Annotated in this window: 49 protein-coding genes and 1 pseudogene (1 of these 50 running past the window's edge); 31 read left to right on the top strand and 19 right to left on the bottom strand. The window is 56.4% G+C overall.

What is annotated here, in order from left to right; genetic code table 11:
- Nucleotides 1-188: 188 nt before the first annotated feature.
- Nucleotides 189-614, bottom strand: coding sequence for a superoxide response transcriptional regulator SoxS (gene soxS, locus H7K52_RS07350; protein WP_003855727.1), 426 nt, complete (start codon nucleotides 612-614; stop codon nucleotides 189-191).
- A gap of 100 nt (nucleotides 615-714) precedes the next feature.
- On the opposite strand from soxS, the gene soxR reads away from it, so the two are divergent.
- From soxR to H7K52_RS07370, 4 genes are all read left to right on the top strand, one after another.
- Nucleotides 715-1,200 carry a redox-sensitive transcriptional activator SoxR gene (soxR, locus tag H7K52_RS07355; protein ID WP_003855725.1) on the top strand — a complete coding sequence of 162 codons (486 nt, stop codon included), beginning with the start codon at nucleotides 715-717 and terminating at the stop codon, nucleotides 1,198-1,200.
- Between the two features lie 39 nt (nucleotides 1,201-1,239).
- Nucleotides 1,240-1,905 (top strand): glutathione S-transferase family protein, encoded by a 666-nt coding sequence (locus H7K52_RS07360; RefSeq protein ID WP_003855723.1) that lies wholly within the window; start codon nucleotides 1,240-1,242, stop codon nucleotides 1,903-1,905.
- A 358-nt stretch (nucleotides 1,906-2,263) separates the two neighbouring features.
- Complete coding sequence (locus H7K52_RS07365; protein ID WP_003855722.1) at nucleotides 2,264-3,613, top strand: NCS2 family permease; 1,350 nt, start codon at nucleotides 2,264-2,266, stop codon at nucleotides 3,611-3,613.
- Nucleotides 3,614-3,758: 145 nt separating this feature from the next.
- A complete protein-coding gene (locus H7K52_RS07370) occupies nucleotides 3,759-5,408 on the top strand; it encodes a Na+/H+ antiporter (RefSeq protein WP_182629884.1) in 1,650 nt (549 codons plus the stop codon).
- A gap of 44 nt (nucleotides 5,409-5,452) precedes the next feature.
- On the opposite strand, the gene H7K52_RS07375 is transcribed toward H7K52_RS07370, so the two are convergent.
- Nucleotides 5,453-6,355, bottom strand: coding sequence for a LysR family transcriptional regulator (locus tag H7K52_RS07375; RefSeq protein ID WP_008926616.1), 903 nt, complete (start codon nucleotides 6,353-6,355; stop codon nucleotides 5,453-5,455).
- Nucleotides 6,356-6,457: 102 nt separating this feature from the next.
- Here H7K52_RS07375 and H7K52_RS07380 point away from each other — a divergent pair, with 102 nt between their 5' ends.
- The 3 genes from H7K52_RS07380 (at nucleotide 6,458) to H7K52_RS07390 (ending at nucleotide 8,257) form a co-directional block, all read left to right on the top strand.
- Nucleotides 6,458-6,883, top strand: a complete 426-nt coding sequence (locus H7K52_RS07380; RefSeq protein ID WP_033763398.1) for a CidA/LrgA family protein — start codon at nucleotides 6,458-6,460, stop codon at nucleotides 6,881-6,883.
- On the top strand, nucleotides 6,876-7,571 hold the full coding sequence (locus H7K52_RS07385; protein ID WP_182629885.1) for an LrgB family protein: 696 nt from the start codon (nucleotides 6,876-6,878) through the stop codon (nucleotides 7,569-7,571). Before H7K52_RS07380 ends, H7K52_RS07385 begins: the two co-directional genes overlap by 8 nt.
- A 140-nt stretch (nucleotides 7,572-7,711) precedes the next feature.
- Nucleotides 7,712-8,257: a YfaZ family outer membrane protein gene (locus tag H7K52_RS07390; RefSeq protein WP_003855717.1), complete on the top strand. Its 546-nt coding sequence runs from the start codon at nucleotides 7,712-7,714 to the stop codon at nucleotides 8,255-8,257.
- A gap of 82 nt (nucleotides 8,258-8,339) precedes the next feature.
- Here H7K52_RS07390 and H7K52_RS07395 read toward each other — a convergent pair whose 3' ends face one another.
- The 3 genes from H7K52_RS07395 to acs form a co-directional block, all read right to left on the bottom strand.
- Entirely contained in the window at nucleotides 8,340-9,995 is a 1,656-nt protein-coding gene (locus tag H7K52_RS07395; RefSeq protein WP_003855716.1) for a cation acetate symporter, read from the bottom strand.
- Entirely contained in the window at nucleotides 9,992-10,321 is a 330-nt protein-coding gene (locus H7K52_RS07400) for a DUF485 domain-containing protein (protein ID WP_003855715.1), read from the bottom strand. The genes H7K52_RS07395 and H7K52_RS07400 overlap by 4 nt, the downstream gene beginning before the upstream one ends.
- A gap of 140 nt (nucleotides 10,322-10,461) precedes the next feature.
- Entirely contained in the window at nucleotides 10,462-12,417 is a 1,956-nt protein-coding gene (acs, locus tag H7K52_RS07405) for an acetate--CoA ligase (RefSeq protein WP_008926618.1), read from the bottom strand.
- Between the two features lie 585 nt (nucleotides 12,418-13,002).
- Between acs and gltP the strand changes: the two genes are divergently transcribed.
- The 6 genes from gltP (at nucleotide 13,003) to H7K52_RS07430 (ending at nucleotide 19,997) form a co-directional block, all read left to right on the top strand.
- Complete coding sequence (gene gltP / locus H7K52_RS07410) at nucleotides 13,003-14,304, top strand: glutamate/aspartate:proton symporter GltP (protein WP_008926619.1); 1,302 nt, start codon at nucleotides 13,003-13,005, stop codon at nucleotides 14,302-14,304.
- Nucleotides 14,305-14,521: 217 nt separating this feature from the next.
- Nucleotides 14,522-14,644 carry a type II toxin-antitoxin system RelE family toxin gene (locus tag H7K52_RS18940; RefSeq protein WP_003855712.1) on the top strand — a complete coding sequence of 41 codons (123 nt, stop codon included), beginning with the start codon at nucleotides 14,522-14,524 and terminating at the stop codon, nucleotides 14,642-14,644.
- Nucleotides 14,645-14,912: 268 nt separating this feature from the next.
- Nucleotides 14,913-15,287 carry a helix-turn-helix domain-containing protein gene (locus tag H7K52_RS07415; RefSeq protein WP_003855711.1) on the top strand — a complete coding sequence of 125 codons (375 nt, stop codon included), beginning with the start codon at nucleotides 14,913-14,915 and terminating at the stop codon, nucleotides 15,285-15,287.
- A gap of 572 nt (nucleotides 15,288-15,859) precedes the next feature.
- Nucleotides 15,860-16,771, top strand: coding sequence for an N-acetylmuramic acid 6-phosphate etherase (murQ, locus tag H7K52_RS07420; protein WP_003855710.1), 912 nt, complete (start codon nucleotides 15,860-15,862; stop codon nucleotides 16,769-16,771).
- Complete coding sequence (murP, locus tag H7K52_RS07425) at nucleotides 16,771-18,225, top strand: PTS N-acetylmuramic acid transporter subunit IIBC (protein WP_182629886.1); 1,455 nt, start codon at nucleotides 16,771-16,773, stop codon at nucleotides 18,223-18,225. Before murQ ends, murP begins: the two co-directional genes overlap by 1 nt.
- A 227-nt stretch (nucleotides 18,226-18,452) precedes the next feature.
- Complete coding sequence (locus H7K52_RS07430) at nucleotides 18,453-19,997, top strand: methyl-accepting chemotaxis protein (protein ID WP_078804883.1); 1,545 nt, start codon at nucleotides 18,453-18,455, stop codon at nucleotides 19,995-19,997.
- Here the strand turns inward: H7K52_RS07430 and H7K52_RS07435 are convergent.
- Nucleotides 19,994-20,959 (bottom strand): AraC family transcriptional regulator, encoded by a 966-nt coding sequence (locus H7K52_RS07435; protein WP_182629887.1) that lies wholly within the window; start codon nucleotides 20,957-20,959, stop codon nucleotides 19,994-19,996. The genes H7K52_RS07430 and H7K52_RS07435 overlap by 4 nt on opposite strands.
- A gap of 104 nt (nucleotides 20,960-21,063) precedes the next feature.
- Between H7K52_RS07435 and H7K52_RS07440 the strand changes: the two genes are divergently transcribed.
- On the top strand, nucleotides 21,064-22,251 hold the full coding sequence (locus H7K52_RS07440; protein WP_078804882.1) for an MFS transporter: 1,188 nt from the start codon (nucleotides 21,064-21,066) through the stop codon (nucleotides 22,249-22,251).
- 212 nt (nucleotides 22,252-22,463) lie between these two features.
- Nucleotides 22,464-22,673 (top strand): YdgH/BhsA/McbA family protein, encoded by a 210-nt coding sequence (locus H7K52_RS07445; protein ID WP_003855705.1) that lies wholly within the window; start codon nucleotides 22,464-22,466, stop codon nucleotides 22,671-22,673.
- A gap of 152 nt (nucleotides 22,674-22,825) precedes the next feature.
- Here H7K52_RS07445 and sbmA read toward each other — a convergent pair whose 3' ends face one another.
- Nucleotides 22,826-24,067 carry a peptide antibiotic transporter SbmA gene (sbmA, locus tag H7K52_RS07450; protein WP_008926625.1) on the bottom strand — a complete coding sequence of 414 codons (1,242 nt, stop codon included), beginning with the start codon at nucleotides 24,065-24,067 and terminating at the stop codon, nucleotides 22,826-22,828.
- 275 nt (nucleotides 24,068-24,342) lie between these two features.
- Here sbmA and H7K52_RS07455 point away from each other — a divergent pair, with 275 nt between their 5' ends.
- Genes H7K52_RS07455 through H7K52_RS07465 form a run of 3 tightly spaced genes read left to right on the top strand, consistent with a single transcriptional unit; the run spans nucleotide 24,343 to nucleotide 28,185 of the window.
- Nucleotides 24,343-25,077: a gluconate 2-dehydrogenase subunit 3 family protein gene (locus H7K52_RS07455; protein WP_008926626.1), complete on the top strand. Its 735-nt coding sequence runs from the start codon at nucleotides 24,343-24,345 to the stop codon at nucleotides 25,075-25,077.
- Nucleotides 25,078-25,079: 2 nt separating this feature from the next.
- Nucleotides 25,080-26,864, top strand: a complete 1,785-nt coding sequence (locus tag H7K52_RS07460; protein ID WP_182629888.1) for a GMC family oxidoreductase — start codon at nucleotides 25,080-25,082, stop codon at nucleotides 26,862-26,864.
- Between the two features lie 10 nt (nucleotides 26,865-26,874).
- Nucleotides 26,875-28,185 (top strand): c-type cytochrome, encoded by a 1,311-nt coding sequence (locus H7K52_RS07465; protein WP_039660692.1) that lies wholly within the window; start codon nucleotides 26,875-26,877, stop codon nucleotides 28,183-28,185.
- A 45-nt stretch (nucleotides 28,186-28,230) separates the two neighbouring features.
- Here the strand turns inward: H7K52_RS07465 and H7K52_RS07470 are convergent, their stop codons facing one another.
- Nucleotides 28,231-29,640 (bottom strand): MFS transporter, encoded by a 1,410-nt coding sequence (locus H7K52_RS07470; RefSeq protein ID WP_008926629.1) that lies wholly within the window; start codon nucleotides 29,638-29,640, stop codon nucleotides 28,231-28,233.
- Between the two features lie 381 nt (nucleotides 29,641-30,021).
- Here H7K52_RS07470 and nadS point away from each other — a divergent pair.
- Nucleotides 30,022-30,141 (top strand): annotated as a pseudogene (nadS, locus tag H7K52_RS19015) (NadS family protein); the annotation flags it as partial.
- Between the two features lie 80 nt (nucleotides 30,142-30,221).
- Here the strand turns inward: nadS and abgT are convergent.
- The 3 genes from abgT to H7K52_RS07490 all read right to left on the bottom strand — a co-directional run bounded on the left by abgT (nucleotide 30,222) and on the right by H7K52_RS07490 (nucleotide 34,651).
- A complete protein-coding gene (gene abgT, locus H7K52_RS07480; protein WP_182629889.1) occupies nucleotides 30,222-31,739 on the bottom strand; it encodes a p-aminobenzoyl-glutamate transporter in 1,518 nt (505 codons plus the stop codon).
- Nucleotides 31,740-31,898: 159 nt separating this feature from the next.
- Entirely contained in the window at nucleotides 31,899-33,341 is a 1,443-nt protein-coding gene (locus H7K52_RS07485; protein WP_003855696.1) for a M20 family metallopeptidase, read from the bottom strand.
- On the bottom strand, nucleotides 33,338-34,651 hold the full coding sequence (locus H7K52_RS07490; RefSeq protein ID WP_182629890.1) for an amidohydrolase: 1,314 nt from the start codon (nucleotides 34,649-34,651) through the stop codon (nucleotides 33,338-33,340). Before H7K52_RS07490 ends, H7K52_RS07485 begins: the two co-directional genes overlap by 4 nt.
- A 114-nt stretch (nucleotides 34,652-34,765) precedes the next feature.
- On the opposite strand from H7K52_RS07490, the gene H7K52_RS07495 reads away from it, so the two are divergent.
- Nucleotides 34,766-35,662, top strand: a complete 897-nt coding sequence (locus H7K52_RS07495; protein ID WP_003855692.1) for a LysR family transcriptional regulator — start codon at nucleotides 34,766-34,768, stop codon at nucleotides 35,660-35,662.
- Between the two features lie 72 nt (nucleotides 35,663-35,734).
- Nucleotides 35,735-36,172: a VOC family metalloprotein YjdN gene (gene yjdN, locus H7K52_RS07500; protein WP_003855690.1), complete on the top strand. Its 438-nt coding sequence runs from the start codon at nucleotides 35,735-35,737 to the stop codon at nucleotides 36,170-36,172.
- Nucleotides 36,173-36,291: 119 nt separating this feature from the next.
- Here yjdN and H7K52_RS07505 read toward each other — a convergent pair whose 3' ends face one another.
- The 3 genes from H7K52_RS07505 to H7K52_RS07515 form a co-directional block, all read right to left on the bottom strand.
- The gene (locus H7K52_RS07505; RefSeq protein ID WP_033743432.1) at nucleotides 36,292-37,158 is read right to left on the bottom strand and encodes a nucleoside-specific channel-forming protein Tsx; all 867 of its coding nucleotides are present in this window, start codon (nucleotides 37,156-37,158) and stop codon (nucleotides 36,292-36,294) included.
- 279 nt (nucleotides 37,159-37,437) lie between these two features.
- Nucleotides 37,438-38,793, bottom strand: coding sequence for a sensor histidine kinase (locus H7K52_RS07510; protein ID WP_003855688.1), 1,356 nt, complete (start codon nucleotides 38,791-38,793; stop codon nucleotides 37,438-37,440).
- Nucleotides 38,790-39,449: a response regulator gene (locus H7K52_RS07515; protein ID WP_003855687.1), complete on the bottom strand. Its 660-nt coding sequence runs from the start codon at nucleotides 39,447-39,449 to the stop codon at nucleotides 38,790-38,792. Before H7K52_RS07515 ends, H7K52_RS07510 begins: the two co-directional genes overlap by 4 nt.
- 463 nt (nucleotides 39,450-39,912) lie before the next feature.
- Here H7K52_RS07515 and H7K52_RS07520 point away from each other — a divergent pair, with 463 nt between their 5' ends.
- From H7K52_RS07520 to H7K52_RS07530, 3 genes are all read left to right on the top strand, one after another.
- The gene (locus tag H7K52_RS07520) at nucleotides 39,913-40,281 is read left to right on the top strand and encodes a helix-turn-helix domain-containing protein (protein WP_003855685.1); all 369 of its coding nucleotides are present in this window, start codon (nucleotides 39,913-39,915) and stop codon (nucleotides 40,279-40,281) included.
- 167 nt (nucleotides 40,282-40,448) lie between these two features.
- Complete coding sequence (locus tag H7K52_RS07525) at nucleotides 40,449-41,345, top strand: LysR family transcriptional regulator (protein ID WP_003855683.1); 897 nt, start codon at nucleotides 40,449-40,451, stop codon at nucleotides 41,343-41,345.
- A gap of 110 nt (nucleotides 41,346-41,455) precedes the next feature.
- A complete protein-coding gene (locus tag H7K52_RS07530) occupies nucleotides 41,456-42,661 on the top strand; it encodes an MFS transporter (RefSeq protein WP_182629891.1) in 1,206 nt (401 codons plus the stop codon).
- A 55-nt stretch (nucleotides 42,662-42,716) separates the two neighbouring features.
- On the opposite strand, the gene H7K52_RS07535 is transcribed toward H7K52_RS07530, so the two are convergent.
- Complete coding sequence (locus tag H7K52_RS07535; RefSeq protein WP_008926635.1) at nucleotides 42,717-45,107, bottom strand: glucose/quinate/shikimate family membrane-bound PQQ-dependent dehydrogenase; 2,391 nt, start codon at nucleotides 45,105-45,107, stop codon at nucleotides 42,717-42,719.
- 276 nt (nucleotides 45,108-45,383) lie between these two features.
- Entirely contained in the window at nucleotides 45,384-45,983 is a 600-nt protein-coding gene (locus tag H7K52_RS07540) for a hypothetical protein (RefSeq protein WP_259400646.1), read from the bottom strand.
- A gap of 401 nt (nucleotides 45,984-46,384) precedes the next feature.
- Between H7K52_RS07540 and H7K52_RS07545 the strand changes: the two genes are divergently transcribed.
- Nucleotides 46,385-47,632 (top strand): MFS transporter, encoded by a 1,248-nt coding sequence (locus tag H7K52_RS07545; protein ID WP_003855675.1) that lies wholly within the window; start codon nucleotides 46,385-46,387, stop codon nucleotides 47,630-47,632.
- 459 nt (nucleotides 47,633-48,091) lie between these two features.
- On the opposite strand, the gene H7K52_RS07550 is transcribed toward H7K52_RS07545, so the two are convergent.
- A complete protein-coding gene (locus H7K52_RS07550; RefSeq protein WP_003855673.1) occupies nucleotides 48,092-49,249 on the bottom strand; it encodes a Gfo/Idh/MocA family protein in 1,158 nt (385 codons plus the stop codon).
- Nucleotides 49,250-49,520: 271 nt separating this feature from the next.
- On the opposite strand from H7K52_RS07550, the gene H7K52_RS07555 reads away from it, so the two are divergent.
- Both H7K52_RS07555 and H7K52_RS07560 read left to right on the top strand, forming a co-directional pair.
- Complete coding sequence (locus H7K52_RS07555; protein ID WP_039660639.1) at nucleotides 49,521-50,405, top strand: glucosamine kinase nucleotide-binding domain-containing protein; 885 nt, start codon at nucleotides 49,521-49,523, stop codon at nucleotides 50,403-50,405.
- A gap of 40 nt (nucleotides 50,406-50,445) precedes the next feature.
- Complete coding sequence (locus tag H7K52_RS07560) at nucleotides 50,446-51,564, top strand: ROK family transcriptional regulator (protein ID WP_003855670.1); 1,119 nt, start codon at nucleotides 50,446-50,448, stop codon at nucleotides 51,562-51,564.
- A 58-nt stretch (nucleotides 51,565-51,622) separates the two neighbouring features.
- On the opposite strand, the gene H7K52_RS07565 is transcribed toward H7K52_RS07560, so the two are convergent.
- Together H7K52_RS07565 and H7K52_RS07570 are read right to left on the bottom strand one after the other, a co-directional pair.
- A complete protein-coding gene (locus H7K52_RS07565; RefSeq protein ID WP_008926639.1) occupies nucleotides 51,623-52,714 on the bottom strand; it encodes an ABC transporter ATP-binding protein in 1,092 nt (363 codons plus the stop codon).
- A gap of 12 nt (nucleotides 52,715-52,726) precedes the next feature.
- Nucleotides 52,727-53,326, bottom strand: a complete 600-nt coding sequence (locus tag H7K52_RS07570; protein ID WP_039660638.1) for a GNAT family N-acetyltransferase — start codon at nucleotides 53,324-53,326, stop codon at nucleotides 52,727-52,729.
- 550 nt (nucleotides 53,327-53,876) lie between these two features.
- Here H7K52_RS07570 and H7K52_RS07575 point away from each other — a divergent pair.
- From H7K52_RS07575 to H7K52_RS07590, 4 genes are all read left to right on the top strand, one after another.
- The gene (locus H7K52_RS07575) at nucleotides 53,877-55,208 is read left to right on the top strand and encodes an extracellular solute-binding protein (protein WP_003855662.1); all 1,332 of its coding nucleotides are present in this window, start codon (nucleotides 53,877-53,879) and stop codon (nucleotides 55,206-55,208) included.
- A gap of 57 nt (nucleotides 55,209-55,265) precedes the next feature.
- On the top strand, nucleotides 55,266-56,138 hold the full coding sequence (locus H7K52_RS07580; RefSeq protein WP_003855659.1) for a carbohydrate ABC transporter permease: 873 nt from the start codon (nucleotides 55,266-55,268) through the stop codon (nucleotides 56,136-56,138).
- Nucleotides 56,138-56,953 carry a carbohydrate ABC transporter permease gene (locus H7K52_RS07585; protein WP_003855657.1) on the top strand — a complete coding sequence of 272 codons (816 nt, stop codon included), beginning with the start codon at nucleotides 56,138-56,140 and terminating at the stop codon, nucleotides 56,951-56,953. The genes H7K52_RS07580 and H7K52_RS07585 overlap by 1 nt, the downstream gene beginning before the upstream one ends.
- A gap of 103 nt (nucleotides 56,954-57,056) precedes the next feature.
- On the top strand, nucleotides 57,057-57,499 hold the 5' portion of the coding sequence (locus tag H7K52_RS07590) for a glycoside hydrolase family 28 protein (protein WP_008926641.1). It continues 889 nt past the right edge of the window; the window shows 443 of its 1,332 coding nt (coding positions 1-443); it begins with the start codon at nucleotides 57,057-57,059; its stop codon lies beyond the right edge, outside the window.

Here is a 57,499-nt window from a genome sequence, read left to right on the forward strand (position 1 = left end):
GTGTCAGGGGAGACTTATACGCCGTCAAACCAGGTTCAAAGTGTGACTTGGGTCACATTATATCACCCGATTTTAAATTTTGAACAAAATTTACACGGGTGTGGCAGTGACACGAAGGAAGGGTCGGCAGCAGAAGAAGAACGGCGGGGAAATCAGTCAGATGCGCCCGGAGCGGGCGCAACGGAAAATCAGCGAACCGGGCAACACTCGCCGGTGGTGCGCTGGGTAAAGCTATTGATTGGATCGTTATAGCCAAAACCTGGCAGGCGAGGGCGCTGAATCGCCTGACGACGCATGGTGTGCCGATAAGCGGTTGGCGTCTGTGCAAACTGACGACGAAACACGCGGGAAAAGGTCTGCTGCGAGTCATAGCCATACTGCATCGCAATATCAAACACCGGTCGCTGTGTCTGTGACAAAGCTTCAGCTGCCAGCGTCAGGCGGCGCTCACGAATATAGCCACCCAGCGTTTGTTTCGTTACGGAACGGAACATACGCTGCAGATGCCATTTCGAATAGCCCGATTTGGCCGCAACTTCATCAATCGACAAGCTCTTATCCAGGTTCTGGTCAATCCAGTGCGTCAGGGAATGAATGATCTCTTCTTGCATCATGGCCTCATCCTTCTGGTGTTTAATAAACGCTAATGGGAGTTTAGGGGTTTCGATGGAGAGCAAGTATAATTCCTCAAGTTAACTTGAGGTAAAGAGCCTGATGAAAAAAGAACGCAACTATCCAAAACCGGTTTTAACACCGGGTGAAGTGGCGCGCCGTAGCGGTGTGGCGGTCTCGGCGCTGCACTTCTATGAGACAAAAGGATTGATCTCCAGCACGCGAAATAGCGGCAATCAGCGGCGATACAGCCGTGACGTGCTGCGACGTGTCGCGATTATCAAGATTGCGCAGCGCATCGGTATTCCGCTGGCGACCGTGAGTGACAGTCTGGACCATATTCCCGCAAACAAGCGTATGTCCACACCAGAGTGGGATGCCCTGACGCAGCACTGGCGCGAAGAGCTGGATAAGCGTATTGAAACCCTGACCCGCCTGCGCAATGACCTCGATGGCTGTATCGGCTGCGGCTGCCTGTCGATGCGCGACTGCCCGCTGCGCAACCCCGGCGATCGGCTGGGTCAGCAGGGCTCAGGTGCCGTGCTACTCGACCCGGAACAGGATGATAAACATACCGATACAGAGTGACGTCTATACTTGGTGAAGGTCAAAACACAGGGAATCATGATGATCACCGTTCACCATCTCGAGAAATCGCGCTCACATCGGGTGCTGTGGCTGCTGGAAGAGCTTGAAGTGCCGTACCAGATTAAACGCTATCAACGCGAACCGACCATGCTGGCTCCGGAGGCGTTAAGAAAAGTGCATCCGCTGGGGAAATCGCCCGTCATTACCGATGGCAATCGGGTGGTGGCAGAATCCGGTGCCATTCTCGAATATCTTGAAGAGAAACATGACCACGCATTCCGGCTGAAAGTCAGTGATGAGGAATCACGGCTACAGTGCCGCTACTGGCTGCATTATGCCGAAGGCTCGCTGATGCCACTGCTGGTCATGAAGCTAATCTTTGGTCAGATGGGCAAAGCACCGGTGCCCTGGCTGCTGCGTCCGGTTGGGGCAGCATTCGGCAAAGGCGTGCAGAAAGCTTTCCTGGATAAACAGCTGAAGCCGCACATGCAGATGATCGAACAGCATCTGGCTACTCACCCCTGGTTTGCCGGCCAGCGTTTCTCGATTGCGGATATCCAGATGAGCTTTCCGCTGCTGGCGCTGGCGCAACGTGCCGGACTCGATCAGATGCCTGCCACGCAGAAATGGCTTCAGGTCGTGCAGCAGCGTGCTGCCTGGCAACGTGCGATTGATCAGGGCGGCGAGCTTTCACTGCCAGGTTAGTCCTCTTTTCCACCGGCGCGTTGGGTCTCCTCATGCCTGCGCCGGTGCGCTTTTTCTTCGGAAAATCGCTTTAACTTCAGGATGTCAGCAAGTGATCACGGCTTGTACCGGACGCCTCTCCCCTCTTTACCTCTGATTTTTATGCTGATGAATCTCCCTGTTGCTGTTGAAAATGTGCCGCTAAACGCCCGATAATCCTCTGCCTTTTTATCTGGCCGATTTTAGCGGCTAACTATCTGCGGCAAGGTAAACGTTTGCCTGCCAGGTTAAACCGGGCAGTGACGCCGTCTACCCGCTTATTCCAGGGACAGCGATGGTCGCAGAGCGATCCACACAACAAGAAATTTGAGGCTCAACTATGTCAACTGAATCACGCCCGGCCAGTGGAAAACTGGACGCCTGGTTCTCGATCTCGGCGCGCGGCAGCAGCGTGCGGCAGGAAATTCTGGCCGGACTCACCACCTTCCTGGCGATGGTCTACTCCGTCATCGTGGTGCCGGGAATGCTGGGCAAAGCCGGTTTCTCCCCCTCCGCCGTGTTTGTCGCCACCTGCCTGGTCGCCAGCTTTGGCTCCCTCCTTATGGGGCTATGGGCCAATCTGCCGATGGCGATTGGCTGTGCGATCTCTTTAACCGCCTTTACCGCTTTCAGCCTGGTGCTGGGTCAGCACATCAGCGTGCCGGTGGCGCTGGGTGCAGTGTTTCTGATGGGCCTGCTGTTTACCCTGATCTCGGTGACCGGCATCCGCGCCTGGATCCTGCGTAATCTGCCAATGGGTGTAGCGCACGGAACCGGCGTCGGGATTGGCCTTTTTCTGCTGCTGATTGCGGCTGACGGCGTCGGGCTGGTCGTAAAAAATCCGGCACCGGGCCTGCCGGTGGCACTGGGCCACTTCACCAGTTTCCCGGTGATGATGACGCTGCTGGGACTGGCCGCGATCATTGGACTGGAGAAGCGGCGGGTGCCCGGCGGCATTCTGCTGACGATTATCGCTATTTCACTGCTGGGCCTGATCTTTGACCCAGCGGTGAAGTGGCAGGGACTGTTTGCACTGCCAAGCCTGCGTGATGCCAGCGGGCAGTCGCTGCTGTTTAGCCTGGACATTATGGGCGCGTTGCAGCCGGTGGTGTTGCCCAGCGTGCTGGCACTCGTGATGACCGCGGTCTTTGACGCTACCGGCACGATTCGCGCGGTCGCGGGTCAGGCCAATCTGCTGGATAAACAGGGCCAGATTATTAATGGCGGCCGTGCGCTGACCAGTGATTCTGTCAGCAGCCTGTTCGCGGGACTGGTGGGCGCATCACCGGCTGCGGTCTATATCGAATCGGCGGCAGGCACCGCAGCAGGCGGCAAAACGGGTCTCACTGCGATTGTGGTTGGCCTGCTGTTTCTCGCTATTCTGTTTATGTCACCGCTGGCTTATCTGGTGCCGGCTTACGCGACCGCACCCGCCTTAATGTATGTAGGGCTGCTGATGCTCAGCAACGTGGCAAAAGTCGACTTCAATGATTTTGTCGATGCGATGTCGGGCCTGCTAACGGCCGTGATCATTGTGCTCACCTGCAACATCGTAACCGGCATCATGATCGGTTTTGCCAGCCTGGTGGTGGGCCGCCTCTTTGCCGGTGAATGGCGTAAGCTCAACGTCGGTACGGTCATTATTGCTGTCGCGCTGGTGGCATTTTACGCCGGTGGCTGGGCTATCTGACGGCACAACCGGGCGTGCGCTTGTGCGCCCGGTATTTGTCACTTTTTTCCCGCCCGGCGCACGCGTAGCTGACACCCTTCACCGCAGTTTGTTTTACACTTTAATGCTTAACCAATGATTGAAAGAAACGACGCCTAAGGAAAGCATGGAAATCTTTTTTACAATTCTCATCATGACGCTGGTCGTGTCGCTCTCTGGCGTCGCGGCTCGTATTCTCCCTTTTCAGATCCCCTTGCCACTCGTTCAGATCGCCGTGGGTGCGATGCTGGCCTGGCCAACGTTTGGTCTGCATGTCGACTTTGATCCAGAGCTGTTTCTGGTGCTGTTCATTCCGCCGTTGCTGTTTGCGGATGGCTGGAAGACGCCCATCAGTGAGTTCCTGCATCATGGCCGCGAGATAATTGGCTTAGCGCTGGCGCTGGTGCTGATTACGGTGTTCGGCATTGGCTATCTGATCTACTGGCTGGTGCCGGGTATCCCGTTGATTCCGGCGCTGGCGCTGGCGGCCGTGTTGTCGCCTACCGATGCCGTGGCGCTTTCCGGCATTGTGGGTGAAGGCCGCATTCCCAAAAAGATTATGTCGATTGTGCAGGGTGAAGCCCTGATGAATGATGCATCGGGTCTGGTTTCACTGAAATTTGCCGTGGCCGTTGCCATGGGCACGATGGTGTTTACCTGGGGCGGTGCCAGCATTGAGTTTCTGAAGGTCGCCGTGGGTGGCCTGGTCGCGGGTGTGGCAATCTGCTGGCTCTACGGTAAGTCGTTGCGCCTGCTCAGCCGCTGGAGCGGTGACGATCCGGCCACTCAGACCGTACTGCTGCTGCTATTGCCTTTCGCCTCTTATCTGATTGCTGAACATCTGGGTGTTTCAGGCATCCTGGCGGCGGTGGCGGCCGGTATGACCATCACCCGTTCCGGTATTATTCGTCAGGCCCCGCTGGCGATGCGTCTGCGTGCAAACAGCGTCTGGCAGATGCTGGAGTTCGTGTTCAACGGCATGGTCTTCCTGATGCTGGGCCTGCAGCTGCCGGATATTCTGCAGACCTCAATCGACCAGGCACAGGCCGATCCGAACGTCGAACTCTGGATGCTGTTTGCCGATATCGGGCTGGTCTACGCCGCGCTGATGATCGTGCGTTTTGGCTGGCTGTGGATTATGCAGCGTTTCAGCAAACGGCTGCTGAAGAAGAAGCCGATGGAGTTCTCTAACTACTCGCTACGTGAGCTGTTGATCGCCTCTTTTGCTGGTGTGCGCGGTGCAATTACGCTGGCCGGTGTGCTGTCGATTCCGCTGTTCCTGACCAATGGCGAGCCTTTCCCGGCGCGTTATGAGCTGGTGTTTATCGCCACCGGTGTGATTCTGTTCTCATTGCTGGTGGGCGTAGTGCTGCTGCCGATTCTCCTGCGTGGCGTGGATACCATTGATAAAGGCGCGCACCGCCGTGAGCTGCAGAATGCCCGTGCGGTAATGGCAGGCGCCGCGATTGAAAGCCTTCACAAGATGGAAGAGCGACTGGAGAACGGATTGGAAGAGAACATCGATCCGGAACTGCTGAAAGAGGTGAGCCTGCGAGTGATTGGCAACCTGCGTCGTCGTGCCGAAGGAAAGAATGACCTCGAACACGCGCTGTATGCTGAGAACCTTGAGCGCCGCTTCCGCCTGACCGGATTGCGTGCCGAGCGCGCGGAGCTCTATCATCTCCGCGCGACCCAGCAAATTTCCAATGAGACGATGCAGACGTTACTGCACGATTTGGATCTACTGGAAGCGCTGCTGATCGAAAAAGAAGAGTAAGTCTGACCGGCACGCCTGCGCATTCATGCGGGCGTGCCAGCCTTTCACACCGACAGGCGCGGCGGCTCATCCGGCCAGTGCTCCCGGCAACAGTTGATCCACGCCTGCGCACTGCGCGACAGATAACTCCCTTCCCGCCAGATTAAACCCAGACTCCACTTCAGTTCCGATTCCAGCGGCAGCCACAAGAGCGACTGCTTATCCAGCCGCTGACAGATAGGCTCTGGCAGAATCGCCAGCCCCATTTCCGCCTGCACCATCGCCGCCAGAAAATCCCACTGACCGCTCCGCACTGCCACCGTGGGCGTCAGGTTAAGCCGCTGAAACGCCTGCATTAGCTGACGATTCAGCGAAAACTCCTCATTGAAAATCAGCAGCGGATGCGCGGCCAGTTCTGCCAGTCCAATCTGCTGGCGGCTGAGCCACTCCGGGCGACGCGGCAGCAGCACGCAAAGCGGATGATGCATCAGGGGCAGGGTGTTCAGCGGCAGCTCAGCGTCGACCGGCAGTGCGGTCAGGGCGATATCCAGACTGCCCGCCAGCACCGCCTGCTGAACGGTCAGACCGCCGAACTCAGAGATTTTCAGCTGAACGCCGGGATAGCGGCGGCGAAAGGCGGAAATCGATCCGGCTATCTGCATACCGACCATCGGCGGAATGCCGAGTCGCAGCTCGCCGGTTTTAAGCTGGTTGATGTCACCAATCTCCGCTTCCAGCTGATGAAACTCCTGCAGGATCGCCAGGCCACGCTGATAGACCGCCTGACCGCTGTCGGTAAGATGAAGACGACGGCCATCGCGCAGGATCAGCGTACAGCCCAGCTCCTCCTCCAGCTGGCGCAGCATTTTGCTGATAGTTGGCTGCGTCACAAACAGCTTTTGTGCCGCGCGGGTAAAACTCTGCTGGCGAACCACTTCAGTAAAGTAACGCAGGGCGCGCACGTCCATAACTATTCCTTTCCGGCATGATTACGATAATTTTAATTCATTTTTTTCACACTCTGTTGGCGTTTTATACTGGCGACATCAATTTAATCGGGGAGACAGGCGATGGCGTTAGCACTCACTCCACTCAGCAACCGCGCAGTGCAATGGCTTAGCCTGCCACTGCAGGTAGGGTTATATATTGGCCTGTTTGTCGCCAGTCAACAGCTGGTGAGCTGGCTGCACCTGCCACTGCCTGCCAATATCGTCGGGATGCTGGTGCTGCTGGCGTTGATCGTAACGCGGATTGTGCCGCTGAACTGGGTAAAAGCCGGGTCACGCTGGCTGCTGGCCGAAATGTTGCTGTTTTTTATTCCGGCGGTGGTAGCGGTCGTGAACTATGGCGCGCTACTGCGTGTGGATGGCTGGCGCATCTGTGTGGTGATTGGTGTCAGTACGACGCTGGTGCTGGCGTCGACCGCCTGGGTTGTGGACCGGCTTTATCAGTATGAAGTCGCGCGCGCCGCGCGTAAGCAGAATCCAGATGCGTGATTTTATCATCAGTCTCTTGTGTGTCGCGGTTACGCTGCTGGTGTATGCGCTGAATAAACGGCTTTATAGCCGCTGGCGGACACTGCTGTTAATGCCACTGGTCATGACGCCGCTGGTGCTGGTCGGACTGCTGCTGCTGACGCACATCAGCTGGCAGGATTACATTGCTGAAAACCACTGGCTGCTCTGGTTGCTGGGACCCGCTACGCTGGCGTTTGCAGTGCCAGTCTATGAGAACGTGGAGATTATTAAGCGGCACTGGCTATCCCTGAGCGCGGGCGTATTGACCGCCACGCTGGTCGCTGTCTGCAGCTCGGTCTGGCTGGCGCGGCTGTTGACGCTGCCAGAGTCAATCCAGCGCAGTCTGGCGGTGCGCTCCATTACTACCCCGTTTGCGCTGGCCGCAGCCGGACCAATTGGCGGTCAGCCCGATCTGGTTGCGCTGTTTGTGGTCATCACTGGCGTGTTTGGCATGGCGGTAGGTGACGTGCTGTTTCTGCGCCTCGCAATCAAGCAGGGTGTGGCGAAAGGGGCCGGGTTTGGGGCTGCGTCGCACGGTGCCGGAACGGCGCGTGCTTATCAGCTTGGGCTGCAGGAGGGCGTGGTCGCCAGCCTGGTTATGATGCTCTCGGGCGTAGTGACCGTGGTGCTGGCTCCGCTGATTGGACACCTGATGTGGACAATATAGTCTACACTGCGTAGCGCAGAGGCAGCGGTAATTCTGAACGCGACACGTATTTTTACGTAAAGTTTCCCGGATTTTGTTGTCTCTCCGTTTCAGGCTGTTAACCTTGCGGCCGAATTAATTGTCCTTCACGGAGTGGAATCATGTTTAAGCAACTTGTTACCGGGAGCGCCCTTGGGCTGGTTTTACTGAGCGGCGCCGCTCAGGCAATTGAAGGCAGTGTTGATGTCAGCGAACACAACACCAACCTGAACCTGGGTCTGGGCACCACAACACCCGGTCTGTTTCTGAAAGGTAACTGGCTGCGTAGCGACCATGACGGCAGCACCTACGGTGCCGGTCTGGGTTACAACGTTGATTTCGGGCCGCTGCGTCTGGCGCCGACCGCAAAAGCGATTTTCACCCATCCTGAAGATGGAAAAGATGGATTTGCGGTGGCGCTGGGTGGTGCAGCACACTACAGCTTCAACAGCATGTGGGGCCTGTATGGTGAGTATTATTACGCGCCAGAGTCGTTCACCGATCATCTCGACAGCTATCAGGAAGCCGCTGGCGGCCTGAGCTTCACGCCGGTTTCACTGCTTAACCTGCGTGTGGGTTATCAGTACATCGAACTGAACAACAAAGATGGACGCAAAGATAACGTGCTGGTCGATGGCCCGTACGTGGGTGCATCTCTGCGCTTCTGATTCTGTTGCGTGAAAGAGAAGGGCGACTACTTCTGTAGTCGCCCTTTTTTATTGACTGCTCGTTATCAATGTTAAACGGCGATCAGTGCGCTTTACCCTGTTCAATGCCGGTGCCCGTCTGCGAGCGAATAAACTGTGCGCGGAAGCGCGAACGTTCCTCTGCGCCCTGCTGCGAATGGTCGGTGACAGAGAAGAGCCAGATGCCCACAAATGCCACTACCATGGAGAACAGCGCCGGATATTCATACGGGAAAATCGGTGTCGCATTTCCCAGCACCTGCACCCACACGGTTGGGCCAAGGATCATCAGAATGACGGCAGTCAGCAGACCCAGCCAGCCGCCCACCATCGCGCCGCGCGTGGTGAGTTTTGACCAGTACATCGACAGCAGAATGATCGGGAAGTTACAGCTGGCCGCAATTGAGAAGGCCAGCCCGACCATAAAGGCGATGTTCTGCTTCTCAAACAGAATACCCAGCGCAATAGCGACCACGCCCAGCGCCAGCACGGTGATTTTAGAAACCCGCAGCTCATCTTTCTCGCTCGCCTGACCTTTGCGGTACACGCTGGCATAGAGGTCGTGAGAAACCGCCGACGCACCCGCCAGGGTCAGGCCCGCGACCACGGCCAGAATGGTGGCAAAGGCAACCGCTGAGATAAAGCCCAGGAAGGTGCTGCCGCCCACGGCGTTAGCCAGATGCACCGCCGCCATATTGGTCCCACCAATCAAGGCGCCGCTGGCATCTTTAAAGGCCGGATTAGCGCCCACCAGCAGGATGGCACCGAAGCCGATAATAAAGGTGAGGAAGTAGAAGTAACCCATAAAGCCGGTGGCCCAGAAGACACTTTTACGGGCCTCTTTGGCATCCGCGACGGTGAAGAAGCGCATCAGAATGTGCGGCAATCCGGCTGTACCAAACATCAGACCCAGCCCCAGCGACAGCGCCGAGATAGGATCTTTCACCAGTCCGCCAGGCTGCATAATCGCGATGCCTTTTGGATGGACTGCCATCGCTTCGGTGAACAGCGTATTAAAGCTGAAATTGGCCGCTTTCATTACCATGATGGCCATAAAAGAGGCACCAAACAGCAGCAGGACCGCCTTGATGATCTGCACCCAGGTGGTTGCCAGCATGCCGCCAAACAGCACGTACATCACCATCAGAATGCCCACCAGCACCACCGCCACATGATAGTTCAGGCCAAACAGCAGCTGGATAAGCTTACCGGCACCCACCATCTGCGCGATCAGGTAGAGCGCCACCACCACCAGCGAACCGCAGGCTGACAGGGTGCGAATCGGCATCTGCTTCAGACGATAGGAGGCGACGTCAGCAAAGGTATAACGACCCAGGTTGCGCAGGCGCTCGGCAATTAAAAACAGAATCATCGGCCAGCCGACCAGGAAGCCGAGCGAGTAGATCAGTCCGTCATAGCCAGAGGTGTAAACCAGCGCCGAAATGCCCAGGAACGAGGCTGCTGACATGAAGTCACCCGCCATCGCCAGGCCATTCTGAAAGCCGGTGATATTGCCGCCCGCAGTGTAGTAGTCGTTGCGCGAACGGGTGCGCTTTGACGCCCAGTAAGTAATCCCCAGCGTGGCGCCGACGAAAATCGTAAACATGATAATCGCCTGATAGTTGGTCGCCTGGCGCTGCACCGCACCGGTAATCGCATCGGCGGCCAGCGCTGAAAACGGCAACATCAGGGCCAGTAGCCATAAGGTGAGACGGGTCATGATTTCACCTCGCGGAGGATCGCTTTGGTTAAACGGTCAAATTCCCCGTTGGCGCGCCAGACATAGACACCGGTCAGCACAAATGACATCACAATCAGCCCGACGCCAATCGGGATGCCGCGCGTCACATTGGTTCCGGCATGCAGCGGCGTACCGAGCCAGCCGGGCGCAAACGCAATCAGCAGGATAAAACCGACATAGAGCACCAGCATAATCAGCGACAGCAGCGTCGCGAACGCCTGGCGCTTATGGACTAACTCATGAAAAAGCGGATTACGTTCAATCTGCTGATTGATTGCATCCTGATTCGAAAGGGCGTCATTCATCACATTTTCTCCAGAGGGCTTGCAGGCAAGAACCTCACGACAGGGCGTGGATTCAGCTGGTTATAATATTTGTGACTACCGGAACAGACTGCGTAGGGCGGGGGTGGCGGGAAGCGATCTTCCCGCCGGACAGCGTGCGCTTAAGGCATTTTGATCGACTGTTTCTCCTCAAGCAGTTTTTCAACTACGCCAGGATCGGCGAGGGTAGAGGTATCACCCAGGTTGCTGGTATCACCGGTGGCAATTTTGCGCAGAATACGGCGCATGATTTTGCCGGAGCGGGTTTTCGGCAGTGAGTCGGTCCAGTGCAGCACATCAGGCGTGGCAATGGGGCCAATCTCTTTGCGGACCCACTGGCGCACTTCGGTGTACAGCTCTGGCGAAGGCTCTTCGCCGTGATTCAGCGTGATATAGGCATAAATCGCCTGGCCTTTGATGCTGTGAGGTATCCCCACCACGGCCGCTTCGGCAATTTTAGGGTGCGACACCAGCGCCGATTCAATCTCAGCGGTTCCCAGGCGGTGACCGGAGACGTTGAGCACGTCATCAACGCGTCCCGTGATCCAGTAGTAGCCATCTTCATCGCGACGGGCACCGTCTCCACTGAAGTAAACATTTTTAAAGGTAGAGAAGTAAGTCTGCTCAAAACGGTCGTGATCGCCAAAGAGGGTACGTGCCTGTCCCGGCCACGACTCGGTGATCACCAGATTGCCTTCACAGGCACCTTCCTGTGGCTGACCTTCGTTGTCCACCAGCGCCGGTTGCACGCCAAAGAACGGTCGGGTGGCGGAACCGGCTTTCAGTTCGGTCGCACCCGGCAGCGGCGTGATCATGAAGCCGCCGGTTTCGGTCTGCCACCAGGTATCCACAATCGGACAGCGGCTGTTACCAATTTTCTTGTAGTACCACTCCCAGGCTTCCGGGTTAATCGGCTCGCCGACCGAACCCATAATGCGCAGGCTGCTGCGGTCGGTGCCGGCAATCGCTTTGTCCCCTTCCGCCATCAGCGCACGGATGGCGGTCGGCGCGGTGTAAAGCAGGGTGACTTTGTGTTTATCAACCACTTCCGCCATGCGGCTCGGTGTTGGCCAGTTCGGCACCCCTTCAAACATCAGGGTGGTGGCACCACAGGCCAGCGGACCATACACCAGATAGCTGTGACCGGTTACCCAGCCGACGTCTGCGGTGCACCAGTAGATATCATCCTGATGATAATCAAAGACGAACTTAAAGGTGGTGGCGGCATAGACCAGATACCCGCCAGTGGTATGCAGCACACCTTTAGGTTTACCGGTTGAACCCGACGTATAAAGGATAAACAATGGATCTTCCGCGCCGACTTCGGCTGCAGAATGGTTGGTGCTGGCGTTGAGCATCAGGTCATGCCACCACTGATCGCGGCCTTCAACCCAGCCCACATCTTTACCGGTGCGCTGGAACACCACCACGTTTTTCACGCTGGTGACGTTGGGATTTTTTAATGCGTCATCGACATTTTTCTTCAGCGGAATGCTGCGGCCGGCGCGAATGCCTTCATCGGCCGTAATCACCAGCGAAGCGCTGGAATCGACGATACGGCCAGCGACCGCTTCCGGTGAGAAGCCGCCAAAAATCACCGAGTGGACGGCACCAATACGCGCGCAGGCCAGCATTGCCACCGCGGCTTCCGGCACCATCGGCATATAGATCGCCACCACGTCGCCTTTTTTCACGTCCAGCAGCTCCAGCACGTTGGCGAAGCGACAGACTTCAGCATGCAGCTGGCGGAAGGTCAGGGTTTTGCTTTCGCTGGCGTCATCGCCTTCCCAGATAATCGCCGGGTGATCGCCGCGCGTGGCGAGATGACGGTCAAGGCAGTTTGCCGCCAGGTTGAGCGTGCCATCTTCGTACCAGCGAATGTTAATGTTACCTGGCGCAAACGAGCAGTTTTTCACTTTGCTGTAAGGCTTAATCCAGTCAAGGATTTTGCCCTGTTCGCCCCAGAAGCTGTCTGGATCGTCGACAGATTGCTGATACATCGCCTGATACTGCTCTGCTGTAATCAGGGTGTTTGCTGCAATATTCTCTGGAACAGGATGAATGTGATTTTGGCTCATGGCGGATCTCCTTGAAGATGTTAATGATATGTCAATCAATGGTTAATTAAAGCCTGCCCTGAGTCTTTGTTTCTTTTTTGCGCCACAGATCACGTGATAGCGCTTCCGCCGCAAAACGTGAAGCCGGATTGCTACTTTCGTTTAACGCTCTGACGGCGATGGGGAATTAAGAAGGGGTATGAAAAGGGAATGGGCTGGATAAAAAGCAAGCAAACGCGCCGGCAGCCTTTTTAACCAGTAGTGAATAGCTTTGCGTAAATTCATCTAAGTATTACTTTTCATAACAGCAGGTTAGGTATTTTTACTTCCGGCAGCACTTTATGCTGCTTAGGTGGCTAACTTTTAATCGGATCTGCCAGGGGTTGCATTTACCACAGTGAAAATGGTACTTATCTCGCCCCTGTTCTGCAGGTATCAACTCAGACCGCGTCTGAAAATGGGTATGGGAATCATCAGATTTTCATACGAGGCGCTGTTTCTAAACACCCTCTAATTTACCGGGCTTTTTGCTCACTCCCTGTGTGTATTGTCTTCTGCACCTTCGCAGTAGAGAGAAACGGGTTTTGACTGAGGAAATTACGCGTTATGAAAGGTTTTAAAATCAGCCTGGCCTGGCAGATTCTGACAGCCCTGGTGCTTGGCATCGTTGTGGGTGCTGTATTGCATAATCAGCCAGACAATCGTGAATGGTTAGTCGCTAACATTCTCAATCCTGCAGGCGATATCTTTATTCATCTTATCAAGATGATTGTGGTACCGATTGTGATTTCATCCCTGGTTGTCGGCATCGCTGGCGTGGGTGATGCAAAAAAGCTGGGACGCATCGGCGTCAAAACGATTCTCTACTTTGAAGTGATCACCACCCTTGCCATTGTGGTCGGTATTACGCTGGCCAACGTATTTCAACCCGGCACCGGCATTGATATGTCAACGCTGGCAACGGTGGACATCTCTAAATATGAAGCGACAACGGCAGAGGTACAGGGCGGTCCGCACAGCCTGGTCACCACCATTCTGTCGCTGATCCCGCAGAATATCTTCGCTTCCATGGCGAAGGGCGACATGCTGCCGATTATCTTTTTCTCGGTGCTGTTTGGCTTAGGTTTGTCGTCACTGCCGTCGGAACAGCGCGATCCGCTGGTAAACCTGTTCCGTGGCATTTCTGAAACGATGTTTAAAGTGACGCACATGATCATGCGTTATGCGCCGGTCGGTGTGTTTGCGCTGATTGCGGTGACCATCGCTAACTTCGGATTTGCCTCGCTGTGGCCGCTGGCTAAGCTGGTGCTGCTGGTTTACGCGGCAATTCTGTTCTTCGCTTTTGTGGTGCTGGGCGGAGTCGCGCGCTTCTGTAAGCTGCGGATTACTACGCTGATGTGTATCCTGAAGGATGAGCTGATTCTCTCTTACTCTACCTCCAGCTCAGAAACCGTATTGCCACGCATCATGGAGAAGATGGAAGCCTACGGCGCACCAAAAGCGATAACCAGCTTCGTGGTGCCGACCGGTTATTCGTTCAATCTGGATGGTTCGACGCTGTATCAGAGTATCGCGGCGATCTTTATTGCCCAGCTGTACGGCATTGACCTGTCGCTGACCGATGAGATTGTGCTGGTCCTGACGCTGATGGTGACCTCGAAAGGGATCGCGGGTGTGCCAGGCGTGTCGTTCGTGGTGCTGCTGGCCACGCTGGGCAGCGTTGGTATTCCTCTTGAAGGTCTGGCGTTTATCGCCGGTGTTGACCGCATCATGGATATGGCGCGTACTGCGCTGAACGTGGTCGGTAACGCGCTGGCGGTGCTGGTGATTGCCCGCTGGGAAAACCAGTTCGACGCTGAACAGGCAAAAGAGTATGAGCTGCAGTTGCGTACACAGACCGCAAGCTGAGAACAGCGTTAACGTAAAGAGGGGCTCAACGAAAGTTGGGCCCTTTTTGTTTGTGTGGCTTTGTCATCGTTCTTAGCAGGATGAGCATTCAAAAAATTAGTTATATAAATATAACTAAATAACGCTTTTGATAGCTTTTTCGTTGCTTTTATGACTGAATTTGGTTATTTTTAAAGGTGGATTGAAAGCGTGCTTTGACAACAAGGAGTGTTGACGGATGCCAGAAATTAACTGGACGAAAAGGGCATTGAAACAGCTATATGGGCTGCCTCAGAAAGAAGGTAACGCCATCGAAGATGCTGTAGAGGCGCTGGCTAAGTGGCCTGATATTCCCATCTGAAGGTCGAAAAGCTGACGGATGATAAAGAGAAGCGAATGAAGTTGGTGGTGGGTCACTACCGCGTGCTGTGGAAGATAGAGAAAGGTCAGCCAGTGGTTATCGCTATTCTAGAAGTCGTAAGAAGAACATCGACCACGTATAAAAAGCGTTAGCAAGCGGTTGGAGTTAGCCTGCGTCACCACTGAGTTAAGAGCAGATAAGAACATAGCTAAGTCGCGCCAGCAGATGATCAGGTCTGGACTGTTGCGGCAGTAAGGAGTGATTAACCATGAATGCGATACAGTTTCTGACAGACGAGCGCGGGAACCGCACGGGTGCCGTCATCCCCATTGAGTTGTTTAACCGGCTCATGGCCGGGCGTCACTTAGACGACGTATTTGAGCCTCTCACCTATAAAGCGGGACCGGATGATGACGAAACGATTCCCCATGACGTAATGAAAATCAGCCGGAGGCAATCTGTTCCTTTGCATGTTGCCTGGCGTTTACATCGGCAAATGTCGCAGGAAGAGGTCGCGAACAAATTAGGCATCACGCAGGCTGGCGTTTCGAAGTTAGAGTCGAGAAAGAAACCTCAAAAACAAACGCTTGAGAAGCTGGCAGCCTTATATGACTGCAGAACGTCACAACTTTATATTGATTAAATCAACGTGCTTTTAAACCGCATTGTGCCTTTCAGTCGGACACAAAGGGTGGCTACGTAAAGTCGGCGTAAACCCATCCCTGGGGCCTCGGCCGCCGCATCCATGCGGCGGACGCTTTACTCCGCTCCCCCTTTGTATCCGCCTTTATGCCAGCTATGCGCTGTATTTTAAGAAAATCAAAAGATCGTATCGAAGGATTTATTTGCGATACAGCACGGATTTTTAAATCTTATCGGCAAGCTCAAGCCCTTTACAAACAGCAATAAAACAGCCTAAAGGAAGAAAAGGTTCACCTGAAGAGTAAAGCGTCCCACCGCCAGGGATGGCGTGGGCCGAGCGTCATGGATGACGAATGCGTCTTTACGATCAGGTGAACCTTTTCTGACTGGCTCTGATCACAAAGCCATTAAGCCCCGAATCCCAGGCACCCTGCTTAAGCTCAACGCTAACCAGCCCAATCCCCCGCAACATAACCCACCCCACAGCCATTGAAAAAAGATCTCACTCAATGAATTAATCATTCGTTATGATAGTGAGTAAATCGAATAATTTATTCCTTAACGGAGCCCGCCATGAAACTCGACCTCAGCCAGATGCTCACCGAAGGCCGCAACCCGGCCAGCCAGAACATTGATGAACTCTCCACCGAAGCGATGCTGCGCGTCATTAATGACGAAGATAAAAAGGTGGCGCTGGCGGTTGAGGCCATCGTGCCGCAAATCGCCACCGCCGTTGACGCCATCTGTGCCGCGTTTCGTGCAGGTGGACGACTGATCTATTGCGGTGCGGGCACCTCCGGGCGGCTGGGCATCCTGGATGCCAGTGAATGCCCGCCTACCTTTGGCACGCCGCGTGAGCAGGTGATTGGCCTGATTGCCGGCGGCCACACCGCAATACTACAGGCGGTTGAAAACGCCGAAGATAACCGGGAACAGGGCGCGCAGGATTTGAAAGACATCCATTTTAGCCGCCATGACGTGCTGGTCGGTATCGCCGCCAGTGGTCGCACACCTTATGTGCTGGGTGCGCTGGCTTACGCGAATGAACTGGGCGCGACCACTGTGTCGCTTAGCTGTAATCCGGGCAGCGCGATGTCACAGGTTGCCGCCATTGCGCTCACACCCGTGGTCGGTCCGGAAGTGGTCACCGGCTCCTCCCGCATGAAAGCGGGCACGGCGCAGAAACTGGTGCTCAACATGCTCACCACCGGATCGATGATCCGCAGCGGAAAAGTCTATGGCAACCTGATGGTCGATGTGGAAGCCACTAACCAGAAACTGGTGCAGCGCCAGGTCAACATCGTCATGCAGGCTACGGATTGTGATGACGCGACTGCTCGTGCGGCGCTGACCGGCTGTGGCGGACACTGCAAAACCGCCATCCTGATGGTACTGGCTGACCTGGACGCCGATGAGGCCAAAGCGCTGCTCGGTCAGCATCAGGGCTTTATCCGTCAGGCGCTACAGGCAGCGGGGGCACGCTGATGGCGAAAATCACCGAGGCACTGTTACGCGACATCCTGCAGGCGGTCGGTGGTGCGCAGAATATCGCGGCCTGCGGTCACTGCATGACACGGCTCCGCCTGACGCTGAATCAGCCAGAACAGGCTGATCTGGCCAGGTTAAAAAGCCTGCCGGGCGTGCTGGGGGTCATCGACAGCGATGCGCAGTTACAGATTGTCGTGGGGCCAGGTAAAGCGCAAACCGCCGCCGAGGGAATGCAAAGCCTGCTGTCGCAGGGTGATACTGCAATGGCTTCGCAGGGCGAAACGGCGGCGCTTAGCCAGCTGGCATCGCAGCAGAAGCAGCAGCTAAAGGCGAAACAGACCAGTGGGGTGCATCAGTTCCTGTCGCGCTTCGCCACTATCTTCACGCCGCTAATCCCAGGCTTTATCGGCGCGGGACTGCTGCTGGGATTTGCCACGCTGATTGAACAGAGTCTCCATCTTAATGCGCCCGGCGATCACGCGCCCTGGCTGCTGCACACCGTGGCGTACATGAAGGTGTTCGGCAAAGGGCTGTTCACCTTTCTCAGTATTCTGATCGGCTATAACGCACAGAAAGCCTTTGGCGGCAGCGGCGTAAACGGCGCCATCATCGCCTCGCTGTTTGTGCTCGGCTATGTGCCCACGGCCACCACCGGCTACTACAGCGGTATGGAGAGCTTCTTTGGTCTGACGATCGATCCGCGCGGCAACATTATCGGTGTGCTGATGGCGGCGATTATCGGGGCGTGGATAGAGAAACAGCTGCGCAAAATCATTCCTGACAACCTGGATATGATCCTCACCTCGCTGTTTACGCTGGTGATCACGGGCGCCATCACCTATCTGCTGATTATGCCGCTGGGCGGCGAACTGTTTAAGGGAATGTCGTGGCTGTTTATCCACCTCAATAACAATCCCTTTGGCTGCGCGCTGCTGGCTGGACTGTTCCTGATTGCGGTGATGTTCGGTATTCATCAGGGCTTTATTCCTGTCTATTTTGCGCTGATGGAAACCCAGGGATTTAACTCGTTGTTTCCGATTCTGGCAATGGCGGGCGCAGGGCAGGTCGGCGCATCACTGGCACTCTGGTGCAAAGCAGAAAAAGGTGCGCTGCTGCGGGCGCAGATCAAAGGTGCAATTGTCCCCGGCCTGCTTGGGGTGGGCGAGCCGCTGATCTATGGTGTCACGCTGCCCCGCCTCAAGCCCTTTATCACCGCCTGTGGCGGCGGAGCACTGGGCGGTTTCTTTATTGGATTGGTGGCGTGGCTGGGTTTGCCAGTGGGGATGAACACGGTATTCGGGCCGTCCGGGCTGGTCACTCTGCCTCTGATGACCTCCAGCCAGGGCATCTTCGCCGGGATGGCAGTTTACCTGGCCGGGCTGATCGTCGCATGGACCGGCGGTTTTCTGCTCACCTGGTGGTTTGGCACCCGTAATGTTGACCTCAGTTAAGCCACTGCCGGAATCCTCCAGTCTGGCTAACGGATAAAAACAGTTCAAAAGTGTGAAAGCCGCTGCAAAGTGGCTTTTTTCACGTCAGAAATTAAAACGTATCACTAAAGAGTAGGCGCGGGCATGCCGAAAACATAAAAAAGGGTAATCGTTATTTCTCAGCCCACCGTTTTCACGCCGCGCCTCAGACTGTTGCGTGCAGGACGTCGGGTCTCCAAGGACTTTTGATGCGTAACAACCAGCCTGTCTCTCAGCGTGAATATCTGTTCGATGATCATGCGACACTGATGTCGACCACCGATCTCAACAGCCACATCACCTACGCCAACGACGCGTTTATCGAAGCAAGCGGATTCACTGCTGACGAGATCAACGGCCAGCCGCATAACATGGTGCGTCACCCCGATATGCCGCCAGAAGCCTTTGCCGATATGTGGGCGACGCTGAAGCAGGGCGAACCCTGGACTGCGCTGGTCAAAAACCGCCGGAAAAACGGCGACCACTACTGGGTGCGTGCCAATGCCATTCCGGTCGTACGCGACGGTAAAGTGCAGGGTTATATGTCCGTGCGCACCAAACCTACGGCTGAAGAGGTGCGTCAGACAGAAGTGCTCTATCAGGATTTTCGTGAAGGCCGCGCCAGAGGGCGACGTTTTCACAAAGGCCTGCTGGTGCACAGCGGCTGGCGTCGTCCCGCCTCAATCCTGAAGACGCTGCCCCTGCGCTGGCGGATTCGCAGCACGCTGATGGCGTTACTGCCTCTCTCGGTGGCGGGCGTCTGGGCACTGGGCATGACCCACACTGCACTGGCAGGCTTTGCTGCGGGAATGGCTGCGCTGCTTCTGCTCTGCAGTGTGTGGCTGGAGCAGCAGATTTCACGTCCTATTGAGCGGATGTGCAAACAGGCGCTCCGCGTAGCGACCGGTGCCAGCCATCAGGTTGAACAGATGGATCGTGTGGATGAGGTCGGCGTCACACTCCGTGCCATTGGCCAGCTCGGATTGATGTTCCGCTGGCTGGTGGATGATGTCAGCGGCCAGGCGATCAATGTGCTGAGTGCCAGTGATGCCATCGCCCGCAGTAACAACGAACTGAGTCGCCGTACTGAACAGGCGGCGGCTAACGTGCAGCAAACCGCGGCGACCATGAACGAAATGACCGCGACGGTGAAGAGCAACACCGAAACTGCACATGAGGCGAATAGCCTCTCAGCCAGCACCAGTCACGCCGCCAGCAAAGGCGGCGATGTGATGACGGATATGATGGGCATGATGGGCGAAATTGCCGACAGCTCAACGCGTATCGCCAATATAACCAGCGTGATCGACGGCATTGCCTTCCAGACTAATATTCTGGCGTTGAATGCTGCGGTGGAAGCGGCGCGGGCAGGTGAACAGGGTAAAGGCTTTGCAGTGGTCGCGGGTGAAGTTCGCAGCCTGGCGCAACGCAGCGCTAAAGCCGCCAGCGAGATTAAAATGCTGGTTGAAACCAGCAGCAGCCGGGTCAAATCGGGCAATGAGCATGCCAGCGCGGCGGGCCGGACGATGCAGGATATCGTGTCGCAGGTGCAGAATGTCACTGCGCTAATCGCCCAGATCAGTGCCGCTACGGCGGAACAGGCGACGGCGCTCAGCGAGGTCAGCTCAGCAGTAGAAGATCTCGATGATATCACCCATCAGAACGCTGCCCGCGTGACAGAAAGCGCCGAGGCGTCTGGTCGCATGACCCATCAGGCTAACCGTCTGGTGGAAGCGATCAGCGTCTTTCGCTAAGAAGCCAGCGCCTGCGTGCTTTCGCGTCCGGCACGCAGCGCGCCAGGCGACTGACCAACGATCCGCTTAAACGCGCGACTGAACGCCGCAATCGAGCCGTAGCCGAGATGATAGGCCACGGCTTCCACCGCTTCCCCATTGTTCACAATCCGCTGCACCGCCAGCCGCATCCGCAACTCCGTAAGATAACGCAGCGGCGTCATACCGGTGGCATTGAGAAAACGTCCGGCAAACACCGAGCGCGAACAGCCTGCCACGCTGGCCAGTCGCGCTACCGTCCAGTTTTCGCCCGGCTCCCGATGCATCGCGGCAATCGCCTGACTCAGACGCGGGTCGCGCATTGCCTGCACCAGCCCGCTACTCTGGCCGCAGCCGTTTTCTACCCAGCCGCGCACAATCAGCGCGGCAACGACATCCGCCAGACGCGACAGAATGCCGGCAAACCCCGCCTGACGCGTGCGTGACTCCCGCTCCATTGCGGCCAGGATCGGCTGAATCTCCGGATACTGCGACAGCAGAGTGCTCACCAGCATCACATCCGGCATGGTATTGATCAGCGGCTGCATGCCGCCAAGCTCAAACGCCATGCAGGCGCTGAACAGCAGTACGCTGTGCTCGTCCTCACCGGCATCTTCCGGGGCGGCGATGGCGCAGACGCTGTCGCAGAGCGGCTTGCTCGCCATGTTTTTAATGCACTGGCAGTCCGCCTCCTCACTGGAGATCAGGCTGTGCGGTTTACCGTGTGGCACCAGCAGCGCATCGCCGCTGTTGAGCTGAAACACCTCGCCGGAGGCGCTGCGCACCAGCAGTGAGCCACGCCCGACAAAGTGGAACTGCGCCCGGCCCGGTGCGTGCTCGTAGCGCAACCCGAATGGCGCGCTTACCGCGATGCGCTGGTAGTTCACGCCATACAGGCGCATCCCCATCAGCAGTTCACTGGTCAGATCTCCATATTGGCTCATGTGATTCCAGACGAATTATCAAAAATGAAGGTGTAAGCATCATAGATCGTCCTGATGCGACGCTCTATGCTCACACTCACTTTTTTATCTTCCGGAGAAGCAGCATGAGTCTGACAACCGAAGTGGCTGATGAGGTTTCCTCGCCGACCCGTCCCGCGTGGGGTGCGGTATTTGCCATGGCATTTGGGGTGTTCAGCCTCATCACCGCCGAATTTTTACCTGTGAGTCTGTTGACGCCGATGGCGCACAGTCTCGGTGTATCCGAAGGGCAGGCGGGACAGACCGTCACCATTACTGCACTGGTCGCGCTGTTTACCAGCCTGGTGACCGGCAGCGTCACGCGGCGAATTGACCGCCGTATTGTGATGCTGGTTTTTTCACTGTTGCTGATCGCCTCTGCGCTGATGGTGGCCTTTGCGGCTGACCTGACGGTAATCCTGCTGGCGCGGGTGCTGCTGGGTATGGCCATTGGTGGCTTCTGGACACTTTCAACCGCTATCACAATGCGTCTGGTGCCCAGCGATCAGGTGCCACGTGCACTCTCTATTGTGTTTAGTGGTATCTCGCTGGCGACAATTATCGCTACGCCGCTTGGCAGCTATCTCGGTGGACTGGTCGGCTGGCGCAACATCTTTATGCTGACCGCCGGGCTGGGCGCGGTGGCGCTGCTGTGGCAATTCTTTACGCTGCCCGCCATGCCGGCAGAGAGCAAAGCCCGCAACGGCGGGGTGCTGGCACTGCTGCGTATCGGTGTGATGCGGTGGGGCATGCTGGCCGTGATCATGATGTTTACCGGCCACTTCGCCTTCTTTACTTACCTGCGTCCGTTCCTGGAAGGTGTCGCGCAGCTCAACCTCAATCAGCTGTCGCTGGCGCTGCTGGCCTTTGGCGTAGCGAACTTCTTTGGCACCTCGCTGGCCGGTTATCTGGTCACCCGCAGTGTGTCGCTGACGCTGAGTGGCATGGCGCTGTTAATGAGTATCACCGCGCTGCTGCTGGTGAGCTTTGGTGATGTCAGCTGGCTGGTCGGCGCGGGCGTGGCGATCTGGGGGATGGCGTTTGGTTCGATGCCAACCGGCTGGTCTACGTGGATTTCACGCGCGGTGCCGGATGATGCGGAATCGGGCGGCGGTTTACTGGTTGCCACTATCCAGCTGGCGATTACCGTTGGTGCGGCGGCAGGCGGCTGGATGTTTGACCTGCGCGGCGCAGGCGGTGTGTTTGTTGCCAGCGGCGTACTGATGCTGCTGGCTGCGCTAACTATCTTCAGCCGGGTAAGGCATCACGGATAATTTTCTGAAGGCAGCGCGTTATGCTGCCTTTTTTATTGAATCTGGATTATTAACCTTTTGAGTGATAACTGTGCGAAATGTGCTTTTTATCATCAGTTTTATTGAATGAGTTAAGCAAAACCCTCCGCTTTTTACTGATCAACTTCAGGGCTAATATATCTATCAACAAGGCAGCACGCCTTACCTGATAAAAATTAACTGAGGAATTGACCATGAAATCTATCAAAACTTTTGCAGCTGTTATCGCCCTTTCTGTTCTGCCATTCGCCAGCTTCGCCCAATCTGTGACCGCTGTCGACTCTACGCTGGACGGTGCTGAAGCGAAAATCGCTGCGCAGGCTCAGGATGCTGGTGCTTCATATAAAATCACTGAAGCCTACACCAACAACGGCGTTCACATGACCGCTGAGCTGCTGAAATAAGCTGCACTTTACCCTCTGATGCTGACAGGACGCCTTCGGGCGTCCTGGCGGCGTTTCTGCTGAAGTAAAAGATTTTATTTCCAGATTTTGCAAACGAAAAAGCCACTCTGACGAGTGGCTTTTTTATGTCAAAAAACGGCAATCCTCACCCGTTACACGTCTTCCGATGCCTCGCGCATCATCTCATCGTGCGGCACATCATCCAGAATCTGCTCAAAGCTGCGCAGACGCTTGTAGATCGACATCAGTTCGATCAGCGTTGACCAGGAGGCGATCAGATACTGGAACGAGCCGCGTACCTGATCAAACACGTTGGTGATCTGGTTGAGTAAGCCCAGCGTAATCGTGCCCGCGACAATCGACGGGAACAGCAGGAAAAGACCAAACACATTATCGACCTGCAGATAGAGAATGCGGGTGATATTGAAATAGAGATAATGGAAATAGAGTCGGAAGTAGTTAACCCGTACCCGACTGAACAGCTCCTGCACCGTTTGTGGCCCGGCGCGATCGGCATTGTCTTCGCCGTAAACCAGCTCTTTACGGTAGGCGGCTTCAACCCGCTGATTGCGGAACTCCAGCCCCGGCAGCTTAATCCCAACCAGCGCCAGCAACCCGGTGCCGAATACGGACCAGAGCACAGCGGCTATCACCAGCGCGTAAGGAATATTGCCGAGGATCGGAATATCTTTCACATGATGTGACAGCGCGACCAGCACCGGCAAAAACGCGACCAGCGTCATAATCGCCTGAATAAAACTCACCCCCCAGTTTTCCAGCGTGGTTGCAAACCGCATGGTGTCTTCCTGCACACGCTGTGCAGCACCTTCGACATGACGCAGGCGCTGCCAGTTGTGCATGTAGTAGTTATTCATGGCCGTACGCCAGCGGAAAACCCAGTGGCTGATAAAGAAGGAGTTGAGTACGCCAATCACCACCGCGATTAATGCGATGCCGAGAAAAGAGATAACCTCATGGTAAAACTCTGCAATCTGCACCGATCCCGCTTTGGTCAGCGCTTTCTGAATCAGATCGTAGAACGGGCCATACCAGGCATTAATGGCGACACCTACCTGCACGCCAAACCAGGTGACAAAGATGATCAGCGCAGAACCCCACACAGACCAGCGCCGCCAGGGATGCGGATCAATAAGCCGCCAGGCCCCGGCAAAAATAGCTACCATTATCCAGTAATAGAGATAAAACCAGAGCTGACTTGCGGCAATAAAACGCGCCGCCGTCGTTGGGAGGGGCTGCTTCATTGCGGTTTCAAAAGTGGGCCAGATGCCTGGCAGATGGGCGGCAAAGCCGAACCAGGCAAAAATTGCTAATAAGCTCCAGACAGCCGCAGAGCTGAAAAACAGCGCTGGCCGCGGAAAAAAAGACTTAAACATAGGTACTCCGCTGTTGTGTATTGCTTGTTATAACGTTTTTGACGTGTCGCTGTCTGTAGTCTGTTGTTTCTGCTCATGACAGGAAGAAGATAGATGTTAATGAAATTGTGCGATTTTGTTTCTTTGAACTAAATCTTTGTGAATGGCAGTGATACAATATGCAGGTTTGTTACCGGTAACAAGCAGGCGCCACGCCTGTATCTGCTGATAAAAACCATTACAACGCAACCACCACTTTTTCATACCGCCAGTGAGTGCGGGAATGAGGCAATGTCATGTCAGAACAAAAAAAGGGTCATTCACGCAGGGATTTTTTGCTGAAGACAATTACCCTGGCGCCTGCGATGGCGGTAGGCTCCACCGCAATGGGCGCGCTCTCCCTTCCGCTGGCCGCGCAGGCGGCTGAAACCCCGGCCGCACCGCAGCAGGCACGTGATTACCAGCCGAACTGGTTTACCGCCGAAGAGTTTGCCTTTATTACCGCCGCCGTGGCACGCCTGATTCCCAGCGATGAACGCGGACCGGGAGCGCTGGAAGCGGGCGTGCCGGAATTTATCGATCGTCAAATGAATACGCCGTATGCCACGGGATCGAACTGGTATATGCAGGGTCCGTTTAATCCCGACCTGCCGAAAGAGCTGGGCTATCAGCTGCCGCTGGTGCCACAGCAGATTTACCGCCTTGGTCTGGCCGATGCGGATAATTACAGCAAAAAGCAGCACGGCAAGGTCTTTGCTCAGCTCAGCGGTGAGCAGCAGGATGCCTTATTGCAGGCGATGGAGAGTGGCAGCGCGGAATTCAGCCAGCTGCCGGCAAAAGTCTTCTTCAGCTTCCTGCTGCAGAACACCCGTGAAGGCTTCTTTAGCGATCCTATCCACGGCGGGAATCAGGGCATGGTCGGCTGGAAGCTGATCAACTTCCCTGGCGCTCGCGCCGACTTTATGGATTGGGTAGAGCGCGGCGAACGGTATCCGTTCCCGTCAGTGTCGATTCGCGGAGAGAGAAGCTAAGCATGGCAAACGAAATGAAAAAAGTGGATGCGGTCATTGTCGGCTTCGGCTGGGCAGGCGCGATTATGGCGAAAGAGCTGACTGAAGCGGGCCTTAACGTACTGGCGCTGGAGCGCGGGCCGCATCGTGATACCTATCCCGATGGATCCTATCCGCAGTCCATTGATGAGCTGACCTATAACGTCCGCAAAAAGCTCTTCCAGGACCTCTCCAAAAGCACCGTGACGATTCGTCATGACGCTTCTCAGACGGCGGTACCTTATCGCCAGCTGGCGGCATTTTTGCCCGGCACCGGGACCGGTGGCGCAGGCCTGCACTGGTCAGGCGTCCATTTCCGTGTTGATCCCGTTGAGCTGCGGATGCGCAGCCATTACGAAGAGCGCTACGGTAAAAACTTCATTCCGGAAGGCATGACGATTCAGGATTTTGGCGTCAGCTACGATGAACTGGAGCCGTTCTTCGACAAGGCGGAAAAAGTCTTTGGCACCTCAGGCAGCGCCTGGAGTATCAAAGGTAAAGTGGTCGGCAAAGATAAAGGTGGTAACCCGTTTGCGCCCGACCGCTCAGATAACTTCCCGCTGCCCGCGCAGAAGCGTACTTACTCGGCGCAGTTGTTTGCTCAGGCGGCAGAGTCAGTGGGTTATCATCCTTATGATCTGCCCTCCGCCAATACGTCAGGTCCGTACACCAATACCTATGGCGCGCAGATGGGGCCGTGCAACTTCTGCGGTTACTGCAGCGGCTACGCCTGCTACATGTATTCCAAAGCGTCGCCGAACGTCAATATCCTGCCCGCGCTGCGTCAGGAGCCGAAGTTTGAGCTGCGCAACAACTCCTATGTACTGCGGGTCAATCTCAGCGATGACAAAACGCGTGCCACCGGCGTGACCTATGTGGATGGACAGGGCCGTGAGCAGGATCAGCCCGCAGATCTGGTCATTCTTTCCGCCTTCCAGTTCCACAATGTGCATCTGATGCTGCTGTCGGGCATTGGCAAACCGTACAATCCGATTACCAACGAAGGCACTGTGGGCCGTAACTTCGCCTATCAGAACCTCTCTACGCTCAAGGCGCTGTTTGATAAAAACACCACCACCAATCCGTTTATCGGTGCGGGTGGTGCAGGCGTCGCGGTGGATGATTTCAACGCGGATAACTTCGACCATGGGCCACTGGGCTTTGTCGGCGGTTCGCCATTCTGGGTCAACCAGGCGGGCACCAAACCGATCTCTGGCCTGCCAGTGCCTGCGGGTACGCCTAACTGGGGCAGCAAATGGAAAGCGGCGGTAGCGGACACCTACACGCATCACCTGTCGATGGATGCGCATGGCGCTCACCAGTCCTATCGCGCCAATTACCTCGATCTCGATCCTAACTACAAGGATGCCTATGGGCAGCCGCTGCTGCGCATGACCTTTGACTGGCAGGATAACGACATCAAAATGGCGCAGTTTATGGTCGGTAAGATGCGCAATATTGCTGAAGCGATGAATCCAAAGATGATCATCGGCGGCGCGAAAAAGCCGGGCACCCATTTTGACTCCACGGTGTATCAGACCACCCATATCAGCGGCGGGGCGATTATGGGCGACGATCCCAAAACCAGTGCGGTTAACCGTTATCTGCAAAGCTGGGATGTGCCGAATGTCTTTGTTCCAGGCGCATCTGCCTTCCCGCAGGGACTGGGTTACAACCCGACCGGCATGGTGGCGGCGCTGACTTACTGGTCAGCCAAAGCGATTCGCGAACACTACCTGAAAAACCCCGGCCCACTGGTGCAGGCATAAGGATATGGCGATGAAAAATAGCATTCTGGCTCTGATTCTTGGCTCCCTGACGTTTGCCGCACTGGCGGAGAGCAACCAGGACGATCTGGTTAAACGGGGTGAGTATCTGGCGCGTGCCGGGGACTGTGTTGCCTGCCACACCAGCAAAGGCGGCGCGGCGTTTGCCGGTGGTCTGCCGATGGCGACACCCATTGGTACCATCTACTCCACCAACATTACGCCCGATCGCGACACCGGCATTGGTGAATACAGCTACGACGACTTCCAGAAAGCGGTGCGTCACGGCGTAGCGAAAAACGGCGAAACGCTCTATCCGGCGATGCCCTATCCCTCCTACGCCGTGGTCAGCGATGAAGACATGAAGGCGCTTTACGCTTACTTCATGCATGGCGTTGCGGCGGTTAATCAGCCAAATCGGGAGAGCGACATTCCCTGGCCGCTATCGATGCGCTGGCCGCTGGCGGTCTGGCGCGGGATTTTTGCGCCCGACGTGAAAGCATTCCAGCCTGCAGCAGAGGAAGATCCGGTGCTGGCACGCGGTCGCTATCTGGTTGAAGGACTGGGCCACTGCGGGGCCTGTCATACACCGCGTAGCATCACCATGCAGGAGAAGGCGCTGACTAACGAAGAGGGCAGCGACTATCTGGCGGGCAGCAGTGCACCTATTGATGGCTGGACCGCCAGCAACCTGCGCGGCGATAACCGCGATGGGCTGGGGCGCTGGAGCGAAGACGATCTGCGTCAGTTCCTGCGTTATGGCCGCAACGACCAGACTGCCGCGTTCGGTGGCATGACCGATGTGGTGGAACACAGTCTGCAGCACCTGAGCGAGTCTGATATCACGGCAATTGCGCGCTATCTGAAGTCACTGGGTGCGAAAGATCCCCATCAGGCAGCGTTCAGCGTGGATGATGCCACGGCAAAAGCGCTGTGGCGTGGTGATGACAGCCAGACGGGTGCTGCAACCTACGTTGACAGCTGCGCGGCATGTCATAAAACCGATGGCAGTGGCTATAAACGCTTCTATCCAGCGCTGCGCGGTAATCCGGTCGTTCTGGCGGACGATCCCACCTCCCTGATCCATATCGTGCTGGTGGGCGGGCAGTTGCCTGGCGTGAATGGCGCGCCGTCGACCATTACTATGCCAGCATTTGGCTGGCGTCTGAACGATCAGCAGGTGGCGGACGTGGTGAACTTCGTGCGCAACAGCTGGGGCAACACGGCGTCGAAACAGGTCAGCGCGAAACAGGTCGCTGAGCTGCGTAAAGATGAGAAAGATCGGCTGGGCAGTGCGGATATCAGCGTACTGGAAGGTAAATAACCGACAGTAACAGAGGCCGTCATCAACAGGATGACGGCCTTTTTTTTAAATATTCTCCAGATCGATTCCGCGTGTTTTCGGCCCGTAAATCCCTACCGACAGCATCACCATCACCATGCTCAGCACGATAAAGGTGATTACGCCTGGCGTGCCGGCATACTGCAATATCACCCCAATCAGAATACTGCTGAAGACCGTAGAAAGGCGACTGAAGGAGTAGCAGAAGCCGACTGCCCGCGCGCGGATATGGGTCGGGAAGATCTCGGTCTGGTAGGCGTGGAAGCTGAAGGTCAGCCAGGCGTTGGACCAGGTGATCAGGAAGCCGCAGAGAATCAGCAATACTGGCTGCGTCTGGAAGGCGAACAGCGTGCCGAACACCACCGTCATCAGCGACGACAGGACGATCTGCCACTTATTCTCCAGCTTGTCAGCGTAGCGGCTGCAGATCAGCGAACCGAGCGGATAGGCCAGCGTGATGAAGAAGGCATAAAGCAAACTGTGCGTCACCGTGGCACCGTTGCCTGACAGCAGCGCAGGCAGCCAGTTACCAAAGCCGAAAAAGCCGATCGCCTGGAAAAAGTTCATCACCACCAGCATCAGGGTGCGCTTGCGGTAAGCGGGTGACCATATCTCGCTGAAACGCCCTCGTTTTGGCAGCTGCCCTGCGGCGTCATCGGGCTGAACAGCGGGGCCAGCCGGGATACCACAGCGCTGCTCCATCGTGGACAATACCTGATGCGCCTCCTGATGACGGCCCTGCTGCGCCAGCCAGCGTGCCGACTCCGGCAGATTTCTGCGCACCAGCCAGATCACCAGTGAACAGACCGCGCCTGCGATCACCACCCAGCGCCAGCCTTCAAGACTGAGCAGCGTTTGCGGAATCAGCCACCAGGACATCAGCGCCACGGCGGGTACCGACAAAAACTGCACGAAAAAAGAGAAGGCAAAGGCGCGGCTGCGAAGATGGGTCGGCACCCACTCCGACAGATAGGTGTCAATGGTCACCAGCTCGACGCCCAGCCCGATCCCCACCAGGAATCGGAACAGAATAATCATCTCCGCACTCTGCTGGAACGCCATCAGCAGTGAAAACAGCCCATACCACAGCAGCGCACACATAAAGGTCAGACGGCGACCAAAGCGGTCAGCGTAGGGCGCCAGCAGGCTGGCACCGAAAAACAGGCCGAGAAAAGTGGCCGAGGCGAATGCCGCCTGATCGGAGAAGCCCAGCACGCCTGCCGCGCCGGTGTGAAATACGCCTGCGGATAGCAGGCCGGTGCTGATATAGCCGGTTTCAAACAGGTCATAAAGCTCAAAAAAACCGCCCAGCGCCAGCAGCGTAATAAAGCGCCACAAACCGGTGGAGGAGGGCAGCGCATCAACCCGTGCGGCTAAGCTGTTGCGGGCCGCCGATGAAGCGTGCAGTGGCGGCAGGCTGGTGGAGGTAGTGGTCATTTCAGCATGAACCTCAGGCAGTGTGGAGACGACTCGCAGCCGGTCAGATAAGGACTAACAGAGTTAACCGTTAGCAAGCGAAGAAATAGCAGAATAATCAATTCATCCGCCGTTGCCGAGCGGGGTGTTGCTGACGATTTAGCAATGTACGTTGCAGGTTTTGCCATCTGTGGCGCACGTACTCCGGCAGCGACGACTGGAGCAGGATCTGCATGCCGCAAATTCCGGGCTGTCTCTCAGCCCGGTCACGTGAGGGCAGGTCCGCATGGATGCAAATGGCGTCCTTGCGCTAGCATAGTCCCGCTTTGTGACACTTTCTTCACGGACGCGGAAAAAGCTGAGCTGAAGAAGCAGACCCAATTACGGAAAGATGAGGTTAACGTGAGTTTTTTTGACGAGCTGAAAGCATCGCTGGAAGAAGCTGTTGAGATCAAAAACGGCGTCCGGGTGCCTGGTCGTGTTACGCGCTATACGGTGGCCGATGTGAAGGCTATTCGGGCACTCAACCCATGCCCCGATATCCCCCAGCCGGAAAAGAGAGAAAGCGCCACCGATAATGCCTGCATCGGTGGCACTGAGACTTAAGGCAGTTTCGGCCAGACACCCGGCCCAATTGGCAGATCCAGCAGATACCACACCATCAGCAGCGCTATCCAGCTGATAAAGAACACCAGCGGATAGGGGAAAATCAGCACGTAATAGGTGCCGAGCTGCGCATCTTTCTGATAACGCTGCAAAAAGGCCAGGAACAGCGGCAGGAAGGGCGACATGGGTGCCAGCGGCAGTACGGCGGAGTCAGCGATGCGGAAAATCATCTGAGCGAAGGCGGGATGAAAGCCGAGCAGCATAAACATCGGCACAAAGACCGGCGCCAGAATTGACCAGATTGCTGAGCCGCTGGCGATAAACATACAGAGAAACGCCGACAGGAACATCAGGCCCAGAAAGGCGGGCGCGCCGCTGACGCCTGCGCTTTCCAGCACATCGGTCAGCCCGATTGCCATGAATTTTCCCATGTTGCTCCAGTTGAAGAACGCCACGAACTGCGACAGCGGAAACACCATCACAATAAAGCCCGCCATGCCCTTCATCGGATCGACCAGCAGCTGCGGGATATCATCCGGACGGCGGATCTGCCGTGTCACCACGCCGTAAGCAATCGCCACCACAAAGAAGAACAGAATGATGATGGGCACAATGCCCTGAATAAAAGGCGAAGGAATGATGGCGCCGGTGGTGGGATTGCGTAGCGGTGCATTTTCGGGCACCACCAGCAGCGCCATCAGGGCGATAAACAGCAGCGCGGCGATCCCGGCAGCCCGCAAACCGCGGTTCTCCAGAGGCGTCAGTGCCGCCAGCTTCTCACCGTTGCCCTGCCACTGCGGCAGGCGCGGCTCGACGAATTTATCAGTGAGCAGCGCGCCCACTATCGTCAGCACAATCACCGAGGTCGCCATAAAGAACCAGTTGTCGATGACGCTGACATGCACCGTATCGCTGACGGCTTTAGCCGCTTCGGTGCTGATGCCCGAGAGCAGCACATCGGTGGTGACAATCAGCAGATTGGCGGTAAAGCCAGAGGCGACGCCGGCAATGGCCGCCAGCAGGCCTGCAACCGGATGACGGCCCACTGCCAGGAAGATCAGCGCACCAAGTGGCGGCATCACCACCAGCGCAGCATCCGAGGAAATATGGCTGAAGAAGGCGATAAACAGCACCATATAGCTGGCGTAACGACGGCTGACGCGCGACGCCATCTTCACCATCAGTGACTGTAGCAGGCCGACTTTTTCCGCCAGACCGGCACCAATCACCAGCGCCAGAATCGATCCCAGCGGGGTGAAGCTGCTGAAGTTTTTGATGATATTGGGCAGGATCCACTGAATGCCTGCGACGCTCAGCAGGTTGTTCACCCGCACCATTTCACCGTTACTGGGGTTCTTTACCGCCAGATCCAGTGCACTGATAATGGCGGTTGCCACCATCAGCACCACGATCAAATAAACAAACAGTAAGAACGGGTTGGGCACTTTATTGCCCACACGCTCGATCCAGCTGAAGAGCCTGCCGGGGCTTCGGTTCTCGGATGTTGCTTCCATGGTATGGGTTCTCGTCTTGTGTTTCCCCTATCGGCGCAGGCCCGGTCTGGCGTCGGTCATGGTATATGACCGACGGTGAGTTCAGAGTCGGCTCCGCTGAAGCAGGGATGTGTTTGCACTATTTTTATAGTGGTCCGTGTCAGAGACACGGCCGGTGGCTCATTCGGCCAGTTTTGTTGGTGTGATCCCCGCCGGGATCGGACAGATATAAGGCTGCGCGGCGCGCACCCGTTCAAACTCGGCCCGGCAGCCAGCCAGCGCCTGCGGATCCGTTAGCAGTGTTAACACCGTGGCCGCCATCACTTTGCCTGCCAGAAACATCCCCTTATGCCCGATAGTGGTGCGGCCCTGCGCCACCAGTTGCCAGGTGTGCAGCGGCGTGCCGAAGGTAAAACAGGGCGCAAAGCACTGTGCGGTCGGCGTCACCCAGCTGACATCGCCGACATCGGTGGAGCCATACAGCAGCTCACGCGTAACCGCATAGGGCGCGACCTCATCCATGAACAGCTTATTGCCCAGTTGCGCAGCCCAGGCATGACCGGCTTCGCCACCCGTACGGGCGGCATTGAGCCGGGCGTTGCGCAGATCGTCATCGGTCAGAGTGGCACGCAGTTCCGCCGCAAACGCGCGCTCTTCGTCGCTGTAGTCGGGCAAACCAAACTGATGCAAATAGCGCTCCATGACCGCTTCAAGTGCACGATTAGGCACGTAGTCTGAACAGGCTTTGTCAAAACGCACGGTCAGCGTGGTGTCGGTCATCAGTGCAGCGCCCCTGGCAATGTTAATCACCCGTTCGTAGATCGCCTGCGCCTGCGGCAGTTCCGGGGCGCGAATCAGGTAAAGCACCTCTGCATCGGCCTGCACCACATTCGGTGAAACGCCACCGCTATTGGTGATGGCGTAGTGCAGACGCGCTTCCTGCACGATATGCTCGCGCAGAAAGTTGGCACCGGTATTCATCAGCGTGACGGCATCCAGCGCGCTGCGGCCCAGGTGGGGAGAGTTGGCCGCGTGCGCCGCGATGCCTTTAAAGCTGAACGCCGCCTGGATATTGGCGAGCGTGCGCAAATTGAACATGCCGCTGAAGCCTTCAGGATGCCAGGTTACCGCGGCATCAACGTCGTCAAACAGCCCTTCGCGCACCATAAAAGTTTTGCCCGATCCGCCTTCTTCGCCAGGGCAACCGTAAAAGCGAACCGTGCCGCCCGTGTGATGCTGTTCCATCCAGGCTTTTACGGCGCACACCGCGGCTACACCTGCTGTACCGAGCAGGTTGTGGCCGCAGCCGTGTCCGTTGCCGTTAGCCTCCAGCGGCTGCGGCCGTGCACAGCCCGACTGCTGGCTCAGACCAGCCAGCGCATCGAACTCGCCGAGGATAGCGAGCACCGGCTTGCCGCTGCCCACGCTGGCGATAAAGGCGGTGTCGATGCCACCCACACCGCGTTCCACAGTGAATCCTTCTTTTTCCAGCGCGTCAGCCAGCAGAGCAGAGGATCGGGTTTCGGCAAAACGGGTTTCCGGCGTGTCCCAGATAGCGTCACTGAGCGTGCTGAAGCGGAGCTGATGGCGATCGATATACCCGGCAATAAATGCTTCTATCATCGTGATCCTCCGAACTGTGCCTGATTCAGCGTCAGTGTTGTCAGCAACGTGATGGCGTCTGGCATGACCCGCTCATCAAAGTCGAATTTCGCATTGTGGTGACCCGCCGCCAGTTCACAGCCAAAAATGACGTAAGAGGCCTGACCGCCACGCTGCTTTACGCGCTCCATCATGTAAGTGGCATCCTCCGAACCTGCCGCCTGCGCTTTACGATCGACCACAGAGTCGAATATGCCGAGTGCATCTGCCTGCTGATGGATAAAATCGACCCACGGCTGTGTCGGGGTACAGCTGCGTGCAGCACCCATTAATGAAACCTGCTGCTCAACGCCATACATCGCGGCTGCACCGTCAATCACCCGCAGCGCCTGCTGATAAATATCGTCATTAACCTGATTAGTGACGCCACGGGTTTCGACTTTCAGCAGGGCGCAGTCGGCCACCACATTGCGGCCGGTTCCTGCCTGTAGCACGCCAACGTTAACCCGCGCCACGCCGCCGCTGTGCTGTGTTAAGCCATGCAGCGCCAGCGTCGCCTGTGCGGCAGCCAGCAGGGCGTTGCGACCCTCTTCCGGGCGACCGCCCGCATGAGCACCGACGCCGGTGAAGTGAACATCCAGCTTGGTAGTAGCCAGGAAGCTGTCGCTGCCGCATACCACTTCGCCTGCCGGCACGCCGGTACCGATATGAATTGCGGTGAAACGCTCAACGTCATCGACCACGCCCGCCGCGACCATCGCTTTGGCACCACGCACACCCTCTTCGGCGGGCTGGAAGATCAGTTTGATTGTGCCGCTGAGTTCATCTTTCATCGCCATCAGCACGGAAGCGAGGCCCAGACCAATGGTGGTGTGACCGTCATGGGCGCAGGCGTGCATCATGCCGGCGTTGCAGGAGGCGAACCCTTCACGCTGTGGCAGATGATCGTCGGCCTGGCTTTCATTGAGATCCAGTGCATCCATATCGACGCGAAAGCCCATCACCGGACCGGGGCGACCGGTCTCAAGTGTCGCCACAATGCCGCAGAATCCGCCGGAGAAGTGGCTGATCCACTGCGGTAGCGCGCCCTGCTTTAGCGCGCGCGCCTCCTGCTGCTTCAGTACGGCTTCGTCAGGTAAGCCCATCCGCGCATCGGCGTCGATCACTTCACGGCCCAGCTTCAGTTGATAACCGAGCTTATGCAGTTCTTCTGCGACTAACGTCGCGGTGCGGAACTCCAGCCAGCCCGATTCGGCGTAGTGATGGAAGTCGCGACGCCACTGTTGCAGCTTTGGCAGCAGGGCGCAGACGTGCTCTGAAAGGGGTCTCATCGGCTCTCTCCTCGTTGTTGATTTTTTATGCACTGCATCGAATCTACACAATGGAGTTGGGCGGCATAAGATGCGAATATCTTGTGACTGATAAACAACGGTTATCGAAAAACTATGTCTGCCAATCTCAAACTTCATCAGCTGCGCGCTTTCACTGACGTGGCGCGACAGGGCAGTATCCGGGCGGCAAGCCGACTTTCCGGGCTGTCGCAACCGGCGTTAACCAAAGCGATTCAGGAGCTGGAGCGCGAGTTGGGGGCAAAGCTGTTTATCCGCCGTCAGCAGGGTGTCGTGCTGACCGATATCGGTGATAACTTTTTTCGTCATGCCAGCCTGGTACTGGCAGAGCTGCGGGTCGCCGAAGAGGATATCCAGCAGCGATTGGGGCTGGGCGGCGGTCAGGTGAATATTGGCGTGGGTGGCAGCGTGGCCCGCACCATCATGCCGCAGGTGATAAACCAGTTTCATCGCGAATACCCACTCGTGAAGGTGCGCATTGTTGAAGGCCAGCTGGTCTCAATGGTGCATGAGCTGCGTCAGGGAGCGCTTGATTTCACTATCAATACGTATGACCAGAGCCATCTCGATCAGGAGCTGATGTATGAGCGGGTAATGGAACGCGAGTACAAAGTGGTGGTGCGCAAAGGCCATCCGCTGGAGAAAGCCCGTTCTCTGGCAGAATTACAGCAGGCAGACTGGACGATGCCAACCCCGAAAGGCAGTTACTATCGCTTGCTGCACGATCTGTTTGGCGAGCGCGGCATGGCACCTAAAATCGTGGTGACCTGTGAAACCTTTATGGCCTGCACCAGCCTGGTGGCACAAAGTGATTTCATCAGTATTCTGTCGGTCGACGTGATTGACGATCCCATTCTGGGCCGTTCGCTTGTGGCACTGTCGCTCGATGACCCTTTGCCGAAAGCGATCTTCTATCTGATTCAGCGCAAAGACACGACGCTGACCCCAATGAGCAGTTATATGGCACAACTCTTTCGCCGTTATTGTCAGTAAAATCAGTACGTAAAGTCGATCGTCTACACTGTTAAGGTACTGAAAAAATCCAACCGACAAATAGAGGTTACGATGCAAGTTAGTCCTTATCTGTTTCTCTATGGCCGTTGTGAAGAGGCTATCGACTTTTACCTGCAGGCAACCGGTGGAGAGTTACTCTCTAAAATGAAATTCGGTGATATGCCGGATCAGGGTGAGCAGGTCGGCGATGAGTCCGCAGCGCCACAGCCGCCAGAAAAGATCATGCATGCGCAATTACGCATTGGTGACGGTGAGCTGATGCTCAGCGATGGCAATACCGAACAGCCTCCAGCGTCAGAGCATGCGGGTTACGCGGTCAGCCTCTCTACCCATGATGTTGAAAAGGGCAAAGCCTGGTTTGAGAAATTATCGGCAGGCGGCAAAGTGACGACGCCATGGCAGGAGACGTTCTGGTCGAACGGATTCGCGATGTTCATTGATAAATTCAACATTCCATGGCGCATCAATGTTGAGAAGCCGCAGAATTAAATGCAGAGCAGATGCAGTGCTTATCAGATTAGCCTGCAGCTGAAAAGCTGGCCCTGATGCGTGATGTCCTGGGCCAGCTCACCGACTAAACGGGCGGTTGTTGCAACCGCCCGCTATTATCAGAAGTTATAACCCGCCACCAGGTAGTAACCCCAGCCGGTCGATTTCACTTCAAACGGACCCTTGCCGAAGTTCAGCTCCTGGCCATCCGCCCACTGTCCGCCGTTATGGAAGTAACGCGCCACCGCAGAGAAGTGCCAGTGATCGTAACCCAGGGACAGAATGTGGCTGGAGGCAATAGAGTTGCTGGTGCGTGATGAACCGCCTTTCTCATTGAGATCGGAACCCCAGTCGAAGTTGGTGAAGCCCACATAGCCCAGGTTACCACCCCACAGCGTGGTGATTGGCACGAAGTATTTCACCTTAAAGCGATAGCCATCCCAGCTGTTTTCGTTCGCCGCGCCGTAGTTTTCCCACTGATATTTGGCATAGACGTTCAGCGACAGGCCGACATCGCTGTGCGTATCGATATCGGTGCCCAGACCCATGTACCAGGTGTTCTGGCGGTTATCGCTGTTACGGCCCATGTCGTAAATGTAGTTGTTGGCGAAATACCACTCTTTGAACGGGCCAAAGGCCAGGCTGGTGCCGGTCAGCTTGTCGATAGAGAAGCGTGGTTCAATCTCCATAAACATCGGTGAACCGTGGTCGAACACGCCATTGGCATTGCTGTTGCCCACGCCGAAGAAGTTAGGCACGTCGAGATAGCCGTAGAAATCAAACCAGTCTTTCCTGGCAAACGCTTCATATTCCAGATAAACGTCGTTGTTAAACTGCGGTCCGAAACGCGTGTGGTAACTACCGACCACGTTTACGCTCTGATGCCACCAGTCGGAGACATACTGCGGATCGCTTTCCGCTGCCTGCGCAGCACCACTCAATGAACATGCCAGCACGGCACCTGCTATCAACGTTTTATATTTCATTATTATCAGCCACATGCTTTTGACCGCCGCACAGCAGACGCAGTCAGAGAAAAATCGGTCCCTTGATGGGAATGAGGGTTTCACAGCAAATAACAGCCAGTTCTTCAGCCCGCGTAGCGTGCCTGTAACAGATCGATAGAAAATAGATTTTGCTCACGTTTGTCAAAAAGTGTTGCATTACAATTCAGCTAAAATGTGATGAGCTTCACAATAACGGCGTGGATCGAACGGAACCAGGCAACCGTTTACGTTGTCTGGTTCGTGATCAAACAGCGGGAATCAGGGAAGTGTAACGCGAACCTGCAAACCACAAATTGCACCCTGTGGCGAGAGGCAATTGGAAAGGGCGACGTGAATCTGATGCTTTTGAGCGACGTTGCGCACAATGGATAATCCCAGGCCGCTACCCTGGGCTTTAACGTCAGGCGAACGGGTAAAGCGATCAAATGCGCGCTCGATAAAGGATTCCGGCATGCCCGGCCCGTTATCCACAATATCGACCACGGTCTTTCCGGCAACCCGATGCAGCAGTACATCGACCAGGCTACCTTCCGGGGTGTGTAGCATGGCGTTACCAATCAGATTATCGAACAGGCTTCGCAGCTCGGAACGGCTGGCCTGCAGACGGTACTGCGTGGAGCCATTAAAGCCGATATCGATGCCGCGTTTATCCGCCACGACCATCAGCTGCTCAATGCTCTCTTTCAGCAGATCTTCCAGTTCGATATGCTCAACGCTGGCGACCACGCTCTGGTCATCCTGGCGTGAGACATTGAGTAATTGCGTGACCAGGTGACGGGTACGTGTCACGCCCGCTTCCAGCTGGCTGAACTGCCGGCTCGCTTCGCCTGGCTGAATATGCTGACGCAGGTTTTCCAGCTGTAACGTCACGGCCGTTACCGGCGTGCGCAGTTCATGAGCGGCATCTTCCAAAAACTGACGCTGTGACGACCAGGCCTCACGCAGTTTACTCAGCAGCGAGTTATAGGCGGCCACCAGCGGCAGGATCTCATCCGGTAAACCTTCCGGTGAGACGTTGTGCGGATGATGCGTCTCCTGCGCGGCAATCTGACGCGAAGCGACCTGCAGATCACGGGTGATCTTGCGTACGACCAGCCAGATCACCAGCAGCGACAGCGGCATCATCAGGATCATTGGAATGATCGCTGACAGCGCCCGTTTGACCATCAATGCCTTCATGTAGCTGAGATTGTGCATCACCTGAATGGTTTTAATCTCACTGCCAGGCAAGCCGGGCCGGGTATAGATGCGCCATTCACAGTCGTCGCACTGACCGATATGGACGTCGCGATAGCCACGCTGGTTTTGCAGCGGGGCCTGCAGCTCCGGCCATGAGCTGGCGCGCAACTGGCCCTGATCGTCCCATAGCTGCACCACAAAGGCGCTTTTCGCCTTGTCAGGCGCAATAAGCATCGGCATCAGGGCGGGCATCTGTTTATTGGTGGACCAGGCATCCGCGATTTTGGCCAGCTGATCGTCCTTCATGGTGCCGACCATATCGCCGTAGCAGCTGAAGAAATACCAGGTGACGCCACCGATCATCAGCAGATGAATAATCAGCAGCGTAGAGAGTAATTTGTTGCGCAGTGAGCGCATAAAGCGAAAAGGTTTCATATTGCCGGCACCCGCCAGCCCAGACCGCGCACGTTGCGGATCACGTCGTTATCCAGCTTGCGGCGCATCCCGTGGATCAACACATCCACCGCGTTGCTGCTGACTTCATCGCCCCAGCCATAGATACGGTTTTCCAGCTGCTCGCGTGACAGAATAGCGCCCGGCCGCTCCAGCAGGGCGTAGAGCAGGGCATATTCGCGCGCCGTAAGCTGCTCACGCTGGCCTTTGTAGAGCACTTCACGGGTCATCATATCCAGCTGCACATCGCCGCTGCCCAATACGGAATCTGCCGCGCCGTGGCTGCGTCGGGTAATGGCGCGCATCCGGGCCATGACTTCCTGTAAATCGAACGGTTTAAGCAGGTAGTCGTCAGCACCGCTGTCGAGTCCCTGAATCCGCTGCGCCACCGTGTCGCGTGCAGTAAGAATGAGTACTGGCGTCGCGTCGCCGCGCCCGCGCGCCCGGCGCAGGACCTGCAGGCCATCATCCCGTGGTAAGCCGAGATCGAGCAGCACGCAGCTGTAGCCGCCTTCGCTCCAGGCGTTCTGGGCATAGACGCCATCGCGCACCCAATCCACCGACCAGCCCGCGCCCTGCAGTGCCTGCTGCAGGTTAGCGCCGATCATTTCATCATCTTCAACCAGTAACACGCGCATGGCTGATCTCCTTCATAAAGATAAGAGAGAGTTTACTCATCAATTGTTAGGCCAGAATTATCCTTCCGCCGTCATACTTCGCACTATGGCGGCGTTGGCTGCGACTTACCGCCCAGGTCACTGACTGATGTCAGCTCTCTGGGACGGCTGCGTCTGGCCGCCTTGCTACAGCACGAATTATTTTGGCGGACCGCAGCCGTCATACTTCGCACTGTGGCGGCACTGGCTGCTTTTGCTCACCCCATTCACTGACTGATGTCAGCTCTTGGGGATTCGCCCTTGCCTCAGCACAAATTATTTTGGCAGTCTGCCGGCCTTAACGTTTTGCTGGAGTCGCGTCTGGCCGCGCAATGCGGCACCCGTTTCCGTCCTTGCTAATTCTGCGCTAATTTTCTGCTAATTAAGGGATAAATTTAAACAAGTAAAGTGGTTCCACTGCACATCAGAATCGACAGGAGGAACCATGAATCAGCGCGAGTTTATTCGGAGTTTGCTGGACTGGATTGAGAATAACTTAGGACACGATCTGCACCTGGATGAAGTGGCGCGCCGCTCAGGCTATTCGCGCTGGCATCTGCAACGCCTGTTTCGACAGCATACTGGTTTTTCACTGGCAGAATATATCCGTCAGCGCCGCCTGACCGAGTCTGCGCTCACGTTGCTGAGCAGCAACGAAGCGATACTGCAGGTGGCGATGAACTACGGCTTCGATACCCAGCAGGCCTACACCCGCACCTTTAAAAACTATTTCATGATGACGCCGGGCCAGTTGCGCCGTCAGCGTCGCGTCGAGCCGGATCGGCTGCTGTTCCCCCTGGCGATGGCCAGCTGATGCCTGATAAGATCTTCCCGTCACAGCCAGCAGACGGGAAGGTCGGCCCGCGCTCTGCACCATTCTCCTCCTGCCTCTGCCTCGCTTTTTTTCCCGCCCGCCACAGCGTCCCAGCCTGAACGTGTTAGTTTGTTGCCAGCATCCCTTTATTTTCGGAGTCGGGAAACATGGAAAACGGCGCGAATTTAACCGCCATGCTGGTATTTGCTCGGGTAGTAGAATTACAGAGTTTCAGTGAAGCGGCCCGCGCACTGGGCTGGTCCAAATCCCATGTCAGTCGGGAGATCGCCCGGCTGGAGTTGCGGCTCGGTATCCGATTATTGCAGCGCACTACGCGGCGGCTGGCACTCACCGAGATGGGCCAGGCATACTATCCCTACTGTGTGCGAATGCTGGCTGAAGTGCAGCGTGCCGAAGCCTTTGTGCAGCAGTTGCATCAGCAGCCCGCCGGCCATATCCGACTTCAGGCACCCGTCACCTTCGGCTGCCAGTGTGTCGTTCCTGTTCTGAACCTTTTTCTGCGTCGTCATCTGCATATCAACGTTGATCTTGATCTGACCGATCGCAATCATGATCGGCTGGACGATCAGACGGATCTGGCGATTGTGATCCGATCCCGATCCCCGCAGCAGGGCAATTTCCGGGTATTGAGCGATATCGACTGGGGACTCTATGCCGCGCCCGCTTATCTGGCGCAGCGGCCCGCCATCACCCATCCCGAAATGCTGCCGCGCCACGACCTGCTGATGTTCCATGGTCCGGCACACACCGCCGCGCTGCCGTTCCGCCGGGATAAACAGCGACTGGCGCTGGACGTGCGCAGTCGTTTTCGCGCCAACAACAGCATGGCGCTGCTTAATGCCGCGCTGGCGGGCAGTGGCATCGCCTATTTGCCTTCCTACATGGCGCAGGAGGCGATGGCACGTGGGGATATCCAGCAGCTGCTGCCGGAGTGGCAGATGGATCGCCTGCAAAGCTATCTCCTGCTTCACGACCATCCCGATCCGGTGTCACCGGTGACGCTACTGTGTGATGCACTGGTTGAGGCGCTAAATCCAGGCTGATTGTTGCCTGCTGACAACAATCAGCGCCACAGAGTAACTATTCCGCCACGACTGTTGTTGCTGCGCGACTCCGGTTAGCCTGTATCCCTGATCATTCAACGGATATCACCATGCAACAGTTACCCGAAACGGCAGAGTTTCATCACTGGAAACGGAATTTAGCAGTCTGCGTCGCTGGCTCATTTACCACTATCGTGGCGATGACGCTGCTGCTGCCGTTTCTGCCGCTCTATATTCAGCAACTGGGTGTTGAGCAGCCTGCGGCTATTGCCCGCTGGTCCGGGCTGGCCTATGGCGCAACCTTTTTCAGCGCCGCGCTGACGGCACCGCTGTGGGGCCGGCTGGCTGATCGTTATGGTCGTAAACTGATGCTGATTCGGGCCAGTCTCGGAATGGCGATTGCGATGTCGCTGATTGGCATGGCGACGGCGCCGTGGCAACTGGTGGCGCTGCGCCTGCTGGCGGGGCTGCTGGGCGGCTACGCATCGGGATCGACCATTCTGGTGGCAGCGCAAACCCCAAAAGCGCAGACCGGCTGGGCGCTGGGCATCCTCTCCTCGGGCATTATGGCGGGCAACGTGGTCGGGCCGCTGCTGGGGGGCGTCTTGCCGCCGCTGATTGGCATCCGTCAGACTTTCTGGCTGACGGGCGCGTTGATTTTTCTCGCTTTCCTCGCCACCACCTTTTTACTCAGGGAGTTGCCGCGTGCTGCGGCGACGTCGCGCGGCAATCCGCAACAGCTGCCTGCAGAGCAGCCGGTTAACCACAATCTGGTGCGGCTGATGTGGCTTTCGGGCATGTTGCTGATTTTCGCCAGCATGTCGATTGAGCCGATTATCACGCTCTATGTGGGCGAGTTTGTGCGGGGTGACCATCAGGTCACAGTGGTAGCCGGACTGGTGATGTCTGCTGCGGCGCTGGGCACGATCCTGGCGGCACCCCGACTGGGTCGTCTGGCCGATCGGGTGGGGCACTGGCGGGTACTGACTGGCGGTCTGGTAATCAGCGGGCTGCTGCTGATTCCACAGGCATTTATCACGGCAGCCTGGCAACTGGTGTTATTACGTTTTCTGATGGGGATGGCCCTGGGCGGATTGATGCCGTGCATCACGGCAATTATTCGCCATAACGTGCCGGCCTCACAGGTGGGGCGGATGCTGGGGTTTTCGACCTCGGCGCAATATATCGGCCAGGTGAGCGGCCCGCTGTTTGGTGGGGTGATCGCCGGTGCGTTTGGGATGCGACCCGTGTTTCTGGCAACCTGCGGAGTAATGTTATTTTGCGCGTGGCTTAACTGGCGCGGAATGCAGAAATAGCGCGATCAAAAAAGGCGGACCGGAGTCCGCCTTTTGTTATTCACTTTCCAGTGAATTACTTCTGATCAGGTAATGCGTAGGCAATCACATAGTCACCCAGCTTGGTACCAAATGAGCCATGACCACCCGCCGCGATGACAACGTACTGCTTGCCATTCACTTCATAGGTCATCGGCGTCGCCTGGCCGCCTGCTGGCAGACGTGCTTCCCAGAGCAGTTCGCCGGTATCGGTGCTGAAAGCACGCAGGTAGTTATCTGCGGTCGCTCCAATGAAGAATACCTTGCCCGCGGTGGTGACAGGACCACCCAGCATTGGCATACCCATTTTGAACGGCAGCGGAACCGGTGCGCTGTCGCGAACGGTACCGATACGCTGTTTCCAGACAACGTTGTTGGTTTTCAGATCCACCGCGGAGACATAACCCCAGGCAGGCTGTTTGCAAGGCAGACCAAACGGTGACAGGAACGGGTTCAGCTCGACGCCATACGGCACGCCATACTGTGGCTGAATACCGGTTTCCGTACCTGAACCACCCTCAGCACCTTTCGGCGGCTCAATCGGGTTGCCCGGGCCACGTGGAACCAGCTTAGAGACAAACGGCAGCGCCATTGGGTTAGCAATTGCGATCTGACGATTAGGATCAACTGCGATGCCGCCCCATTCGAACATACCGAGGTTACCCGGGAAGACCAGCGTGCCCTGCTCAGATGGCGGCGTAAACGGACCTTCATAGCGCAGACGCTTGAAGATCACGCGGCACACCAGCTGGTCGAACATCGTCGCGCCCCACATGTCCTTGTCCGTCAGGTTCTGTTTCGGACGGAAGGTCAGCTCAGAGTAGGGCTGAGTGGCAGCAACGTGGTCGCCTTTAGCGGCACCCTGTGGCACTGGCGTTTCTGGCGCGGGAACTACTGGCTTGCCGGTGCGACGATCCAGCACAAAGATATTGCCGGTTTTGGCTGGCGCGTAAACAACCGGTACGGTGTTGCCATCTTTATCGGTGATATCAGCCAGTGTCGGCTGAGACGGCAGATCCATATCCCACAGGTCGTGATGCACGGTCTGATAAGACCAGACCAGCTTACCGGTCGTGGCGTTCAGGGCCAGTACGCTGCTCGCATAACGTTCCTGCTCTGGCGTGCGGTTGCCGCCCCAGATATCCGGCGTGGTCACACCCATTGGCAGGTAAACGGTATCCAGTTTCGGATCGTAAACTGCCGGGGCCCATGAGTTAGGAGAGTTCATGGTGAAGGTGTGTTCATCAGCCGGAATAGCATTCGGGTCTTTCGCGCCCGGATCAAATACCCACAGCAGTTTGCCGGTATTCACATCAAAGCCACGAATCACGCCTGATGGCTCGCGAGTCGAGAAGTTATCGGTAACCGCACCCGCCATCACGATGGTGGTATTGGTAATCACCGGCGGAGAAGTTGGCTCGTACATACCCGCTGTGGTGACAGGCTGTTTATGCTGGAGATCCAGCTCGCCGTTGACACCAAAGGACGGGCAGCGTTCGCCAGTCTCTGCGTCCAGCGCAAACAGACGGCCATCGTTCACAGGCAGATAAATACGACGTGAGCAGATAGCAGGCTGAGTGTTCGCGGCATCGGCTGCTGCGGGCACTTCGTGGTAAGAGACACCGCGACAGGTCACGTGCTGGAAGGTCGGGTTCACCTTCATGCCCGGATCGAACTTCCACTTCTGCTTACCGGTTGCCGCATCCAGCGCAAACAGAATCTGGTGTGGCGAACAGAGATAAAGCGTGTCGCGGATTTTAATCGGGGTCACTTCGTCGGTGATTTCACCGGGATCGTTAGGGGTTTTCATGTCGCCTGTCTGGAACTGCCAGGCAACCTGCAACTCTTTCACGTTCTGGTGATTAATCTGCTTCAGCGGCGAGAAACGGGTTCCCTGCTGATCGCGCGCATACGCGGGCCAGTCAGCATCCGGGATGTTGCTCAGCGGCGTAGCCTGCGGAGCGTTGTCAGCGGTTTCTGGTACAGACCCGTTGATAACCTGCGGATCGTTGAATACCGCATAAGCCAGCACGATGGCACTGGCAATCAGCGCGACAGCCATCGAACCCAGTGCCGCTTTGCTGCCGGCATTGAAGCTGCGATAAACAAACGGCAGGATCAGCCAGACACCGAAGATCACCAGCACATCAGTGCGTGGTGCCAGTGCCCAGAAGTCGGTACCCACTTCCCACACGCCCCAAATCAGGGTGCCGATCAGCAGCAGCGCATAAAGAACCAGCGCGGTGCTTTTGCGACGGGAAAGCAGATAAGCGGTGATAAGCATAATCACACCGCCGAAAACGTAATACCAGGAACCACCAATGGCGGCTAACCAGCCACCGCCAATCAGCATAAACGCGCCCGTCAGCACTGCGAACAGTACTGTCAGGAAACGAATTACGCCAAAAGATGAGGAGTTTTTCCCCATAATATCGACCTCGTTTCGTTGCCATAAAACACACGAAAACAACCAGATAGGCTGTTTCCAGTTATCAAGTACAAATGATTAAAGGTGTTCTTGAGTATCTCTTCCGATAAGACAGACGGTCCCTTTGTGTTAAATGTTATAGCAAAATTAGATCGAGGTTTGATTTTTTTAGCTTAAAGCGCTTAACAATTGGAGTAATACGACATTTTATGAGGGATTAAAGGACGTTAAGCGCACCGCCATGTGCCCTTAACGCCGGAAGGCAGGATTTATGAATCAGCCGCTAATAAGATCGCCATCCGAGCGTTGCTGTTGCCAGCCGCTGATGTTTATCTCAGTAAACTGTTCAGCGGTTAAAGGCGGCGTATGACATCGCACGATGACCTCTGCACCTTTTTCACGGAATGTCGACATAAAAAAGGGAAAGGTAAATTTTTCGTAATTATCACTGAAGAACGATTCAGTTAAAACAATACCTGAAAAAGGAAAGGATTCAAGTAGTCGCCAGTCTGCTCCCGGCGGTGCAAAATCATAAAGCCAGAAATCAAATTTCGTTGTTAATTCAAGCAGTGACGCACTGTTCGCAGCTAAGCTGGAATAATTTATTCCAATCCGGACGCGCTCATTTTGTAAATGTGCATAGGCGTCCGGAATCGCGATCATTTCCTGCAAACGAATATCGCCAACCGGAACAATCATTAATGCTTCTTCACTTGCAATTTTGTTGTGCAATGAAACAATGTTGTTTGTATTAAGTATATTTCCGCGGTCCTGGTTTTGCTCAAGATAAGGCACGCTATAGCAAATGCCTGTGACATTACGCTTAACGTGATGAATAGGTTCAGTAACATAAGGGTTATATAAACTGTTTTTCATTATCTCTACGAAATGCAATAAAAAGGATTTATTGATAATTAAGCATATAAAAAATCGCATTTTTTTAAACGCGTGAATAAATATAGATCAACTGCATAAACCAAATCACCCTTTTGTTGGATTAGAAGGTAAATATACCTATTAACAGTGAGATGATAATTCCTTTGGTATCTGATGATGTGCTGGAATATATTCAATGGTCGGTATCAATAGGTTGTTAATAATCAGGATGGGGCTGACACACCGTTACTGCAAAGTAATGCAGTGTATTGCGCAGTAAGACAGGGCTGGAGCCGAAGACCCTGCGCTCTCATCCGGGTCTGTTAACCGGGTATCGTCAACATTTACACCAATAACACCGCGCAACGACGCGGGTTTTCTCACCTGATTTGGGATAAGACATGGGATTTATGGCATCCGCAGCGGAAGAGTCGCTGTGGCGACATCGGACTTTTGTCGCCTTCTGGCTGGCGCGCACCTGCTCATCATTTGGTTTTCAGATGTTCTCGGTGGCGATCAGCTGGCAAATCTATGCGCTGACCAACAGCGCAATGGCGTTAGGGATGATTGGCCTGATGCAGTTTCTGCCGTCGGTGTTGCTGGCGCTGCCAGCGGGTCATCTGGCGGATCAGTATGACCGGCGGCGCATCGTCCTGTTCGGCCAACTGGTGGAATTTGTCGCACTGCTGGCATTAGTGGTGCTTACCTTATTTCATACTGCCGATAAGACCGCGCTTTGGGGGCTGGTGTTTATGATTGCGGTGGCAAAAGCGCTGGAGTGGCCGGCGATGTCTTCGATGTTGCCCTCACTGGTGCCTCCTTCGATTCTGGCACGAGCCATGGCGATGAATTCAGTTGGCGGGCAGGCGGCAGTGATTGTCGGGCCAACGCTTGGCGGGCTGCTTTATGTTGCTGGCCCGCATGTGGTGTATGGCGTTTCCGGGCTCTTTTATCTGATTTCGCTGACGCTGGTGAGTCTGCTGCGCTATGAGCGCCCGGTTCAGGCCCGTTTGCCAATGAATTTAAAGAATCTGTTTGCCGGTATTCACTTTATCCGTGACCGTAAAGATGTGCTTGGGGTGATTTCACTCGATCTGTTCGCGGTGTTACTGGGCGGCGCGACGGCGCTGCTGCCGATTTTTGCCAAAGATATTCTGCACACCGGGCCCTGGGGGCTGGGGATGTTGCGCGGTGCGCCATCGGTGGGGGCGTTGCTGGTGGGTATCTGGCTGAGCCGTCATAAACTGGAAAAACATGTCGGGATGATTATGTTTGGCTCAGTAGCAGGCTTTGGCGTTGCGACCCTGCTATTCGCGCTTTCCACGCAACTCTGGCTGTCACTGCTGGCGCTTTGCGCCCTCGGCGGCTTTGATATGGTGAGTATGGTGATTCGCGGTGCGCTGGTGCAGCTGGATACGCCGGATACCATGCGCGGGCGGGTGAATGCGGTTAACGCGATATTTATTAATACCTCGAATCAGCTGGGTGAATTTGAGTCGGGGTTGCTGGCCGCCTGGGTGGGCGCAGCACCTGCGGCAGCAATTGGCGGCATCGGTACGCTGATTGTGGTGGCGTTGTGGATGAAGTTGTTTCCGCATCTGCGGCGGCGTCAGAAGCTTGAGAATGAGGTGGATCCGGTTCAGGACTAGCGTTGTAGCGGGTTGGGTTGGCTGAGGAGATGTGTGCGGTTATGGTCTGCGGTGCACGCTCAGGGAACATACGCCTTTCGCAAAGACGCAAAAGCGCCATTCCTGGCAGGCTCAGCGCGGGCGATTACGCACCTCATCCCTGAGGTGCGCCCGTTGCCGGGCCAACGCGTTGCGTTGTTCAAAAACGCTCCCTGCGTTTTTATCCGGGCGGCGCGATGCTTTGCTACAGGCGTATGCTCCCATCACTATAAGTGCGTAAGTTTCCTCGGGCTGAGGAGCGGTTTGTTTGGCTGGTTGTGGGGATTTGTGCGGTGAGTGCGTGGTCGCTGGCGCAGGTTTTATTAGCTGGCTCAGTACAGAGGTTGTAACTGGCCCGAAGGCCAGTACAGGAAGTTACCAGTCATACTGCCATTCAAATCCCGGGATCAGAGGGGGAGGCTGACCCGCAGGATGGGGCTATCAGGCCCCGGTTTTTCCCAGGTTGGCGTCAAATGTTTGCCAGCTTTCACGCATATCCACTACGCTGCGGGTTTTGCGCGCCTCATCGATTTTTATGGCGGTGAGGCCCGCTTCCAGCGCGTCCACGACTGAAACTTTCAGCGGTGTTCCCTGTTTAATATGTTTAACGATCTCTTCGGCCATCAGCGCATCTGCGCCATAGTGGCCATCATAAGCGTTGCCGCTGTAGGCGGTGTCGACCTCTTTCTCACCGCTGCGCGCGTTATGTACACGGAAGTAGTTTCGTACGAAGTCGCCTTCCGCCATGCCGTCAGTGCCCATGACACAGAAACGGCGGAACTCATCCGGCACGTTCAGGTTGGCGTGGAAGGCGAGTGTTGCGCCGCCTTCGTACTCAATCAGGGCAGTCTGGTAGTCGACGATATCAGCGTCGCTGTCGAAGACGGCGTCGGTGCTCGACCAGCCGCTGGGTTTCACGTGGTAGAGCTCTGACTCCGCGGTGATCGCACCCTGCGGCGCATGCGCGGGGGTAAAGGATTTCCGGCCACCAAAGCTGGCGACGCGGATCGGACGCTCCTGTAACAGCCCCTGGTAGAGGTCGATGTCGTGGCAACATTTTTCCAGAATATAGGGACCGGCGTACTTCTCCAAACGTCGCCAGTCGCGCTGGAAGAATGCGCCGTGGTAAGGCTTGATATGTTCTGTCGCCTCGATCGAGGTGATCTCACCCAACTGTCCGGCATCGCGTGCCGCCAGCAGATCGTGATAGAGCGGGGAGTAACGCAGCACCAGACCAACCAGAATGCGTGCCTCGCCATACTGGCGCACCAGTTTCGCCATCTCCATGGTCTGCTCTTCATTAATCACCACCGGCTTTTCGGTAAACACGGTGTAGCCCGCCGCCAGCGCCTGACCCACATGTTCCAGATGCAGGAAGTTGGGTGAGCCAACCAGCACCACATCCATTCCGCCGTGTTCAAGCAGCGCGTCGATGGACGCAAAGGACTGGCCGGGCGCGATACCAAAGCTGTGCAGATTAGGCAGTCCGGCGGGCGCCGGATCGTAATAACCCACTACCGAGAAGGCGTCGTCGGCTTTGCTGAACTCTTTGATCACGTGGGACAGACGAAAGCCGAGACCGATAATGCCTACTTTCATGTTAAACCCCTGCTCCTGAATTCGGATGATGCATAGCCCGCCTGTGTCCGGACGCGCCTGTTGATAATCTGACCACCAACTTATTACGACAGAAAAACTAATGTCAATAACGTGCTGCGCATTTTGCGAGGGTGATTTTTGTTATAACCATGTAAATTAACGAAAAAGTGTCGATATGTTTTTGCCATATTTATTTGTTATTGCGATTTAAGTTTTTTTATCCTATCGTTCGCTCATTATGGCTATAACCCTTAATCAGGGAAGGAAGCGCGTGCAACCACACTATCTCCTTGGCATTGATGGCGGCGGTACACAGTGTCGTGCGCGGTTAACCGACCTGCAGGGCCGTGTGCTGGCGGAAGCCACTGGCGGTCCAGCTAACGTCTGGTCAGATTACGACGCGGCGCTGACCTGCGTCGGGCAACTGATTGACCGGATATTGTCACACGCGGGATTAGCCCCGGAGGCTCTGGCGCAGACCGCGCTGGTTGCCGGATTAGCGGGGGCCAATGTCGCCTCGGTGCAGGCAAGGCTTGCCAGCTGGCAGCCTGCCTGTGCGGCGTTACAGGTGGTCAGCGATGTGGAAATCGCCTGTGCGGGCGCACATTCCGGCGCACCGGGCGCTGTCTTTATTATCGGCACCGGCAGTCAGGGAGCCGCGTGGGATGGCGAGCAGTTTACATTGCTGGGTGGCTGGGGCTTTGCCCTCTCTGATCAGGGATCGGGTGCTGAGCTGGGTCGTCGTGCACTGCGTCTGGCGCTGCTGGCCCATGAGGCGATCATTCCACAGAGCGCCTTTACACAGCAGCTGATGACGCAGTTTGACGACAGCCCGGAAACCATGCTGCTCTGGACGCGCTCAGCGACGCCTGCAGACTGGGCCCGCGTAGTGCCGCGAATTTTTGCAGCCGCCGACGCAGGCGATCGTCACGCTCAGGATCTGCTGCATCAGACTGCCACCGATATCGGCCTGATGGTGCGCCGTCTGATTGCGCTGAGCAGCGGGCGGGTGGCACTGATGGGTGGCCTGGCCACGCCGATTCAGCGCTGGCTGGACGACGATATTCAGGCCCGGCTGGTGAGGCCGCAGGGCGATGCCCTGAGCGGCGCGCTGATACTGGCGCAGCAGCTGGCGCCTGTCCGATTACCGATCTGACGCTGGCGGAGCCTCTTCCGCCAGATAACCCGAGGAACTTATGACCGCTCCCAACGTAACCGCGCGCATTCTGCGGTTGATTGTTGAAAATGCGCCGATCAGCCAGTCAGACCTGAAAGTCCGAAGCGGACTCAGCATGTCGACCGTGTCGCAGGCCACTAATCGCCTGCTGGCGCAGGAGATTGTGCAGGAGCTGGGGCTGCGTCGCGTATCAATGGGGCGGCCAAAAACCCTGCTGGGCCTCAATCCCGATCGCGCCAGCGTGATTGGCATTCAGCTCAATGCGGAACGTAATCTTATCGTTATGACCGATCTCAGCGGCAATCTGCTGGGCGAACAGCAGATGCCCACAGGCACGCTGACACCCCGCCAGCTTGGCGATGCGCTGGCGAAATTCCTGCGCGGCGTGGAGGAGAAGCGGGTGGGTGCGATTGGTCTGGCACTATCGGGTCTGGTGGATGCTGAAAATGGCTACTGCATTCGCTCTAAAGTGCTCGACTGGGACAACGTCCCGATTGCGCGTCTGCTGGAAGAACGTTTCTCACTGCCGGTATTTATCGAGAACGACGCCAACGCGATGGCAATGGCGGCGCTGGTGTTTGGTCAGCTTGGCAATGCACAGTCGGCGGTGATCGCCACCTATGGCAAAGGGATTGGTGCGGGCATCATCCTGAATCGTCAGCTCTACCGTGGCCGTCACGGCAAAGCGGGCGAGATTGGCAATGGGCTGGTGGGGGACGGCTCGCTGCGTCTGCTGGAGGATGTCGCCTCATCGCGTGCCATTCTGCAGCGGCTTGCAGCGCAGGAACCGGTGGAAGGCCTCACGTTGCAGGCGCTGGATCAGCGTCCTGCGCCTGAGGTACTGGCGGTGCTGGAAGAAGCAGGACGTGAGCTGGGCATTTCGCTGGCGAACCTGTCAGTGGCCTACGATCCGGATGTGGTTTATCTGGCGATGGAGCCGCACATGGCGTCGCGCATTCTGCTCGACCACATCACTCAGAGCTTCCAGGCCTACCGGCTTAAACTGACGCCACAGATGACGCCGCTGCAGTTCCTGACGGAATCGAACCGGATGTGGGCGCTGGGTGCGGCGGGTTTTGCCGTCAACCGGCTGCTTGATCTGCTGGCGGCGCAGGCCGATGAAGAGCCGGTCACCTGAGTGATCTCTCAAATAAAAAAACGGGCGCTGCGGCGCCCGTTTTTGTTTCCACGCGTCCTTAGCGCAGGCGCATTCCCTGCTCATCAAACAGCAGGCAGTGCGCGGCAGAAAAGCCCAGTTCAACCTGGGTTCCGAGCTCGCGCGTCGTCGCCTCGCGCTCTTCCACGACCAGCATCTGTTCACGCCCGATATCCAGGTAGAGATAGTTGGTGTGACCCAGCATCTCGCCATAAGCCAGCTCGCCGTGAAAGCGCAATGCGTCCGGCGTCTGCGCGGCAGGCTGGAAATGTTCAGGACGAATGCCCAGCGTGACGGTTTGTCCCTCGCGGCAGTCGGCGGCGATTTTCAGCACCAGCCCCTCAATCTTCAGTTCCGGCACCCGCAGTTGCACTTCCCCCGCGCCCGTGGCGCTGATTTCCGCCCGCAGAAAGTTCATTTTTGGTGAGCCGATAAAACCGGCGACAAACAGATTATCCGGGTCGTGATAAAGCGTCAGCGGTGCACCGACCTGCTCAATGCGGCCCTGACGCAGCACCACGATGCGGTCAGCCAGCGTCATTGCCTCCAGCTGATCGTGGGTGACATAAATCATGGTGTTGCCAAGCGAGGCGTGCAGCCGGGCAATCTCAATGCGCATCTGCAGGCGCAGCTCTGCATCAAGGTTAGAGAGTGGCTCATCAAACAGGAAGATGCGCGGATGACGGATAATCGCCCGGCCAATTGCCACGCGCTGCCGCTGTCCGCCAGAGAGCGCACGCGGCAGGCGGTCGAGCAGTTCGGTGAGATGCAGGCGGGCGGCCGTCTGGGCTATCGCCTCGTTAATCTCCGCTTTGGACTTTTTCATTACCTCCAGCGGATACGCCAGGTTGCCGCGCACCGTCATGTTGGGGTAGAGCGCATAAGACTGAAACACCATCGCGATGCCGCGCTCAGTGGCGGGCTGCTGTGTCATGTCCTGCTCCTCAATCAGCAACTGCCCGCTGCTGATCTCCTCCAGCCCGGCGATCATCCGCAGCAGCGTCGACTTGCCGCAGCCAGATGGCCCAACAAACACGACAAATTCGCCACTGTTTATCGTCAGATCGATGCCATGAATGACATTGACGTGTTCATACGACTTCTTCACATTCTGCAAGCGCAGGCTGGTCATCGGCTACCTCACTCAGAGTAACTGGCCCATGTAGATGGCATTGCTGCGCATGATTGGGGTAAACCCCATGCGCGCATAGAAGGCACAAACCTGCTCGTTCTGCAGGCTGACGCCAAGATGAACACCACTGACGCCAGCAGCGCGGAGCGCCGCCAGTTCATGCTCAATCATCCGGCGACCCCAGCCGCCTTTCTGTGCCGCCGGCAGCAGGTTGATATGCAGATGAGCAGGCCACTGCGTCACCAGGATCTCAGCGGCCTGGTCGGGATGGCGTATTGAATCGAGCACTTTGCTGTCGAGCGGGGCACTGGCGCTGCGATCGCGATATTTCTCCTGCAACTGCGGCCACCATTCGGCCTGAAGCTGCGCTTCAAACGCGCGGGTATCCGGCGCGGCGACCACGTAACCCTGCACCTCACCGTCCTGCTCCAGTACAAAAGCAAAGTCCGGCGCAAAATGCGCATAGGGCACGGCAAAACGCTGGCCGGGATAGTCAGGATCGGAGTAGAGCGCGCGGGCATCGCCGCCCGCATCGGCTGTTTCCAGGCAGATGCGGTAGAGCGCCGGGTAGTCCGCCGGTGTGGCCGGACGAATGACACCTTGATTCGCCATGGTGAGTTCTCGTGAGTGAGGGAACCGGTCAGGGATTGAACAGCTCCGCAGGTAAAAGTTACGTTAATGAAAGTGGACTTAGTTTTCAAGATAGAATAATTACCTTATCGCACTAACGCAGGCGGTTCGGCAATGTTTACCGGCATCGGGATGCACAACTGTGATCGCCAACACGCCCGGAACAGGGCGGCTGGCGGCAGATTCACGGCCGGTCAAAAGAGAAAAGTGTGAGCGTGATAGGATTTTCATATGTTTTATCAGGACGTTATTTTGCGATTATTCCTCTGGCATCTCCTGCTGCAGAAAAAGTGGCTGGCGACGTGCCGCCACGGTTAATGGTGTAAATGCCAGCGCGGCGTGCTGATTTTCACGCCATGTCACTGTTTATTTGCGCGTGCTCACAGCCTGACAATTCGGTCGGCAGGCTGTTTGACTTTATTTTTCTATTAAAGTAAGTATGAGTGAGTGCGTTTGTGTGCGGCTGCAGCCTGCAGGATGTCAGGCGGTGAGATGAAAGGATGCCGACCCTGGTCTGAAGAAGGTGAGCATAATGTCTGTTTCTTCCGTTCGTTCGTTCCGAATTCGCAATGTGGGTCGGCTGCTGGTAGCGGGCCTGCTGGCGGGCAGCGTCTCTCATGCCGCCCACGCTGCTGTCACTCTGAATGAGTGGGATATCTACAACTACCCTGAGCAGACCGCTGCGGTGGATGAAGGGATTAAAGAGTTCTCACAGCAGAATCCCGGCATCGTGATTAACCGCTCGGTTCACTCTTTTGAAGATACCCGTATTCCGCTGAAGCTGGCACTGACTGCCGGTGATGGCCCGCAGATCGCCCAGGTCAACCAGGGCGGCGGCGATATGGGTTCGCTGGTTAAAGATAAGCTGTTGCTGCCGCTCGATAGCTATGCCGCCAGCGACGGCTGGACTACCCGCTTCCCGGACTCGATTCTGAAACGTAACCGCTGGTCAGACAGCGGCGAGTTTGGTAGCGGCAAGCTGTATGGCATCGCCAGCCTGGGCGAAATGGTCGGGCTCTATTACAACAAAGCGGTGCTGGACAAAGCGGGCATTGCGGTGCCGAAAACGCTGGCTGAGCTGGAGAGTGCCATGGCGAAGCTGAAACAGCAGGGCACCGCGCCGATGATGCTCGGCCTGCTGGATGGCAACATGGGCCAGCAACTGCTTAGCACGCTATGGCAGGCGCAGATTGAAAGCCATGACCGCAAGACGCTGGATAATCTGATTTACGATGTGGGCGGCACCTTCAAAGACAGCAAGCTGGTCAATGCCGCCACGATGATGAAGAGCTGGACCGACAAAGGCTACTTCTTCCCTGGCTTCCAGGGCATTGGTCACGACGATGCGGCGACGCTGTTCCAGAACGGTCAGGCTGCGTTCCTGGTCAGCGGCACCTGGTATCTCGGCCAGTTTAAAGACAACAAAGATATTCACTTCGCCGCGATGCCTGCCGGTGAAGGCGTGAAACAGCCGCTGATGGTGGGCGGGACCGATCTGGCGTTCTCAATTACCAGCACCGCCAAAGGCAAAGATCAGCAGGAGGGTGCAGCGAAGTTCATCAACTATATGGTCTCTGATGCCATGGCGAACCGCTGGCTGAAAGTGGGCTTCCTGCCGGCCAGCACGAACAAAGCGGCCAAAATGCCAGCGGATAATCCGCTGCTGGCGGAAGCGTATCAGGTCTGGCTGACGCTCAACGACTACGACGGTTTAGGCCACTACGTGGACTGGGCAACACCGACCATGAACGCCGAGCTGAATCAGAACGTCCAGCTGCTGCTGGCGGGTCGTCAGACCCCCGATCAGATGGTGGTGAATTTTGATAACAACTATCAGCGTTACCTGAAAACCCTGAAGCATTAAGCCGGAGGCCCGGCGAACAGCCGGGCCTGAGCATCGTTCTGAACCACGAGTAGGGTTATGTTGAATTTAAGCAGCTGGCGTAATTTCCTCTATGTTCTGCCTGCGGTGCTGGTCTATGCGGTGTTTCTGCTGTTCCCGCTGCTGGCCTCGCTGGGCATCAGTTTTACCGAATGGGACGGCACCTCACTGCCGGTGTTTAGTGGCATCAGCAACTACATGCGGATGTTCAGCGATCCGGTGTTCTGGATTGCGCTGGGCAATAACGCCATCCTGATGCTGTTCTATACCCTGTTGCCGATTGGCGTCGGCCTGCTGCTCTGCAGCTTTCTGTATGACACGCGCAACAATAACGAACGTAGCGTGCTGCGCATTCTCTTCTTCCTGCCCTATATCATGCCAATGGCGGTGCTGGGTGTAGTATGGCGCTGGCTCTATAACCCGGCGTTTGGCCCCATCGACCAGATATTACGCGCGATCGGATTGCCCCAGCTGGCGCTCTCCTGGCTGGGTGATTTTACCTGGGCGCTGCCCGCTGTCGGTCTGGTCGCGACCTGGTACTTCTTCGGCTTCTGTCTGGTGCTGTTTATGGCAGGCCTGCAGCGTATGGATCCCTCACTGCTGGAAGCCGCCGATCTGGATGGCTCATCGCGCCGTCAGAAATTTATGCGTATTACGTTGCCCGGCCTGCGGCCCGAGCTGCGGATTGCGCTGCTGCTGACGGTGATCGCCAGCCTGAAAGCCTTTGACCTGGTCTATGTGATGACGCAGGGCGGCCCAGGCACCTCCACCATGGTCACCAACATCTTTATGTATAAGCAGGGCTTTGACCTGCACTATTTTGGCTACGCCTCGTCGGTGGCGGTGTTCAGCATGATTATTGTTTTAGGGATCAACTATCTGATTCATCTGGCCTTAAAGGAGCGTTACTGATGCGAAGCACGCCGGTGATTTCACGCGCGCTGATCTGGATCGTGGCGCTGATGACGATTCTGCCGTTTCTGATGGCGCTGATGACCTCGTTTAAAACCCAGATGGAGCTGTTTCAGGGCATCTTCACGCTGCCAGCCTCGCTGAATTTCAAAAACTACGTGACCGCGTGGCAGCAGGGACACTTTAACGTCTACTTCCTCAACTCGGTGCTGGTGGTGATTCCGGTCGTACTGTTCAGCGTGCTGCTGGGTATTCTGGCTGGTTTTGGTTTCGCCTGGCTGAAGATCCCCGGTAAAAAAGTGATTGGGGCGATGCTGGCCCTGGGGATGGTGCTGCCGAGTGAAGCCTTTATCATTCCGCTCTATCACGAGCTGCGCTGGATGGGGCTCACCAACACCTATCTGGCGCTGATCCTGCCGCAAATCGCCCTGTCGCTGCCCTTTACCACGCTGATGATCGCCAGCGCGTTTCAGCAGGTGCCGAAAGAGCTGGTAGAAGCGGCGGTGATGGATGGGGCGTCGCGGGTCAAAATTCTGTGGGGCATTCTGGTGCCGGCAATCTGGCCAACGCTGTCGACGCTGGGGCTGCTGCTGTTTATCTGGACCTGGAACGAGTTTCTGATCCCACTGATTCTGGTCAACAAGGATGAGCTGCGCACGCTGCCGATTGGCATGATGTTTTTCCAGAACAAAAACACCATCGACATTCCGGTGCTGATGGCGGGCGCAATGATTGTGATTATGCCGCTGATCGTGGTGTTCCTGATTTTCCAGCGCAAGTTTATCAGCGGCGTCACTGAAGGGGCCGTGAAGTAATTTGTGATATCCCGCACGAAACGGCGTACTGGCGACCAGACAAAGGTTTCCCGCGCCGTGTCGTGCTGGAATTTCTCCTCCTCAATCCTGCGGGAGACGCATGATGCACCTTTCCCTTGCTGATTTTCATCCTGTCGCCGATGGCGAAACCCCGGACACGGCCGTGCTGCAGCGCGCCATGGATCAGATTGCGGCGGCCGGCGGGGGGCGTCTTACCCTGCCTGCCGGGCGTTATCGCAGCGGCTGCCTGAATCTGCCATCTGATTTTGAACTGCACCTGGAAGCGGGTGCGGTGCTGATCGCCAGTCCGCGGCTGGCTGACTACCAGGCGGTGCAGGCACTCAGCTGTGCTGAGAAGTCCCATAACGTGCTGCTCTATGCGCTGGGCCAGCGCAATATCACTATCAGCGGCACTGGCCGCATCGATGGCGAGGGTGAAGCCTGGTTCGCCGCTGAGCGGGATGAGCAGGGTTATCGCCTGCCGCGTCCTGACCGGCCGCGCATTATCGTGTTTGAAGATTGCGAGCAGGTGACGCTGACCGCCTT

This window comes from Pantoea hericii, from assembly GCF_014155795.1.
Lineage (GTDB): Bacteria > Pseudomonadota > Gammaproteobacteria > Enterobacterales > Enterobacteriaceae > Pantoea > Pantoea eucalypti.

Bases quoted from the DNA above. Each gene is read 5' to 3' on its own strand.
- H7K52_RS07370 (WP_182629884.1), top strand. From the start codon at position 3,759: ATGGAAATCTTTTTTACAATTCTCATCATGACGCTGGTCGTGTCGCTC.
- H7K52_RS07565 (WP_008926639.1), bottom strand. From the start codon at position 52,714: ATGACCAGCCTGCGCTTGCAGAATGTGAAGAAGTCGTATGAACACGTC.
- H7K52_RS07490 (WP_182629890.1), bottom strand. From the start codon at position 34,651: ATGAGACCCCTTTCAGAGCACGTCTGCGCCCTGCTGCCAAAGCTGCAA.
- H7K52_RS07440 (WP_078804882.1), top strand. From the start codon at position 21,064: ATGAGTCTGACAACCGAAGTGGCTGATGAGGTTTCCTCGCCGACCCGT.
- H7K52_RS07560 (WP_003855670.1), top strand. From the start codon at position 50,446: ATGACCGCTCCCAACGTAACCGCGCGCATTCTGCGGTTGATTGTTGAA.
- H7K52_RS07385 (WP_182629885.1), top strand. From the start codon at position 6,876: ATGCGTGATTTTATCATCAGTCTCTTGTGTGTCGCGGTTACGCTGCTG.
- H7K52_RS07435 (WP_182629887.1), bottom strand. From the start codon at position 20,959: ATGAGCCAATATGGAGATCTGACCAGTGAACTGCTGATGGGGATGCGC.
- H7K52_RS07455 (WP_008926626.1), top strand. From the start codon at position 24,343: ATGTCAGAACAAAAAAAGGGTCATTCACGCAGGGATTTTTTGCTGAAG.
- H7K52_RS07585 (WP_003855657.1), top strand. From the start codon at position 56,138: ATGCGAAGCACGCCGGTGATTTCACGCGCGCTGATCTGGATCGTGGCG.
- H7K52_RS07540 (WP_259400646.1), bottom strand. From the start codon at position 45,983: ATGAAAAACAGTTTATATAACCCTTATGTTACTGAACCTATTCATCAC.
- H7K52_RS07550 (WP_003855673.1), bottom strand. From the start codon at position 49,249: ATGAAAGTAGGCATTATCGGTCTCGGCTTTCGTCTGTCCCACGTGATC.
- H7K52_RS07505 (WP_033743432.1), bottom strand. From the start codon at position 37,158: ATGAAATATAAAACGTTGATAGCAGGTGCCGTGCTGGCATGTTCATTG.
- H7K52_RS07415 (WP_003855711.1), top strand. From the start codon at position 14,913: ATGAATGCGATACAGTTTCTGACAGACGAGCGCGGGAACCGCACGGGT.
- H7K52_RS07530 (WP_182629891.1), top strand. From the start codon at position 41,456: ATGCAACAGTTACCCGAAACGGCAGAGTTTCATCACTGGAAACGGAAT.
- H7K52_RS07470 (WP_008926629.1), bottom strand. From the start codon at position 29,640: ATGACCACTACCTCCACCAGCCTGCCGCCACTGCACGCTTCATCGGCG.
- murQ (WP_003855710.1), top strand. From the start codon at position 15,860: ATGAAACTCGACCTCAGCCAGATGCTCACCGAAGGCCGCAACCCGGCC.
- H7K52_RS07515 (WP_003855687.1), bottom strand. From the start codon at position 39,449: ATGCGCGTGTTACTGGTTGAAGATGATGAAATGATCGGCGCTAACCTG.
- acs (WP_008926618.1), bottom strand. From the start codon at position 12,417: ATGAGCCAAAATCACATTCATCCTGTTCCAGAGAATATTGCAGCAAAC.
- H7K52_RS07460 (WP_182629888.1), top strand. From the start codon at position 25,080: ATGGCAAACGAAATGAAAAAAGTGGATGCGGTCATTGTCGGCTTCGGC.
- H7K52_RS07365 (WP_003855722.1), top strand. From the start codon at position 2,264: ATGTCAACTGAATCACGCCCGGCCAGTGGAAAACTGGACGCCTGGTTC.
- sbmA (WP_008926625.1), bottom strand. From the start codon at position 24,067: ATGTTTAAGTCTTTTTTTCCGCGGCCAGCGCTGTTTTTCAGCTCTGCG.
- H7K52_RS07535 (WP_008926635.1), bottom strand. From the start codon at position 45,107: ATGGGGAAAAACTCCTCATCTTTTGGCGTAATTCGTTTCCTGACAGTA.
- H7K52_RS07445 (WP_003855705.1), top strand. From the start codon at position 22,464: ATGAAATCTATCAAAACTTTTGCAGCTGTTATCGCCCTTTCTGTTCTG.
- H7K52_RS07485 (WP_003855696.1), bottom strand. From the start codon at position 33,341: ATGATAGAAGCATTTATTGCCGGGTATATCGATCGCCATCAGCTCCGC.
- H7K52_RS07525 (WP_003855683.1), top strand. From the start codon at position 40,449: ATGGAAAACGGCGCGAATTTAACCGCCATGCTGGTATTTGCTCGGGTA.
- H7K52_RS07495 (WP_003855692.1), top strand. From the start codon at position 34,766: ATGTCTGCCAATCTCAAACTTCATCAGCTGCGCGCTTTCACTGACGTG.
- H7K52_RS18940 (WP_003855712.1), top strand. From the start codon at position 14,522: ATGCCAGAAATTAACTGGACGAAAAGGGCATTGAAACAGCTATATGGG.
- H7K52_RS07395 (WP_003855716.1), bottom strand. From the start codon at position 9,995: ATGACCCGTCTCACCTTATGGCTACTGGCCCTGATGTTGCCGTTTTCA.
- H7K52_RS07360 (WP_003855723.1), top strand. From the start codon at position 1,240: ATGATCACCGTTCACCATCTCGAGAAATCGCGCTCACATCGGGTGCTG.
- H7K52_RS07580 (WP_003855659.1), top strand. From the start codon at position 55,266: ATGTTGAATTTAAGCAGCTGGCGTAATTTCCTCTATGTTCTGCCTGCG.
- H7K52_RS07400 (WP_003855715.1), bottom strand. From the start codon at position 10,321: ATGAATGACGCCCTTTCGAATCAGGATGCAATCAATCAGCAGATTGAA.
- H7K52_RS07545 (WP_003855675.1), top strand. From the start codon at position 46,385: ATGGGATTTATGGCATCCGCAGCGGAAGAGTCGCTGTGGCGACATCGG.
- gltP (WP_008926619.1), top strand. From the start codon at position 13,003: ATGAAAGGTTTTAAAATCAGCCTGGCCTGGCAGATTCTGACAGCCCTG.
- H7K52_RS07375 (WP_008926616.1), bottom strand. From the start codon at position 6,355: ATGGACGTGCGCGCCCTGCGTTACTTTACTGAAGTGGTTCGCCAGCAG.
- soxR (WP_003855725.1), top strand. From the start codon at position 715: ATGAAAAAAGAACGCAACTATCCAAAACCGGTTTTAACACCGGGTGAA.
- soxS (WP_003855727.1), bottom strand. From the start codon at position 614: ATGATGCAAGAAGAGATCATTCATTCCCTGACGCACTGGATTGACCAG.
- H7K52_RS07570 (WP_039660638.1), bottom strand. From the start codon at position 53,326: ATGGCGAATCAAGGTGTCATTCGTCCGGCCACACCGGCGGACTACCCG.
- murP (WP_182629886.1), top strand. From the start codon at position 16,771: ATGGCGAAAATCACCGAGGCACTGTTACGCGACATCCTGCAGGCGGTC.
- yjdN (WP_003855690.1), top strand. From the start codon at position 35,735: ATGCAAGTTAGTCCTTATCTGTTTCTCTATGGCCGTTGTGAAGAGGCT.
- H7K52_RS07575 (WP_003855662.1), top strand. From the start codon at position 53,877: ATGTCTGTTTCTTCCGTTCGTTCGTTCCGAATTCGCAATGTGGGTCGG.
- H7K52_RS07465 (WP_039660692.1), top strand. From the start codon at position 26,875: ATGAAAAATAGCATTCTGGCTCTGATTCTTGGCTCCCTGACGTTTGCC.
- H7K52_RS07430 (WP_078804883.1), top strand. From the start codon at position 18,453: ATGCGTAACAACCAGCCTGTCTCTCAGCGTGAATATCTGTTCGATGAT.
- H7K52_RS07390 (WP_003855717.1), top strand. From the start codon at position 7,712: ATGTTTAAGCAACTTGTTACCGGGAGCGCCCTTGGGCTGGTTTTACTG.
- H7K52_RS07520 (WP_003855685.1), top strand. From the start codon at position 39,913: ATGAATCAGCGCGAGTTTATTCGGAGTTTGCTGGACTGGATTGAGAAT.
- H7K52_RS07510 (WP_003855688.1), bottom strand. From the start codon at position 38,793: ATGAAACCTTTTCGCTTTATGCGCTCACTGCGCAACAAATTACTCTCT.
- H7K52_RS07380 (WP_033763398.1), top strand. From the start codon at position 6,458: ATGGCGTTAGCACTCACTCCACTCAGCAACCGCGCAGTGCAATGGCTT.
- abgT (WP_182629889.1), bottom strand. From the start codon at position 31,739: ATGGAAGCAACATCCGAGAACCGAAGCCCCGGCAGGCTCTTCAGCTGG.